Genomic DNA, 56,184 nt, shown 5'->3' with positions numbered 1-56,184 from the left:
CGAGCCGCGCACCGCCCGGCTGACGCTCGACCTGACCAGCGGGGACACGCCCGTCGCCGAGGCGGTGGCCGCGGCCGCCGGCTGACGGGCGGACCCGGCGGGCCCGGACCGTGCGGCGGTACCCGGGCCCGCCGGCGGGTGACAGCACCGCGCGATGTCTTGCCCACGGGGCGTAATCGTCCTATGGTCCGAACGTCCCTCCGCACCGCCGACAAGCGACGCTTCTCCAGCCAGGGAGCCTCCTCATGCGCGCGCCCTCCCTCCGTTCTCCCTGCGGGTTCTCCCGCCTGTCTGTCCCCCGCCTGTCCGGTTCCCGGCTGTCCGGCCAGGTGATCGCCGCCGTCTCCCCGACGCTGCGGCTGCTGACCGTGACCACGACCGCCGTGCTCGGCGTCCTGGCCTCGATGACGCCCGCCGCCGCCGCGCCCGGCTCGCCGGCGGGCCGGCAGCAGGAGTGCACGTCCTCGGTCCCGTTCGCCGCGGGCGAGGACGGCTACGACACGTTCCGCATCCCCGCCGTGGTGACCACCGCCTCCGGCACCGTGCTCGCCTTTGCCGAGGGCCGGGTCAGCGGCGCCGCCGACACCGGTGACATCGACGTCGTCGTCAAGCGCTCGACCGACGGCGGCTGCACCTGGGGGCCGCTGGCCGTGGTCGCCGCCGGCGAGGGCGACACCCGGGGCAACCCGGCGCCCGTGGTCGACCCGGCGACCGGCCGGATCGTGCTCGTCACCTGCTACAACGCCGGTGACGCCACCGAGGGCGAGATCACCCGGGGCGAGGTGCCCCCGGAGGACAGCCGCCGGGTGTTCGTGCAGACCAGCGACGACGACGGCCTCACCTTCACCGCGCCGCGCGAGATCACGGCGGACGTCAAGCCGCCCGAATGGCGCTGGTACGCCACCGGCCCCGGCCACGCCATCGCCCTGACGCACGGCGAGCACGCCGGGCGGCTGGTGGTGCCCGCCAACCACTCGGTGGTGCCGCCCGAGGGCTCCGGCGACCTCGGCGACGAGGACCGCTACTACGGCGCCCACGCCCTGTACAGCGACGACGGCGGCCAGACCTGGCAGCTGGGGTTCACGGACGGCGCCTACGACGGCACGGTCAACCCGAACGAGTCGATCGCCGCCGAACTCCCCGACGGCCGGATCTACTTCAACTCCCGCGACCAGAACGGCACCGCCCCGGGCGCGCGGCTGGACGCCTACTCCCTCGACGGCGGCGAGACGCTCCAGCACCCGTACGCCCCGCAGCCCACCCTGGACGACGTGCCCGTCGTGCAGGCCAGCGTGCTCCAGACCGCGGACGGGCCGCTGCTGTTCTCGGGCCCCTCGGTGCCGGACGCCCGCAAGGCGATGGCGCTGTGGCGCAGCGACGACGGCGGGCAGACGTTCCGCAAGGCGCTGGTGCTGTCGGAGCTGCCCGCCGCCTACTCGGACCTGGTGCAGCTGGACGCCGCGACCGTGGGCGTGCTGTACGAGACCGGCCAGCTGGGCCCGTACGAGTCGATCGAGCTGCGCCGCGTGCCGCTGGCGGACCTGTAGGGACGCGCCGCCGGGCTAGGACAGCAGCCCGGCGGTGGCCAGCCGGGCGGCCACCGCCTCGGTCTCGGCCGCGGTGAGCGGGAGCTGCGGCTCCGCGGTGGTGGCGTGCGCGATGACGCCGCGCAGCCGCAGCGCCGTCTTGAACGCGCCGATGGCCGCCGAGCCGCCGCCCATCCGCTCCGGGCTGGCGGCGCGGACGATGGCGAAGAGCTCCAGCAGCCGCTCCTGCTCGGCGCGGGCCGCCCGCCAGTCGCCGGCGGCGCAGTGGGCGTACAGCCGCACGTAGCCGTGGGGGTCGACGTTGGCCAGCCCGGGCACGGCGCCGTGGGCGCCCATGAGCAGGGCGGTGTCCACGAGGTTCTCCGAGCCGGTCAGGACGCTGAAACCGGCTTGCCCGGCGGGGCCGGAGCGCACGCCCGTCACCAGGGAGCGTAGCCCGGTCTGGTCCTGGCTGGAGTCCTTCACGCCGGCGAGCACGCCGTCCTCGGCCAGCCGCAGCACCAGCTCGGTGGGGAGCTTGGTGTGCACGGAGGCTGGCAGGTCGTAGGCGAGGACGGGCGCGCCGGTGCGCTGGGCGAGCAGCCGGTAGTGGCGTTCGATCTCGGCGGGGTGGGTGCGGGTGTAGAACGGCGCGGTCGCCACGAGCGCGTCGGCGCCCGCGTCGAGCGCCGCACGGGCGTGGTCCAGCACCCGGGGCGTCGACATGTCGATGACCCCGGCGAGCAGCGGCAGCCGCCCGGCGAGGTGCCCGGCGACGGCCTCAACGACGGCGCGGCGGCGGGCGTCGGTCAGGAAGGCCGCCTCGGAGGTGGAGCCGAGGAGGAACAGGCCGTCGACGCCCGCGTCCGCCAGGAAGTCCACCAGGCGCAGCAGGGAGTCGGTGTCGACGTCGCCGTCGGGGGTGAGCGGGGTGCACACCGGCGGGATGACGCCGGTCAGGGGCGCGGGAAGGCGCATGGTTCCTCCTGGTGGTGCGAGGGGTCCTGCGAGGGCCGTCGCGCCGCAGTCTCCTCCCCGGCGGGCGTGGTGCCGGGCATCGACGCGGCGGGGTCCTCGCGCGGCGTCCCGCGAACGGGGGCGGGCCGCCGGTCGCCCGGTGGCCCGCCCCTCGCGGTTTCCGGCCCGCGCCCGCGGCGAGGCGTGCGCGCATCTCAGTCGAACAGGTCGTCGTCCTCGTCGCAGTCGTCGTCGCTGTTGTAGTGGTGGTAACCGCCGCCCCGGCGGCCACCGCGTCCGCCCCGGCCACCCACGCTGCGGCCGGGGTCGGCGGCCTTGTGGACCTCGTACTCCTGGCCGGTGCCGCTGTCGCCGGAACGCCGGGGCGATGAGTCGCAGTCACGGTCGTCAGAGCAGCCGGACAGCAGCAGGACGGCACTGAGGCACGCGGCGGACGCTGCCGCGAACTGGTGACGGGTGGCCACGGAAAGTCCCTCCCCTGGAGGACGGTCGTGCGGGCGCGGTTCCGAAGCTCCGGCCGGCACCGTCTCCTCCCTGGAGCCGCGGCGGGGACCGCCGCGCGGCCGGACCGGGTACAAGAGCGCGAGCAGCACCCTACTCGGCCACCACCCTGCGAACAGCCGTTTCCAGAAAGCGAGTTATGGGACTCCCGAAACGAGCCGCCCCGGGGCACGGGCCGGCCTGGCGGTGGCCCGTGCCCCGGGGCGCTGGGGGCAGTTACGGTGTCACGTCACTGCCGCACGTCGTTGTTGCCGGGGCCGGGGGAGATCGAGTCGTTGCCGGGGCCGCCGGAGATCGTGTCGTTGCCTCCGCCACCGAGGATGGTGTCGTCGCCGCTGTTGCCGTAGATGATGTCGTCGCCCGGGCCGCCGGAGATGTAGTCGTTCCCCCGGCCACCGGTGATGTAGTCGTCACCGGAGTTGCCGTAGATGACGTCGTCGCCGTCCATGCCCTCGATGACGTCGTTGCCGCGGCCGCCGCGCATGACCTGGTCGCCCGGGTCGCCGATCAGGTGGTCGTCGCCGTCACCGCCCATCAGGCCGAGGGCTCCCATCACCAGGTCGTCGCCCTCGTCGCCCATCACCATCGCGGCGGAGTGGGCGTGGAGTTCGTCGTTGCCGGGGCCGCCGTGCACCAGCGAGACGCCGGGGTCACTGGTGAACACGTGGTCGTCGCCGTCGCCAAGGTAGATGAGGATGTCGTCGGGAAGCTCGCTGTCGGTCGGCAGGGCGCAGATGACCATGGTGTCGTCACCGGGGTCGGCGTACTCGCAGCCGTCGCCGGCCTGGATGGGCACCACGTCGTTGAAACCGACGTAGCGCACGCCGTCACCGGTGCCCATCGACGTCACGTACAGGTCGTTTTCCTGCCCGTCGGCGGCCAGGTAGGCGATGGACTGGGCGTCGGTGTCGACCCTGACCGTGGCGGGTTCCTGGGCAGCGGCGGGGGCAGCCGTCAGGGTGGCGGTGGCCAGCACGGTCAGGCCGGAGACGGAAAGAACGGATGCGATCCGTGATGGAGACATGGGCGCGTCCTCACCTCGTATGTCTGGGTCGGTGCAACTCTCCCATCTACCTGGGGGTTTCACCATGTCCAGGCCCTCTTCCTCACCGGTTCTGACGCAGGAATGTGACAGAACGTCAGCACAACGGCGACGGGAGCGGACCGCGGACCCCAGCGGGTGCGGGCGGCGGGGGCGAGCCGGCCGCCCGGTTGGGCCGGGCGGCCGGGCGGGTGCAAACGCGCACCTGGTCAGGCGGCCGTGGCCACGCCCGGCATGGCGGGCGGCCGCTCGGTGGTGCGGGAGACCGGCAGGGTGCCGCCGTCGCGGGCGGCGTCGAGGAGAGTGAGCATGGTGTCCAGGACGTGCGCGGCGAGTTCGGCCGAGGCCAGGTGCGGGCGGCCGTCGCGGATCGCCTCGGCCATGTCGGCCAGGCCGGTGCCGCGTCCGCCGGGCTGGTGGCCGGCCGAGTAGGGCAGCGCCTCCCACGCGTCGCCCCGGCTGAGCGCGGGGGTGCCGTCGAACCGGTTGGGGTCAGGCACGGACAGGCTGCCCGCCGTGCCGTACACCTCGATCCGCGGCAGCTGCGAGGCCGGGACGTCGAAGCTCATCACGAGCGTGGACAGCGCGCCGCTGGCGTGCTGGAGGATCCCGGTGACGTGCGTGTCGACCGCCACTGGGAAGCGGGTGCCCGCCTTGGGGCCGCTGCCGATGGTGCGTATCTGGCGGGGGCGGGAGGCCGCGCCGGTGACGCGGACGACCGGGCCCAGCAGGTGGACGAGGGCGGACAGGTAGTACGGGCCCATGTCCAGCAGCGGCCCGCCGCCCGGCTGGTAGTAGAACTCCGGGTCCGGATGCCAGGATTCGGGCCCGGAGCTGGTCATGAACGCCGTGGCGGCGACGGGCGTGCCGATGAGGCCGTCGTCCACCGCCTTGCGGGCCGTCTGCGTGCCCGCGCCGAGCACGGTGTCCGGGGCGCAGCCCAGCCGCAGCCCGGTGGCGGACGCGGCCGCCAGCAGGGCGTCGGCGTCCTCGCGGGTGGCTGCCAGCGGCTTTTCGCTGTAGACGTGCTTTCCGGCGTTGAGGGCGGCCAGGCTGATCTCGGCGTGGACGGCGGGCAGGGTGAGGTTGAGCACGGCCTCCACGTCGTCGCGCGCGAGGAGTTCGTCGCTGGAAGCGGCGACGGCGACGCCGCCGCCCGCCCGTTCGGCGAGGCGCTCGGCGCGGGCGCGGTCGAGGTCGGTGACGGCCGTCAGACGCAGCGCGCCGAGGCGCTCCAGGGTGGTGAGGTAGGCGCCGCTGATCGCACCGGCACCGATGATCCCCACGTTCAGCGGCTGGCCCACAGCATTCCCCTCTCGGTGATGGTGCGTACTTCCGGCGTGTCGAAGTCGTCGGGCTTGTGGCCGATGGTGGAGACGAAGACCCGGCCCCGGCCCCACTGGCGGGTCCAGACGGCGGGGTGTTCGGCGGCGCGGGGCCGCGTCTCGTCGGGCTCGAAGGTGATGGTGGCGAGGACGTCGATCAGCGGGTCGGTAGCCAGCCAGTACTTCTCGGTGTCGACCTCGAAGTCCGACAGGCCGCTGATGACGGGGTGGTCCGCCCGCTTGGGGTCGAGGCTGACGCGGTGGCGCTGGAAGCCCGGCGGGTGGAACAGGAACTGACCACCCGTCAGCAGCTGGTAGTCCACGCTGCCGCGGAAGGAGTCCACGATCCCGCCGTGCCAGCCGGCGAAGCCGGTGCCGGCCCGGACGGCGGCGGTGAGTGAGTCGCACTGCTCCGGCGTGATCTCGCCCATGGTCCAGCACTGGACGATCAGGTCGGTGGCGGCGAGCAGGGCGGCGTCCTCGTAGACGTCGAGCGTGTCGGCCGTCCGGACCCGGAAGCCAGCGCCGGTGAGGAAGGGGATGAACAGGTCGGTGGTCTCGACGGGGCGGTGGCCCTCCCAGCCGCCGCGCACCACGAGTGCTTGTCGTTCCTCGGATGCCACGTTCTGCCTTCTCCTGTCGTGGTGAGGGGCTCGGGCAGAAACTTTCAGGCCAAAGTCCGAACTTTACGGCCTCGGCAACTGTAGAAATGGCCCCAGACAGCGTCAAGACATCGCACACGACGAGCGCGAACGGGGTCTTCGAAAGGTTCGGCACCGGTAACTCTCGTTACACTTCCCGTCATGACCGCTGCGGACAGAACCGCCTCACCGGACGGCACGGGTTCCGGGCCGCTGACCATCGCGCAGATCGCCGAACGCGCGGGCGTCTCGGTCGCGACCGTCTCGAAGGTGGTCAACGGCCGGGCGGACGTATCACGCGCGACGCGCTCGACCGTCGAGAACGTGATCCGCCAGCACGGCTACCGGCGCCGGAAGAAGGCGGCCAGCCCGGCCGCCCTGCTGGAGCTGGTGTTCCAGACCCTCAGCGGCGTCTACGCCAACGCGGTGCTCCAGGGCGTCCAGACGGTGGCGCGGCAGCACCGCCTCGCCACGGTGGTGTCCGAACTGCGCGGCCAGGCCCCGGGATACAGCTGGGTCGAGGAGGTGCTGGCGCGCCGCCCGACCGGCGTGATCTCCGTCTTCACCGGCCCCACCGACGAGGAGGGCCACCAGCTGCGCTCGCGCGGTATCCCGTTCGTGATCATCGACCCGACCGGGGAGCCGGGCCACGAGTCGCCCTCGGTGGGGGCCGGGAACTGGAGCGGCGGCCTGTCCGCCACGCGCCACCTGCTCCAGCTCGGCCACCGCCGCATCGCCGTCATCACCGGACCGCCGCACGCGCTGGCCAGCCGCGCCCGGCTCGACGGATACCGGGCGGCGCTGGACACGGCGGGCGTGCCGGTGGACGAGGCGCTGGTGCGCACCGGCGACTTCGTGGTGGAGACGGGCCTGCGCCACACCCGGGACCTGCTGGCGCTGGACGACCCGCCGACGGCGGTGTTCGCCAGCAACGACGCGCAGGCACTGGGTGTGTACCGGGCGGCGGCGGAGGCGGGGCTGCGGATCCCCCACGACCTGAGCGTCGTCGGCTTCGATGACCTCTACCCCGCCGAGTGGACCACGCCGCCGCTGACGACGGTCCGGCAGCCGCTGATGGAGATGGCGGCCGAGGCCGCGCGGATGGTGGTCACGCTGGCCCGGGGCGAGCCCTTGCCGCACAAGCGCCTGGAGCTCACCACTGAGCTGGTCGTGCGGGACAGCACCGCCCCGCCCCCGGAGCGCCGCCGCTGACCGGCGGGCCCCAACGTTCGCCCCGGCCTTCGAAACGTTCGACGGCTCTGCCGCGCCAAACCAGGCGGGACGTCACGCCGGGGAACCGGATGCGGACGGCGTGACCGCGCGTGCGGGTGCGAGGCGCCGGCTGAGCCGCGTGCCCACGCCGGGCGACAGCAAGGAGGACGCGGTCACGAGTAGTCAACGCCCGGGCCTAAACCGCGACTTGCCAACCAGACCTAGCTGGCCTCCTTCTAGCCCGGCGTACCAGCCTTGCGCGAAGAGTACGACCTGGATCGGCAGCCCGGGCGGGGAAATTCACCTCGCGCAGCCGCTTCAGCTGGCCCGCAAGCGTCGCCGGGCTGCCGATCTGGCGGTGCAGTACCGCTTCGCCAAGGACGCAGACCAGCTGGGGCGCCTCGTCTCGGCGCAGAATCTCCTGGCGGGTCATCCGCATCGACAAGGCAGCCGAGAGCGTGCCGGTGCGTGATTCCAAGGCCCCTGGCGGCCCCGTTCTCACCATCTCCGCCGCTGCGTGGCAGACCTTCGTCCGGGCCGTCGGCCGGCAAGGTCTCCTGCCGGGCTGAGCGCGTCGCGTCACCCTTCCCACCGGGCGGTCCGGCTGAGCCGCCCACCGTGGCGGCCCCGGCTCAGGCGTGCAGACGGGGCCGGTAGATGAGTTCCTGCGTGCGGCCGTCGAGGGTGCGGGTCTCCAGCAGGTCGAGGTCGAAGTCGGCCGCGCCCCGGAACACGGGCTCCGTTCCGGTCCGGCCGGTGAGCACGGGAAAGATCGTCACCTGCACCCGGTCGACCAGACCGGCGGCCATCAGCGCCCGGTTCATCGACAGGCTGCCGTGCGAGCGCAGCGGCACGGCGGACTCCTCCTTGAGCCGGGCGACGACCTCGACGGCGTCGCCGCTGACGACGGTGGCGTCCGGCCAGTCGAGAGGCTCCGTCAGCGTCGTGGACACCACGGTCGCCGGGAGGTGCCGCATCCGGGTGACCCACGGGTCGAGCACCTCCGGCTGCTCGTCGCTGGCGGCCACCATCTCGGCGAACAGACGGTAGGTGCGGGCGCCGAAGACCATCCGCTGCTCCTGGCCGTACAGGGCGAGGCGGTGGTCGAGAAGTTCAGGGCCCTGCTTGCCCCAGTAGCCTCCCCAGTCGCCGCCCTCGCCGTAGGAGCCGTAGCCGTCGAGGCTGACGAAGACGTCGAAGGTGTAGGTGGCGGTCATGGCGTGCTCCTCCCGGACGCGGGTCACGTGCACAGGAGAGACCCGCCGCCGCGGGCGGACTCATCGCCGGGCGGTCGGCCGTTCGTGTCAGGTGATGACCCGGCTGCGCCGCTCGAGCAGAACCACTCGCGGAACCCGGCGCGCCGGTGGAGGGCCAGGCTGGCGGCGTTCTCCGGGAAGATCCCGGCCTATCCCGGCCTGGAGGGTCCAGATGCCCGCCGCCTCGGTCGACCTGATCAGCGTCGCGAGCAGCCCGGACGCCGCTCCCCTGCCCCGGGCGTCGGGGCGGACGGAGACGGGGTGCTCCACCGCCCCGGCGTCACCGGTGCGCGCCGAGACCGGGCTGACGGCGGTCCAGCCGAGGACCGAGCCGTCCGCGCCGAGCGCGACGAAGCGGTAGCCGGGGAGTTCCGCCGCGTCGAAGGCGGCCCAGCCGGGCGCGGCCGTCCCGAACGTGGCGTCGCCCTCGTCGATGCCCGCCTGGTGGACCGCCGGGACCCCGGCGGCGTGCACGGAGGTCATCGGCACGATCGCCGCCGCCAGACCCCGGGTGCGGTGGCCGCTCAGGCGGCGCCGCCCGTGCTCTCGCGGATCACCAGGCGGTGGGGAACGACGCGGTCCTGCGGCGACTGCTCCGCCGCCGGGCGCTGCCCGGCCGCGCCGCCGGATGAACTGGCCTCCTCGATGCGGCGCGTGAGCAGTTCGACGGCGGCCCGCGCCACCGCCGTCTTGTCCGGCGCCACCGTGGTGAGGGTAGGGACGCTGAACCGCCCGGCGTCCACGTCGTCGAAGCCGACGACGGCGACGTCGTCCGGGACGGCCAGCCCGTGCTCGTGCAGCGCCCGCAGCGCGCCGAGGGCGAGCTGGTCGTTGAGGCACAGCAGCGCGTCCGGGCGGCGCCCCTCGGCCAGCACCCCGGCGACGGCCGCCGCGCCGTCCGGGGTGCGCCACTTGGGCACGGGGCGGACCGACGCCGGGTCGTAGGGCAGTCCGGCGGCGGCCAGGGCGGCGCGGTAGCCGCGGGTGCGGACCTCGGCGGTTCCGGCGGAGCGCGGGGCGTCGCGGCCGCCGAGGACGAGGATGTCGCGGCGGCCCAGCTGGAGCAGGTGTGCGGTGGCCTCGCGGGCGGCGGCCTCGTTGTCGATCGCGACGTGGTCGGCGCCCTCCTCCAGGAGTTCGCCCAGGAGCACCACGGGCAGGCTGCCGTCGCGTTCCTCCAGGTCGCGCGGGGTCAGGGCGAGCGAGCTGAGGATGACGCCGTCGGCGAAGTCCGAGCCGAAGCCGGCCAGGGCGGCCAGCTCGCGGTCGCGGTCGCCGCCGGTCTGGTGCACGAGCACGGTCAGTGACCGCTGTTCCGCTTCGCGGATCACGTGCGCGGCGAGCTCGGCGAAGTACGGCAGGTCGAACTCCGGCACCACCAGGGCGATGATGCCGGTGCGGCCCCGGCGCAGGTGGCGTCCGGCCAGGTTGACCCGGTACCCCAGCTCCTCGATAGCCTCGCGGACCACCTGCCGGGTCCGCTCGGAGACGTGCACGTAGTTGTTGAGCACGTTGGAGACCGTCTTCTCCGAGACGCCAGCGCGCCTGGCGACGTCCTTGATCCTCGGCCGGGTCACGCCTACCTCCCTGAGCGGTAACCGATCGTACTGTGCGCCCCGTGATCGACTTCTCCTCGGTGTGACAGCACTCTTTACAAGCCATGTACATCGATGTAAAACGTGCCTACCGCGTCGCATCGCCGAGGCGGTGATCAGGGACGACGGCTGTCCGCGGGCTACCTCCATGCCTGGCGCGGCAGCCCGATCCGGCCACCGAAAGGTCCGTGATGAGCTTCGAATCCACCGCCCCGGGCTTCAGCCGCCGCAAGCTGCTGCGCGCCGGGCTGGCGGGCGCGGGGGCGCTGCTGGTCTCCGGGACGGCCGCCGGGTGCGGCAATCCGCTCGCCTCCTCGTCGGATCCCTCCGCCCTCACCGTGTGGGACCTGTTCTCGGGGGGCGACGGGATGCTGATGGACGAGATGATCAGCGCCGTTTCCGGTGGATCCGGCAGGGACGCCGGCTTCTCGGTGAACCGGACGATCCTGGACTGGGGCGCCTCGTACTACACGAAGCTGGCCATGTCGGCCGCGGGCGGGCGGGCCTCGGACGTGGCCGCGCTCCACCTGTCACGGCTGGCCGCGTACGCGCCGGGCGGGCTGCTCGACCCGTGGGACCTGGACCTGCTCGCCGAGTTCGGCGTCACCGAGGAGAACTTCGCGCCCGCGGTGTGGCGGCGCGCCCAGCACGACGGCACGGTCTACGCGATCCCGCTGGACACGCACCCCTTCATCGTCTTCTACGACCGCCAGGTCGCCGACCGGGCCGGGCTGCTGGACTCCTCCGGTGCGCTCGCCCCGATCGACTCGCCCGAGGTCATGATCGAGGCCGGTGAGGCGCTCGCGGCGGAGACCGGCCGGTCCGGGGTGCTCTTCGGCCACGTCACCGACACCTCGCAGAACTGGCGGCTGTTCGCCGGGCTGTACGCGCAGACGGGCAGCACGTTCGGCCTGCCGGACGGCGGGGAGCCGCAGGTCGACCGGGAGGCGGCGGTCCGCGTGGTGTCGTTCCTCCAGCGGCTGTTCGACGGCCGCACCAACCCCAACAACCTCGACTACGCGTCCGCCATGGCCAGCTTCCTCGGCGGCCGCGGCGGGCTGTACCTGTCCGGCGCGTGGGAGCTGCCGACGCTGCGTGAGTCCGGCATCGACCTGGGGGCGGCGCCGCTCCCGACGCTGTTCGGCGAGCCCGCCGTCTACGCCGACTCGCACGCGTTCGTGCTGCCGCACCAGGACAACCCCGACCCCGAGCGCCGCCGCGAGGCACACCGCTACGTGGCCGCGATCCTGCGCCAGAGCCTGACCTGGGCGACCGCCGGCCACATCCCGGCGTACCAGCCGGTGCTGGCCGAGCCGGAGTACGCCGAGCTGGAGCCGCAGTCCTCCTATGCCTCGGCCATGGAGGTCGTCGTGCTCGACCCGCCCGCCTGGTTCACCGGTGCCGGCTCGGACTTCCACAGCCGCATGACGCAGCCGCTCCAGACGGCGCTGCTGGGCGGCCTGTCCGCCGAGCGGGCGGTGGACCGGATGATCCGCGAGGCGGACACGCTGCTGTCGAAGCCCAACCCCGTCGGCTGACCGCGACGCACAGCACACAAAGGAGCGACAACGTGACGACCACCGCCTCGACGGGTGCCGCGGCCGGGAAGGAGACCCGCGCCGCCACCGCCCCCGCGCGTGCCGCACGGCGCGCGGGCGGCGCGCCCGGGGGCCGGCGCGGGGGCGGGCTGCTCTTCGTCCTGCCCTTCCTGCTGGTCTTCGGCCTGTTCATGGTCTGGCCGATCCTCCACGGCATCTGGATGAGCTTCACCGACGAGTCGCTGACGGCCAGGGGCACCAGCTTCGTCGGCTTCGGCAACTACGCGGAGGCGTTCGGCGATCCGGAGGTGTGGAGCAGCCTCGGCAACACCGTGGTGTTCACGCTGATCACCAGCGTGCCGCTGGTGGTGGTGGCGCTGGGGATGGCGCTGCTGGTGCACACCGGGCTGGCGGGGCAGTGGGTGTGGCGGCTGGCGTTCTTCGCGCCGTACCTGCTGCCGGTGACGGTCGTGACGCTGATCTGGTCGTGGCTGTACCAGCCGGAGGTGGGGCTCGCCACGGAGCTGGTGACCGCCCTGGGGATGGAGCCGGTGGGCTGGCTGTCCGACGAGGACGTGGCCATGTGGTCGATCGCCGCGCTGACGGTGTGGTGGACGGTGGGCTTCAACTTCCTGCTGTTCCTGGCCGCGCTCCAGTCGCTGCCCGAGACGCTCCAGGAGGCCGCCGCGCTGGACGGCGCGGGCGCCTGGCGGCGGCTGTGGTCGATCACGCTGCCGCAGCTGCGGCGGACGCTGGCCCTGGTCACGATGCTCCAGGTGCTCGCCTCGCTGAAGGTGTTCGACCAGATCTACATCCTCACCAGGGGCGGCCCCAACGGCTCGACCCGGCCGATCCTCGAGTACATCTACGACGTCGGCTTCACCGGGTACCGGCTGGGCTACGCCTCGGCGATCTCGTACCTGTTCTTCGCGATCGTGATCATCATATCCATCGCGCAGCTCCGATTCTTCCGGCAGGAGGGCTGACCGTGTCCGCATCCGCAACGACCGCACGTCCGGGCCGGGCCCGGCGCGCCGGGCGGCGGCCCGGGGAGACGACCATGCTGCTCGGGCACGGCCGGCTGCCGCGCGTGCTGGCGGGCACCGCGCTCGTGGTGTTCGCGGCGCTGTGGCTGGTGCCCTTCCTCTGGGCGCTGGCCACCTCGTTCCAGAGCGAGGCGGACGCCACCTCGCCGGGCGTGTGGCCCATCAAGGGCGCGTTCACGCTGGAGGGGTACCGGGAGGTCTTCGAGCGGGGCAACCTGCCGCTGTGGGCGTTCAACAGCGTGCTGATCGCGGCGCTGGTCACGCTGCTGACGGTGGCGGTCTCCACGCTGGCGGCGTACGGCTTCTCCCGGGGCGTCTTCCGGGGCCGCAAGGTGCTGCTGGGGCTGACGGTGGCGTCGATCATGGTGCCGCCGCAGCTGCTGATCGTGCCGCTGTTCCAGCAGATGCTGCTGTTCCGCCTGGTGGACACCTACTGGGGCGTCATCCTGCCGCAGGTCGTCGCGCCGATGATGGTCTTCATCCTCAAGCGCTTCTTTGACGCGGTGCCGCGCGAGCTGGAGGAGGCCGCGCGTATCGACGGCGCCTCGGAGCTGCGGGTGTTCTGGTCGATCGTGCTGCCGCTGTCGCGGCCGATCGTCGCGGCCGTGTCGATCTTCGTCTTCATCGGGGCGTGGAACAACTTCCTGTGGCCGTTCATCGTCACCAACGACGCTGACCTGATGACGCTGCCGGTGGGCCTGGCGACGGTGCGGGACAGCTACGGCGTGCAGTACGCGCAGTCGATGGCCTCGGCAACGCTGGCGGCACTGCCGCTCATCGTGGTCTTCCTCTTCTTCCAGCGGCGGATCGTCCGCTCGGTGGCCACCACGGGGCTCGGCGGCACCTGACCGCCAGCCCCAGCCGGATCACCCCGTTCACGGTGTTATGTCCGGCAAAAATACCTTTACATCGCTGTACATCTCTGCTGCGATACGGCGGACGGGCCGCTGAGCGCCCGCACGCCGTATCGCAGCACCGTGTCCCACCAGGAGCATCTGTGCCCTCTCACTCCGCCTCCGCGCTCCCGCGTCCGGAGTACCCGCGCCCGCAGTTCGTCCGCCGCGACTGGCTCAACCTCAACGGCACCTGGCAGTTCGAGCCCGACCGGGGCGACAGCGGCCTGGAACGCGGCCTGCTCGGCCGCGAGCTGACGGGCGAGATACTCGTGCCGTTCTGCCCGGAGTCGGAGCTCTCCGGCATCGGCGACACCGACTTCTTCCACGCCGTGTGGTACCGGCGCGAGGTGACGCTGCCCAGGGAATGGGCGGGTCGGCGCGTCCTGCTGCACTTCCAGGCCGTGGACTACGACACCACGGTCTGGGTCAACGGCACCGAGGTCGTCCGCCACCGCGGCGGCTTCACGCCGTTCACGGCCGACCTGCACGGCGTGGCCGGGCCCGGCGAGCGGGCCGTCATCACCGTGCGCGCCCGCGACCCCAAGTCCGGCCCGCAGGCACGCGGCAAGCAGACCATGCGCTACGACAACTACGCCTGCCACTACACCCGCACCACGGGCATCTGGCAGACCGTGTGGCTGGAGCCGGTGCCCGACATCCACCTGCGGCGCCCCCGCATCACCCCGGACCTCGCCGGGTCCGCGTTCCACCTCGAACTGCCGCTGTCCGGCAACCGTCCCGGCTACCGGGTGCGGGCCGTGCTGACCGACGGCGACGGCGAGGTGTGCCGGGCCGAGGCCCGCGCCGACCTCGACCTCGCGCCGCGGCTGCACCTGCCGGTGCCCGACGGCCGGCGCCGCCCCTGGAGCCCGGAGGACCCGCACCTGTACGGGCTGCGGCTGGAACTCCTCGACGACACCGGCGAGGTGGCCGACTCGGCGGAGAGCTACGCCGGGCTGCGCGCGGTCGCGATCCAGGGCAAGGCGATCACCCTCAACGGGCGCGTCGTCTTCCAGCGGCTGGTCCTCGACCAGGGCTGGTACCCCGACGGGCTGATGACCGCGCCCAGCGACGAGGCGCTGGTGAAGGACATCGAACTGTCCCTGGCGGCCGGCTTCAACGGCGCGCGGCTGCACCAGAAGGTCTTCGAGGAGCGGTTCCTGTACCACGCCGACCGCCTCGGCTACCTGGTCTGGGGCGAGTTCGGCGACTGGGGCTGCGAGGTCGGCGGCTCCTCGGGCGACAACCAGCAGCCGGACGCCTCCTACGCCGGGCAGTGGCTAGAGGCCCTGGAGCGGGACTACTCCCACCCCTCGATCATCGGCTGGTGCCCGCTGAACGAGACCTACCAGAAGCTGCACGACCGCCTCACCCAGCTCGACTCGGTCACCCGGGCGATGTTCCTGGCGACGAAGGCGATGGACACGACGCGGCCGGTGATCGACGCCTCCGGCTACAGCCACCGCGTGGCCGAGACCGACGTCTACGACTCGCACCACTACGAGCAGGACCCGGAGAAGTTCCGCGCGCTGATGGCGGGGCTGGAGCGCGGCGAGCCGTTCACCAACGCCCACGAGTCCGGCGCGCCGTACTCGCTGCCGTACCGCGGCCAGCCCTACTTCGTCAGCGAGTTCGGCGGCATCTGGTGGGACCCGCAGGCGGCGGACGCCGCCGGGACCGACCGCTCCACCTCCTGGGGCTACGGCGACCGGCCGCGCGACGAGGAGGAGTTCCACGCGCGGTTCGCCGGGCTGACCGGTGTCCTGCTCGACGACCCGCGGATGTTCGGCTACTGCTACACGCAGCTCACCGACGTCTTCCAGGAGCAGAACGGCATCTACCGCTTCGACCGCACCACCAAGCTCGACGTGGAGCGGGTCCGCGCCGCCCAGCTGCGGCCCGCCGCGATCGAGCGGCAGGCCGGGGCCTGACGGCGGGCGGCGGCGGGGCATCCGGCCGAGGGCCCCGCCGCCCCCCGGCCGGTCCCCGTCAGCCGCTCGCCGCGGCGCCGCCGTCCCCCGGCCCCCGCCAGGGGCGCAGGCGCGGCCGCCACGCGGGCACGGCCGCCCGGTAGACGTCGTACTGCTCGCCGTAGATCCGGCTCAGCTTGGGCTCCTCCCGGACGTAGACGTAGAAGGCGAAGAACGCCCACACCCCCGCGCCGTAGATCCCCAGCGCGGGGTCGGCGAACAGCAGCGCCTGCCCGAAGATCACGCCGAGCGCGGAGACGAACATCGGGTTGCGGACCCGGCTGTACGGCCCGCCGATGACCAGGCGGTCGCAGGGGGCGGGAGGCATGGGTGTGCCATGGCCCTCCGTGACGAAGCGGGCGAACGCCCGGATGAGGTTGGGCGCGCCCAGCACTATCAGGACGACGCCCACCGCCCGCAGCGGCAGCAGGCCGGGGCTGGACCAGTCGTAGGGCGAGTCCCACCCCGTGAGGAGCCAGGGAACGACGCCGACGATGAACAACGGCACGACGAAGAAGGCAGCGCTCGCGGCTGCCGCCACACCCGTACGCATGCCGAATGGCTTACCGTCCACTCATCATCTAAGACTCCCGGCCGGGGTGGCGCTGGCGCATCAGGGTGCGCGTCGCCGCACGGCGGGCTCCCAGCGCACACGCCCCGGCGGCCCCGCCCGCCTCAGCCCCCGCCCGCGAGGTGCCGCCGGAACCACGCGGTCAGCGCCGAGTCCACCTCGCGGGCCAGCGGCAGCTGCGGTGCCGGCCCGGTGCCGGGCTCCTCGGCGAGCGGACGCGCCAGCCCGGGCACCGTCAGCAGCTCGCCGCGCTCCCCCAGCGCTCCGGCGAGGCGCGCGGCGTCGGCGCGCAGCGGCGGATAGTCGCACTCGCCGCTGACGACCAGCAGCGGCGCGCGGCCCACGGCGTCGGCCCGGGCGAGGAAGTCCAGGGCCGCGGCGGCCGCTTCGGACTCGGCGTCCCACCGATAGCCGCCGGTCAGCAGGTTGACGACGGACCGGGCCCGGATGGCGGCGTTGACCACGGCACCGGCGAAGACGGGCACGTCCGAGTCGGCGAGCACCCGCAGCGCGACCGCCCCGCCCAGCGAGCCGCCGAGCACGCCGACCGGGCCGCCGCTGACGGGCAGCTGTGCCCGGAGGGACGCCAGCGCCGCCGGGAACTCCGCGGCCGCCTGCCGGACGAGCGGGTCCAGGTAGGACCTCAGGGCGTCGTCGCGCACCAGTTGGCGCACGGCGTCCATGCGGCCGCCGGCCATGCGCGCCCCGCACCCCGGCATGCCGAGGTGCACCCGCCACGCGGGCAGGCCGTGCATCGGCAGCGCCGCGGCGAACGCCGCGTCAGAACACGGCGGGGCGTGCATGTGCCAGGTGACGATCAGCGGCGCGGCGCCGCCGCTGTCCGGGGGCAGCGCGGTGAAGGGCACGCCGGCGGCCGTGCCGGTCAGCGGTGGGCGCATCCGGCCACGGTAGACCCGCGGCCCCTCGCAGGCCGCCTGGATCTGCCAGCAGCGAAGGCCGTCACCCCCGGGGGCCAGGCCGGTGCGGCCGGTCAGGCGCCCGGCGGCTCGCGCTCCAGCCAGGCGCGCAGGTCGGGCGGCAGCGCGCTGACGGCCCGCTCGTACAGCACCAGGTCGCCGGCGGTGACGGTGCCGCGCCACTGCCCGCTGGTGCCGCGGCGGAAGAACCACGGGCCGGGCCGGGCGCCGGGCCCGAGGGCGGGCAGCACACGGTCGTACTCGGCGCGCATCGCGTCGAGTCGGCAGGCCGCGACCAGTGAGGGCCAGGCCGCTTCGGGCACCGTGATGCCCAGGTGGGCGGCGACGCGCCGCATCTGCGCCGGCAGGTCCTCCAGCAGGTCCTGGTAGTGGAGCAGCAGCACGCGCGGTTCGTGCCGCAGCGGCCACCAGGATGTCAGGTGTGCCGTGAAGCGTTCCAGCGTGATCGTGCCGCCGCGCCCGAAGGACTGGCCGGAGAAGAACGCCCGCCAGAAGGCGCGCGGATCGCTCGGCAGCGGGCCGTGCACCCCGCTGGCGCGCATGTGGTGGTGGAACGACAGAGCGACGTCCCGCAGGTCGCGGAAGACGACCAGGTAGGAGACGGTGGACGGCAGCGGCGGCAGCCCGTCGGCGGGGAGGTGGGTCTTGAGGAACCGGCGGTGCCGCTGGGCCTGGAGCCGGCCGAGGACGGTCTCAAGGCTGTCGTCGTCGTGCCGGAACTCCAGCCAGGGAGAGAGCTGCCGCAGCGGCCCGGGCAGCGCGGTGCCGCCGAAGACCAGGCACGCGGTGATGCGCTGCGTCCAGGTCGTGCCGGACTTGGGCGGGGTGGCGATGACGATGTCGTCCGGGCGCGGCCGGAAGCGGTCCCACCGGGTGCTGTCGTAGAGGGCCGTGCGGTACACGCGCCTGCTGAGCTGGTCCATACCTGCGCTTTCCCACCGCCCGGGGGCGGCGGCACGGCGCACGCCCGGGGCGCACGGGCGCCAGTCATCCCTCGTTGGTTCACCGGCCCCTCACCCGGGAGGACCTGGCGGATGCCGCCACGCCCCGAGGAAGTGCGGGGCAGGCCGGCTGGCGCGGGGAATCGGGAGGGACGCGGTGCGGCGACAGGGATGGACCGGCCGGGCGGTGGCCGCCGGCGGCGCGGCGCTGGCGCTCGTGCTGGGGCTGCCCGGCACCGCGCTCGCGGAGCCGCGCAGGCGCTGCCGGGCAACGCGAGCGCGCGGGAGCTGGCGTTCCAGCCCGCCTGCGGCTACGACACCGACGGCTGCTGCCCGACCGCCCGCCATCGGCCCGGACGGCACCGCAACGGCGGCCTCGCACCGGGCGGGGCGCTCAACGGCGAGTGCCGCGACGCCCGGGACGACGCCCGGGACGACGCCTGGGACGACGCCTGGGACCCAGACACCACCAACGGCTACTCCCGGCAGGCATGCAACAACGGCCGGTGCGCCGTGATGTACGCGCTGTGCGCTGCCCTGCACCGGGCTCGGCGGGCACCGGCACGGCTGGGAGCACGTCGTGGTGTGGGTGCCGCAGGACGAGCCGGAGCGGGCCGCTTACGTCGCCACCTCGGCACACGGCGGCTTCGACGTCCACCCGCGGGATGAGATCCAGTGGGACGGCACCCACCCGAAGACCGTCTACCACAAGGACGGGATCGGCACCCACTGCTTCCGCCCGGCGGGCACCGGCGACGAGCCGCCGGAGACCCACGCGGGGACGTGGCAGTACCCCACGCTGGCCGGCTGGGAGGGGTATCCCGCGGGCGTGCGCGAGCAGCTGGTGGCGGCCGGCTTCAGCAGCGCCGCGTTCGGCCTGAGCGGCGCCGCCTTCGGCTCCCGCCTGGAGCGGCGATGCCCGAGGACATCCCGTTCGGCCCGTACGGCTTCTAGGGCCGCCGCGGGCCGCCGCCGGCTCACGGCGGGGTCCGGCGGGTCCGGGCGGAGGACCATCCCTAGAATCGCACACGTGTCCGAATTGCCGCCCGATCCTGCCCGGCTGCGCGTGCTCGCCGCCTGGCTCCAGCTCCAGCTGAACGCCGTGCGCGGCGCGCTCGCCGAGGCCGAACGGCGGCAGGCGCAGGAGGCGGCGCGGCCCGGGTGGTGGGTGCAGTGGCGGCGGCGCGTGCCGGGACAGCCCCGGGGCGGCGTGCTGCACCGGCGCGGCTGCTGGTGCCCCGGCGAGCCGGACCTGCGCGCCGAGGAGGTGCGGCGGCTGCTGGCCGAGCACGGCGACCGCATCGAGCGGTGCGCGGCCTGCCGCCCGGACATCGGCGCCGGCTGAAGACCGGCCACCGCCCGGCACGCGGAGAACGGGCGGCGGGCAGGTGTGTCACGAACGGCGACGGCACGGTCGACCTCTTCGCGCTGATCTGTGATCGTGTGTAAGCCAGCACCCGGTTGAGGGGGGGTACCACCACATGAGCACCGGCTTCGGTCTGTCCCACGCCGTGTGGGCGAAGTCCAGCTACAGCAACGGAAACGGCGAGCAGTGCGTCGAGTTCGCCCGGAACATCCCCGGCGTCGTGCCCGTGCGCGACTCCAAGAACCCTCAACGCGCCCTGGCCGTGTCCGCCGGCGCCTGGCAGGCGTTCGTCGACTATCTCAAGGGATGACGCGACCCGGCGGAGCCCCGCCGCCCGGCTCGCGGAGCGGCGGGGCTCCGTGACGTCCCGCCCCGCGCGGCTGCCCCCACCACATGCACCTCTGCGCCAGACGGCGGGTATTCAGGTGGAACGCGCCTGCCGCGGGGCGTGGCTGTCCGGCGCCCGCCGCCGCGCTCCCCGAGGCCACCCGTCGATGACAGCCGGGCGGAGAACCCGGACCGGACGAAGGGAGCGCAACCATGGCCAAGGACGTCATCACCTTGATCACCTCCGCCCACCGGGAGGTCGAGCGGCTGTTCGACGCGCTGCGGTCGGGCGAGGGGGACCGGGCACGGCTGGCCAGCGTCCTGTGCGCGCTGCTGATGGCGCACTCCCGCGCCGAGGAGGAACGGGTCTACCCGGTGATCGCGAAGGCGGCGCCCGGCGAGAAGGACCTGGTGCGGCACAGCGAGGAGGAGCACCAGGAAGCCGAGGAGCTGGCCCAGCGGCTCACCCGCCTCGACCCCGGCGGGAACGACTTCGCCTCGGTCCTGGACGAGCTGGTCAGCGCCGTCGCCCTCCACGTGGAGACCGAGGAGTCCGAGGTGCTGCCCGCGCTGCGCGAGGCCGTCGGCGACGACGGGCTGTCGCGGCTCGGCGAGGAGTTCAGCCAGCGCCGCACCGAGGTGCTCCAGGAGGCGCCCGGCGGCGAGGAGGCGCTGGCGAGCCTGACACGGGAGGAGCTGTACGAGCGCGCCCAGGCGGAGGGCGTGGCCGGCCGGTCGGACATGGACAAGGAAGAGCTGGCCGCCAGCCTGCGCGAGGCACACCGCCAGCAGTGAGGCGCGGTGGCGCGGCGTGCCGGGTCCCTCGCCGGCAGCAGCGGTTTCCGCCGCGGGCGGCGGGGAACTCCGGCACCAGGAGCTGCCTCGTCGTTCGGCCGAGCGACGGCATCACGGATGCGAATGCGAACCGAGGAGACCCGCCGTGCAACATGATCAGTTCGTGGGACAGGTGCAGGCCCGGGCCCGGCTCGGCAGCCGCGGCGCCGCGGAGACGGCGACCCGGGCCAGCCTGGAGACGCTGGCCGAACGCGTGCCGTCGACGCTCGCGGTCAACCTGGCCTCCCAGCTGCCGACCGAGGTGGGCGAGCACCTGCGCCGCGTCGCGTTCGCGGCCGACGAGCCCCGGACCGGGGTGCGGATGAGCCGCCAGGAGTTCTTCGACCGCGTCGCGCAGCGCAGCGGCGCCGACCCGTCGAAGGCGGCGTACGAGGCGCGCTGCGTGCTCCAGGTCGTGGACGAGGCCACCAGCGGCTCGCTGACCGACAAGGTCCGCCAGTGCCTCGACGACGACCTGGACAACGCGCTGTTCCGGCACTGACCAGCCGCTGACCGGCCGCTGCCCCCGGGAAACCGGCCCGCACCAAGCCCGCGACCTCACGCGCCGCAGGCCTTACACTTCCCCTGTTCACGGCGGTGGCAGGAGGCGGCGGGTGACGGACGGGCAGGTACCGCGCCCGCGCGGCGCGCAGAACGGGAACGCCAGGAACGGGAACGACAACGGGAAGAAGCCGCCGACGATCTACGAGGTGGCGCGGCTGGCCGGGGTGTCCCACCAGACCGTCTCCCGCTTCCTGCGCAAGGATCCGGCCATGCGGCCCGAGACGACGGAGCGGGTCGCGCGCGCTGTCGCGGAGCTCGGCTACCGGCCGAACCGGGCGGCGCGGACCATGCGCACCCGCCGGACCAACCGCATCGCGGTCATCTTCCCCGGCTCGACGGAGCGGCTGCCCGCGCGCATCCTCGGCGGCGCGGCGGCAGCGGCGCACGAGGCGGGATACCTGCTGGACGTGGTGAGCCTGGAGGGCGACGCCGCCGCGCGCGCGGAGCGGCTGGAGGCGCTGCTGCAACCGGAGAGCGCCGACGGCATCCTGTCGTTCACGACGCTGGGCGAGGGGGACGAGCTGCCCGCTGCGGTGGCCCAGTCGCGGGTGCCGATCCTTATCGACGGGGTCTACGACGATAACATGCGGTCGGTCGGCGCGTTCGCCGACTCCTCCCTGGCCGCCGACGTGCTGCGGTACCTCGCCGGTCTGGGCCACCGCCGGTTCGCGCACGTCACCGGTGCGCCGGGGTGGGCCTCGGCGCGGCACCGGCGGGCGGTGTACGAGGCGACCATCGCCGAACTGGGCCTGGAGTCGTGCGCGGTGGTGGAGGGCGACTGGAGCGCCGGCTCGGGGTGGCGGGCCGCGCGCGAGGTGATCGCCGGCTCGGGGGCGACGGCGGTGTTCGCGGCCTCGGACCACGTGGCGTACGGCGTGATCACCGGCCTGCAGAGCCTCGGCATCGACGTCCCCGGCCAGGTCAGCGTGTTCGGGTGGGACGACGCGGACCTCAGCAAGTACTTCCGGCCGTCGCTGACCACCATCGCCGTGGACCGGGAGCGGCAGGGCCGCGAGGCCGTGCACCGGCTGCTGGCGATGGTGCGCGGCGAACCGGACGTGCAGCGGACGGACTTCTCCGAGCTCAACCGCATCGTCCTGCGGGAGTCCACCGGCCCGGCCCCCGGCTACCGCCCCGGCGGCGCCCGCTAGCGGACGGCAGCCATGGCCGCAGCGCTCGTGTGCACCGAGACGCGCGGCTTTGCGGATGCGACTACGGCGAACTGAACGGCAAGCCCGCCGAGCTGGTCGCCGCCGAGCGCCCGCACCGCATCGGCGTGCCGTTCCCGGCGGCTTGAGCTGCCGGCTGGCGGTGGCCGCCACCGACGCGTTCCGCCGCGGCCTCTCCCGCTGAGCGGGACGGCCGCCGGGTGCCGCTGACCGCGCAGACCGCCAACCAGTGGGCGCTCGGCTGCCTGCTGGCCGGCCTCGCTGCCGGAGCCGCTCCGCGAGCCGTTCGCCTGGCAGCCTGGCTGGAACTATCCGCTCCCGGACGGCTGGCACCCGCGGCCGCCGTCCGCCGCCTGACCGTTCGCACAGCGAAGCCGCCGGTCCGGCCGGGCGGCCCCGGCGCCGCCCGTGACGCTCTCGGATTCTTCGCGGATTGGTGACGCACAGCCCTTGTGTGATCGATCACCCTCGCCATAGAGTCGCGCCACGTTGCGCGGGCCCCGGCACGGGAGCCCCCTCGCGCGCAACCTCCCCCTTCGCACCGGAGAGGACTCACTGGTATGCGTGTGCACACGCCTCATCGGCGCTGGAGCGTCGCGCCGGCCGGTCGGTGGCGGCGGACGGGGTGGTCCCGTTGAGCGCGCTGGGCGAATTCAGGACACTGAGCCGGTCGCGGTTCCGGCGGGGCGGGCCAGGCGCACGCGAGGAGACGCCCGACAACAAGGCCGCCGCCGTCTTCCTGGCGCCCTGGCTGATCGGCCTGCTGGGCATCACGGTCGGCCCGATGATCGCCTCGCTGTACCTGGCGTTCACCGACTACAACCTGCTCCAGGACCCGGAGTTCACGGGCCTGGAGAACTTCCGCCGGATGCTCTCCGACGACCGCCTCGCGCAGTCGCTCAAGGTCACCTTCACGTACGTGCTCGTGGGCGTGCCGCTCCAGCTGATCGTCGCGCTGGGCCTGGCGCTGCTGCTGGACCGGGGGGTGCGCGGGCTGCCGCTGTACCGGTCGGTGCTGTACCTGCCGTCGCTGCTCGGCGCGAGCGTCGCGATCGCCGTGCTGTGGCGCCTGGTCTTCGGCACCGACGGGCTAGTCAACTCCTTCCTCGGCGTCTTCGGCATCGAGGGGATGGGCTGGGTCTCCGACCCGGACACCGCGCTGGGAACGATCATCATCCTGCACGTGTGGACGTTCGGCGCGCCGATGGTCATCTTCCTGGCCGGGCTGCGGCAGATCCCGCGCGAGCTCTACGAGGCCGCGGCCACCGACGGGGCGTCGCGGACGCGGCAGCTGTTCTCCATCACGCTGCCGCTGCTGAGCCCGATCATCTTCTTCAACCTGGTGCTGGGCCTGATCGGCAGCTTCCAGTCGTTCACGCAGGCATTCATCATCTCGGGCGGCACCGGCGGCCCGAGCGACTCCACGCTCTTCTTCTCGCTGTACCTGTACCAGGAAGGGTTCACGGGCTTCCGCATGGGTTACGCCTCGGCCCTCGCCTGGCTGCTGCTGGTCATCATCGGGGCCTTCACGGCGCTGAACTTCTGGGCCTCCAAGTACTGGGTTTTCTACAATGACTGACGCCCTTCAGCCCTCGATATCCCGCTCCGCGCGGCGGCGCGTCGCCAGCGTCCTCAAGCACACCGGGCTGGTCATCATCGTGTTCCTGATGATCTACCCGCTGCTGTGGATGGTGGCCAGTTCGCTGCGGCCGAACGAGGACATCTTCTCGAACTTCGGCCTCTTCATCGACACCTTCGACTTCAGCCACTACCCGGACGGCTGGAACGCGCTCAGCCGCCCGTTCTCCACGTACCTGCTGAACTCGTTCCTGGTGGTCCTCGGCTCGGTGGTCGGCAACCTGATCTCGTGCTCGATGGCCGCCTACGCCTTCGCGCGCCTGCGCTTCCGGGCCCGGCGGTGGGCATTCATGATCATGCTCGTCACGATCATGCTGCCGATCCACGTGCTGATCATCCCGCAGTACGTCGTCTACGCCCAGCTGGGCTGGATCAACACCTACCTGCCGCTGATCCTGCCGAAGTTCCTGGCCACCGACGCCTTCTTCATCTTCCTGATGGTGCAGTTCATCCGCGGCATCCCGCGCGAACTCGACGAGGCCGCGCGGATCGACGGCGCCGGGCACGCCCGTATCTACGGGCAGATCATGCTGCCGCTGATGATCCCGGCGCTCGCGACGACCACCATCTTCACGTTCATCTGGACCTGGAACGACTTCTTCACCCAGCTGATCTTCGTCACCGAGCCCGATCTGTATACGGTTCCGGTCGCGCTGCGGTCGTTCATCGACGCCCAGTCCCAGTCCGATTTCGGCGCCATGTTCGCCATGAGCGTCGTCTCCCTGATCCCGGTCTTCCTGGTCTTCCTGTTCGGCCAGCGGTTCCTGCTCCGCGGGATCGCCACCACCGGCGGGAAATAACCGGGTTCCCCGGCAGCGGCCGGCGGTGAGGGAAGAGCGAGCCAGAGAGGAAAGAACATGTCCCGTACCGCACGCGCGGGCATCGCCGCGGCGACCGCGGGTCTCACCCTCGCGGCCTGCGGGGTGGGCGCGGACCCCGTGTACCACCCCGAGCTCTCCGATGGCGAGGTCACCATCACCATGAACTGGTGGGGCGCCGACGCCCGCACCCAGATGACCCTGGAGGCCATCGAGCTGTTCGAGCGCGAGCACCCGAACATCAACGTCGAGCCGCAGTACGCCGACTGGGCCGGCTACTGGGACCGCCTGGCAACGACCACGGCCGCCGGCGACATGCCCGACGTCATCCAGTTCGACCAGCTGTACCTGGCCTCGTACGCCGAGCGCGGCGCGCTGCTGGACCTGTCCACGGTGGACAACATCCTCGACGTCTCCGCGCTCCCGGACAAAGCGCTGGACACCGGCCGGGTCAACGGCGACCTCTACGCCGTGCCCACCGGCGCCACCACCAACGCGATCCTGATCAACACCACGCTCTTCGAGCGCTACGGCGTCGAGCTGCCCGACACCACCTCCTGGACCTGGGAGGAGTTCGAGCAGGTGGCGGTCGAGCTGACCGAGGCGTCCGGCGGCGAGGTGTACGGCCTGAGCCCGTTGGGCGGCGACTCCTTCAGCCTCACCGTCTGGGCGCGCCAGCACGGCGGCGAGCTGTTCGACGCCAGCGGCGAACTCGCCCTGGACCCGGAGCTGCTGGCCAGCTACTGGCAGCGCGAACTCGACTTCATCGACAGCGGCGCCTCGCCCTCAGCCGGGCGGCTGAGCGAGGTGCAGGGCCTTCCCCTGGACCAGACCCACGTGGTCACCGGCGTCACCGCCATGTCGTTCATCCCCGCCGGGCAGTTCCTCGCCTACCAGTCGGCCGCGCCCGACTTCGACTACGCGCTGGCGGAGTGGCCCCGGGACGAGGGCACCCCCGAGGGCTTCCAGTACCTCAAGCCCTCCATGTACTGGGCTGGCGCCTCGACCTCCGAACACCCCGCCGAGGCCGCCCTGCTGATCGACTTCCTCACCAACGACACCCGCGTCGCCGAGATCTTCGGCCTCGACCGCGGCGAGCCCGCCAACCCGGCCTTCCAGGAGGCGCTGCTGCCCCACCTCGACGAAGCGGGCCGGGAGTCGCTGGAGTTCACCGAGACCATGGCCGGGAAGGTCGGCGACACGCCGCCGATCACGCCCAACGGCGCCAGCAACGTGGAGCTGCTGCTCGTGCGGTACAACCAGCAGGTACTGTTCGGAGAGACGTCGCCCGAGGAGGCCGCCGAGGCGTTCCTCAGCGAGCTGGGCGACTCCATCAACGCGGCGGGGTAGGCCCCGGCCCGCGCCGGTCCCCGCAGCGGCGGGCGATCCGGCTGGCCAAGGGCTTGTGTGATCGATCACCCAAGCATAGAGTGCAGCGAGACTGCAAGCGCTTACTGACCAGCTGAGGAGCTTCTTCATGCCCTCCCCTCCCACCCGTCTGCGCGCGGCCGTCATCGGCACCGGCGCCATCGTGACCGGGAGCCACCTGCCCGCCCTTGCGGCGCACGCGGAGCGGGTCGAGCTGGTCGCCGCGGTGGACATCGACGCCGCACGGCTGGACGCCTTCCGCGAGGCGGCCGCCGCCGCGGGCCTCCCCGGCGTGCGCGGCTACACCGACCTGGCCGCCATGCTCGCCGAGGCCCGGCCCGACCTGGTCCTGATCGGCACCCCGCCCTCGCTGCACCGCGAGCAGACCATCGCCGCGCTCCAGGCCGGCGCCTGGGTGCTGTGCGAGAAGCCCCTCACCCTCTCCCTGGCGGAGTACGACGAGATCGCCGCCGCCGAACAGGCCACCGGCGTCTACGCCTCGGTGGTCTTCCAGCACCGCTACGGCTCCGGCGCGGTCCACGCCCGCCAGCTGATAGCCAGCGGCGAGCTGGGCGCCCCGCTGGTGGCCCACTGCCAGACCACCTGGCACCGCGACACCGCCTACTACGCCGTCCCCTGGCGCGGCCGCTGGGCCACCGAGGGCGGCGGCCCCACCATGGGCCACGGCATCCACCAGTACGACCTGCTGCTGCACCTGCTCGGCGACTGGACCGAGATCCGCGCCATGGCCGCCCGCCTGGTGCACGACGTCGAGAGCGAGGACGTCTCCACCGCCCTGGTCCGCTTCGCCAGCGGCGCCATGGCCACGGTCGTCAACAGTGTCCTGTCGCCCGACGAGGTCAGCCGCATCCGCATCGACTGCGCCGACGCCACCGTCGAACTCACGCACCTGTACGGGCACCGCAACGAGGACTGGGTCTACACCCCCCGCCCCGGCCTGGACGACGAGGAGCGCGTCGCCCGCTGGCGCACCCCGGCCGAGGACGTGCCCAGCTCGCACACCGTGCAGCTCGGCGCCGTGCTCGACGCCTACGAGCGCGGCGAGCGCCCGCCCGGCAGCGGCCAGGAGGCCCGCCGCACCATCGAGTTCGCCGCGGCGCTGTACAAGTCCGCGTTCACCGGAGCCCCGGTGCGCGCCGGGGAGATCAAGCCCGGCGACCCCTACTACGAAGCGATGCACGGCAACCACCCGGACTGGAGCCCGAGCCGATGACGCTGAACGTCACCCACGTCCACGGCGACCGCGTCACCGTCAGCGCCGGCGACGCTGACCTGCTGGCGTACGTCTACCGCCCCGACCCCGACCCCTACGAGTCCCGCAAGCCCTACATCCACCCGCTGCGCACCCTCGCCGGCAACCTGGTCACCGGCTACCGGCCCAGCGACCACCGCTGGCACAAGGGCGTCCAGATGACCGCCAGCCACCTGTCCGGGCAGAACTTCTGGGGCGGCAACTCCTACCTCGGCCCCGACCAGGGCTACCAGCGCGTGCCCGAGCGGGTGGGCTGGATGCGGCACGACGGCTTCTCGGCGGTCGATGCGGCCGGCGGCCGGCTGGACATCGCCGAGGACCTGACCTGGATCAGCTACGGCGGCGAGGAGTGGGCGCGTGAACAGCGGGGCGTGGCCGTCCACTCGGTCGACGAGGCCGCGGGCGCCTACGTGCTGGACTGGTCGATCCGGCTGACCAACATCCGCAGCGAACCGCTGCGGTTCGGCTCCCCGACGACGGCGGGGCGCGAGATGGCCGGGTACACCGGCCTGCAGTGGCGCGGCCCGCGCGACTTCACCGGCGGCCAGGTGCTCACGCCCGCCGGCCCGTCCACGGACCAGGAGACCATGGGCACCCCGGCCGCGGAGATGCCGTGGATCGCGTTCACGGCCGAACACGACGACGTGGACGCGCACTCGACACTGGTCTTCGCCCATGCCCCGGAGAACCTCGGCGAGGACGCCATCCACCCCTCGCACTGGTTCGTGCGGTCGGTTCCCATCCCGACGGTGGCGTTCTCCTGGGCGTTCTTCGAGGAGTTCGCGCTGGAGCCGCAGCAGTCGTTCGCCTTCCGGTACCGCATCGTCGTCGCCGACGGCGCGTGGGACCAGGACCGGGTCGCCGGACACCTGGCGGGCCTCGCGTGGTGAACCCGCCTCTCCCCTGGGCGGGTTCACCGGCCCCGCGGGTGAGGGCCTGACACGGGCGACCGGACCGGCCCCGCCGAGCGCGCCGCTCGGCGGGGCCGGTTTTTCCGTGCGCGGGCGCGAGGGCCGCGCGAGCGCGCCGGATCCACCAGTTCCGTTCACGAGTGCCCAGCACCCCACAGCGCTGGATCCGGCCGCCGCGGCCCCGTGCTGAGCTGCGGGCCGGGCGCGCGCTGGCCGGAAAGTCACGGCAACCCCCTGGCCTGATCGTGCAGTTGCGTGTAAATATGTTGCTACAGCTGTTCGATCAGCTCGTTACCACACACCACCTGACGTTCTCTTCCGCCTCGCCGGGCGCCCGCCCCCGCTGCGCCGGAGCCCGCGAGCCGCTCCCCTGACCGCCCCCGCCACGTGAGACCGCCACCGCGGCCCCGTGTCTGACCCGCGCCCACCCCTTCAGTGAAACGATTCATTCGACGCGTCACTGTGAGGTGCTCGCCATGACACCCCCCACGCCCTCCTCCCAGACGCCGGCCGCCCCCTCGGGCCCCACCAGAAGGACCGTCCTCGGCGCCGCGGCCGCCCTCGGCACGGCCGGCCCCCTGCACTCCGCGCTCGCCTCCGGCGCCGCCTCCGCCGCCAGCCGCCCCGCCCGGCGGCCCGGCCCCGGCGAGGTGACCGTGCACTGGCTGGAAGACCGCCCCGCTGCACTCACCGGCGCCACCTGGGGAACGCCGTGGCCCCAGGGCGCCGTGCCCGGCGACCAGTCCTTCGCGCTGACCGCCGCCGACGGCACCGCTGTGCCGCTCCAGTCCTGGCCGCTGGCCTACTGGCCCGACGGCTCCCTGAAGTGGAGCGCGCACGCCATCCCCGGCGCGGCGCCCGCCGCCGGCTCCTACACCCTCACCGGCGGCGAACCCGCCGCCCCCGAACCGCCCGTCACCGTCCGGGAACACCGCGGCTTCGTCGAGGTGGACACCGGCGTCATCAACGCCCGCATCCCCACCAGCGGCCCCCATCTCATCAGCCGCGTCCGGCGCGGGACCACGGTCATCGCGCGCGACGGCCACCTGGTCAACCTGGTCCAGCACGAACTGCCCGACGACGGCGTCGGCACCGTGCGCCGCGACCAGCTCCGCAGCAGCGTCGAAGAGGTGACCGTCGAACAGTCCGGCCCCGTCCGCGCCGTCATCAAGATCACCGGACGCCACACCCGCCGCGGCCTGTCCTGGCTGCCGTTCACCGTCCGCCTCTGCTTCCACGCGGGCGCCGAGGGCTTCCGGATGGTGCACAGCTTCGTCTTCGACTCCGACGGCCAGGAACACTTCATCGCCGGGCTAGGCGTGCGGTTCTCCGTGCCGCTGCGCGACGAGCTGTACGACCGCCACGTCCGGCTGGTCGGCGAAGGGCACGGCGCGCTGGCCGAGGCCGTCAAGCCGCTGACGGGCCTGCGCCGCGACCCCGGCGAGGAGGTGCGGCGGGCGCAGGTGGCGGGCCAGCGCACGCCCGGCATCGACACCTGGGACCCCCGCGTTGCGGACCGCGTCCACCTCATCCCCGCCTTCGGCGACTACTCGCTGTCCCAGCTGAACTCCGAGGGCTTCACCGTGCGCAAGCGCACCCGCGCCGGGCACGGCTGGATCGACGTGGACCAGGGCCGCCGCGCCGCCGGCTGCGGCTATCTCGGCGGCCCCAGCGGCGGATTCGCCTTCGGCATGAAGGACTTCTGGCAGCTCCACCCCACCCAGCTGGACATCCGCGGCGCCCACACCAGCACCGGTGAGGTCACGGTGTGGCTGTGGTCACCGGACGCCCCGCCGATGGACACCCGCTTCTACCACGACGGGATGGGCCAGGACACCTACGCGGAGCAGCTGGAGGGCCTGGAGATCACCTACGAGGACTACGAACCGGACTTCGGCACCCCCTACGGCATCGCCCGCACCACCGAACTCACCTTCTGGGCCCTGGCGTCCACGCCCGGCCGGGAGCAGCTCGGCGCGATCGCCGACGCCGTGCGGGCCACGCCGCAGCTGGTCAGCCCCGTGGCCCACATGGTCGAATCCGGCGCGTTCGGCGGCCTGTTCAGCCCCGTGGACCGCTCCACCCCGGCCCGCGCGCGCATCGAGGACCGGCTCGACTTCCTCTTCGACTACTACGTCACCCAGCGCGAGCAGCGGCACTGGTACGGCTTCTGGAACTACGGCGACGTCATGCACAGCCAGGACAGCGACCGCCAGGTCTGGCGCTACGACATCGGCGGCTACGCCTGGGACAACTCCGAGCTGTCGCCGGACCTGTGGCTGTGGTACGCCTACCTGCGCAGCGGCCGCGCCGACATCTTCCGCTTCGCGGAGGCGATGACGCGCCACACCGGCGAGGTGGACGTCTACCACGCCGGGCCGTGGGCCGGGCTGGGCACGCGCCACGGCGTGCAGCACTGGGCGGACAGCGCCAAGCAGCAGCGCATCTCCACCGCCGCCTACCGCCGCTTCTACTACTACCTCACGGCCGACGAGCGCACCGGCGACCTGATGCGCGCGCTCGCCCGCAGCGAGGAGACGTTCGTCGTGCTCGACCCGCTCCGCAAGATCCGCGAGGAGCCCTACGAGCCCGACCCGCGGGCGCTGTCCATCGGCTTCGGCACGGACTGGAGCGGCCTGGCCGCCGCCTGGCTCACCGAGTGGGAACGGCGCGGCCCGCGCTGGGAGGAGTGCCGCGACAAGCTGCTCGGCACGATGGAGACGATCGCCGCCCAGCCCAACGGCTTCTTCCAGGGCGAGGCGCGGTACGACACCGAGACCGGCCGGTTCGCGGTGCAGGAGGAACCGCGCATCGACGTCTCCCACCTGAGCGCGGTGTTCGGCCTGGTGGAGATCAACGCCGAGCTGCTCCAGCAGATCGACATGCCCGAGTTCGAAGCCGCGTGGCTCCAGTACTGCCGGCTGTACAACGGCACCGACGAGGAGGCCGAGGCCGAACTCGGCGGCCCCCTGCCCGGCAACCGCAGCCTGCGGCAGGCCCACACCCGGCTCGGCGCGTACGCCGCCGCCCGCCTGGGCGACGACGCGCTGGCCGACCGGATATGGGACGCCTTCCTGCACCCGCAGGCGGACTGGGAGTACGGCGAGGACACCGAACTGCGCACCGAGCGCGTCACGCATACCCTCAACCCGACCGACTGGTGCGGCAAGGTCGCGACCAACGACACCGCCCAGTACGGCCTGGCCGCCATCCAGAACCTGGCTCTGATCGGCGGCCGGCTGCCCGGCTGAGGGCCGGCGGCCCCGCGCCCCGCCCGCCGCGGGCGCGGGGCCCGCGGCCGGCCGGATACCCCTGCCGGACAGGCGCGTTACCAGTCGATCGGGATGGTGGCGAGGAAACCGTCCAGGAGATCCGCGATGATCTCGTGGTCGGCGCGCGAGGGGTGCCAGTCACAGCCCATGCGGTCCAGCCGCGGATCGTCGTAGTACCAGAAGTGCACGCGGTCGTCGCCCGCCTGGCGGCGCTCGCGCACGATGGCATCGGCGGCGTCGGCGAACCGCCCGCTGCCGTCGACGTGGGTGGCGCTGACGACCAGCGCCGTCCCGCTGCCGTAGCGGGCCCGGAGCAGGTCGAGGAAGCCGTGGTACGCCTCGGTGTAGTCGGCGACCAGCTCTTCAGAAGTCGCCCACCGCTCGCCGGGGTTGAGCGGCGTGGAGAAGTCGTTGATGCCCAGGCCGATCACGACGGCGCCGGGCTGCCAGCTCGCGGGCCGGTCCCACACGTCGCCCTCGACGTGGATCAGGGCACGCTCGTAGTACGTGCGGAAGTCGGTGCCCGGGTCGGTGCCGTTGTAGTTGCGGACCATGCCCCGGCCGGAGAACGCGTTGAGCTGGTAGTCGGCGTCCAGGCGGCGGGCGGTGAGGGCGCCGAAGGACAGGTCGGCGTTGGTGTTGCGGTTGACCCCGCCGTTGGCCGAACAGTCCCGCGTACCGGAGATGTTGCCGTACCCGGCGGTGTAGGAGTCGCCGATGAACTCGATCTGCCGCTGCCGGGGGCGCGGCGGCTCCAGCAGCGTGCCGCCGCTGGCCGCGCGGAAGCCGCCGAACCGGCCGGCGGCCCAGGTGCTCTCCGTCCGCTTCACCAGCCGCACCTCGTGCTCGCCGTCGGGCAGGTCCTCGATCCAGTGGGTGACCCGGCCCGGCGTCACCAGCGTCGCCACGGTCGCGCCGTCGACCTGGATGTCGTAGTCGTTGTCCGCGTCGTCGAGGACGACGCCGACGCCTGTGCCCTGGAACCGGCCCTCGAAGTAGATGCCGGGCCAGGAGTACTCCCAGGTGTCGCCGTTCCGCCGGACCCGGCCGGCGGTGTGCGCCTGCGGCGCGGCGGCGGACGCCGGGAGGGCGGTGGCCAGCGCGAGCGCGGCGCCGGACGCGAGCACGGCCCGCCGGGAGCAACGGCGTGTCAGCACGGGGCACTTCCTTCCCTCGACGTCGTGGGAGCGCTCCCAATCATGACCGGGCGGCCTGCCCCCGACAAGACCTCGTGCGCCGCCCCCCTAGCCCGTGCCCGGCTGGAAGGTGCCGACCTTCACGCTGCCCGACGTCACCGGCACCGGGTCACCGTTCCAGGGAATGGTCAGGGTGATGGTCGTGTCCGGCGGCGTGACGGCGAGGTAGCTGGGCACCTCGGTGGGCGCTCCAGTGACGCCCGGATTGCCGAACCGCAGCACGGCGTAGCCGCTTTCGCCCGGACCGAGCGAGACCGTCGTGGCCTGGCTGGTCTGGTCGCGCCACGGGTCTTGGCCGACCGGCTGGTAGTCGGCGTCCTGGAAGGCCACGCCCGGATAGCCGTACAGCGTGCACGTCTCGCCGGAGACGTTGGTGAGGACGATGGGGTAGTTCCAGTTTCCCGCCGTGATCTCGGGCTCCCCCACCGTGGCCTCCACGTCGCTGGCGGAGCACTGCGTGCCGTCCGCCTCCCCGTCGTCGCCTCCGCCCGGGCCGTCGTCCGCTCCGCCGCCGTCACCGTCGCCCGTGTCCCCGGCCGCGCCGTCACCGCCGCCCGCGGAGCCGCCGTCCCCGCCCTCGTCCGGCTCGACGCCCTCCGGGACGGTCAGGTCGGGCGCCGGCACCGCACCGTCCCGCTCCCGCTCGCCGCCGCCGTCCGGGCTGTTGTCGGCCGGCACGGGCTGCGCCAGGCCGGGCAGCTGCTCCGGGCCGCTCGCCGCGTCCCCCTCGGATCCGCAGGCGCACAGCAGGAGTCCGAGCACGGTGGTGCCGGAGACCAGCGCCGCCCGGCTGGCGCGGGCGCCGCCCGGCCGTGCGGTTCCGGCCCTGGAGTGACGCCGCCGTGCGCGCCCCGCCCTGCGGAGGTCGTTCATGTCCTTGCTCCTTGAGGATCGCTTCTGCCGGCGCCCGTGCACGGCCCCCTCCGCCTCCCATGCTCGGCGGTTCTGGCAGGTTGGCTCAACTTCACGGGTGTAACCGGACCTCAGCGTTCGACGCGCAGGCCGTCCAGGATGCGGTCGGTGGCGTCGCCGCCGCCGTGCTGCCGGATCTGCACGAACAGCTGCGGCTGGTCGCTCCCGTCCGCTGGGGCCAGCGCGGCCTCCGTGAAGGTGCCGGACCCGCCCTCGCACTCCTCCCAGGTGTGCACCGTGCCCTGCCAGTCGGCGCCCTCGTAGTCGCGGCTCCCGGCGAAGCGGCAGGAGTCGTGGGTCAGTTCGCTGACCTGGGCCGCGACGTCGCCCCGCTCGCTGAGGCCGACGAACAGGCCGTTGACCGCGGCGCCGAGGTCCAGCCAGCCGGTGAGGTCGTCCGCCACGGCCAGGCCGGGCGCGCTCTCGGCCCCCAGCCCGAGCGTCTGCGGGCTCCAGCCGGAGTCGCGCAGCTGGCCCGCCCACTCCCGCGGCACCTCCGCCGTGATCTGGCCGGTGGTGTCGGCCACGCGCACCGCACCGCCGCCGTCCCCGTCGTCCCCGGACGACTGCCCCAGCAGCCAGGCGGCCGTGCCTCCGCCGGCCACCACGACCACGGCGGCGGCCACCAGCAGCGCCTTCCGCCGGAAACGCCCCGGCCGGGGCGCCACCGGCTCGGTGGGCGGCTCCGACGCGCCGGACGACGCGGGCTGCGTGGGCGGCCCGGACTCGGCCGGGCGCGCGGGCTCGCCGGCGGGCTCCCCGGCGGGCTCCCCGGTGTCAGCGGCCTCGGCCGCGAGCCGCTCGAGCGCGTCGGCGAAGTCCTTGGCGGTGGGCCAGCGCCGCTCCCGCTCCGGCTCCATGGCGCGCATCAGGGCGCGCTCGATGTCCGGGTGCAGTCCGGGCCGCAGCTCGGAGGGCGGCACGACCTTCCCCGGCGGGCCGGGCACCGAGCCGGTGACCAGGTGGTAGCCGAGGGCGCCCAGGCTGTAGACGTCGGCGCGCGCGTCGATGCCGGCGCCGGGCTCGGCCTGCTCGGGCGGCTGGTAGCCGGCCGACCCGGCGGCCATCGTCAGACCGGACGCCTGGGCGAGGCTCTTGGCCAGGCCCAGGTCCGCCAGCAGCACCCGGTCCCCGTCCTCGTCCTCGCCGTCGGTGGAGCTGCGGAACAGCACGTTCGAGGGCTTGATGTCGCGGTGCACGATGCCGGCCGCGTGCAGGGCGGCGGCGCCGCGGGCGGTCCTGGCCGTCAGGCGCAGCGCCACGGGAAGCGGCAGCGGACCGTCCGCCAGCCGGTCCTCCAGGGTGCCGCCGTCGGCGTACTCCATCACGAAGTACGGGCGCTCATCCGGCGTTTCCCCGATGTCGAAGACCTGCACCACGCGGCTGGAGTCGGCCCGGCGCAGCAGCCGCGCCTCGGACAGGAACCGTTCCCTGATGTCGAGGCGGTGCGACCAGTTGTCGGCCATCACCTTCACCGCGACAGGGGCCTCCAGGACGTCGTCGTGGGCGAGCCAGACGACCCCGAAAGCACCAGCTCCCAGGCGTCGGTCCAGGCGGTAGCGACCGATCCGCTCCGTGGCTTTCATGCGACTATCATGCCGTCTTGGATGGCCCAGCTACCGGGGGGAGACCTCGTGCCGCATACCGCGGACTCCACCGAAGAACTCGCACTACGCGCGGCCAAAGGGGACAGCGAGGCGCTGAACACCCTGCTGGAGACCATCAGACCGGACGTCCTGCGGCGCTGCGGGCGGTTCCTGCCCTGCCGGGAGGATGCCGAGGAAGCCGCGCAGGACACCCTGCTGCGGGTGGCGCGGAAGATCAACACCTTCGAGGGACGCAGCCGCTTCAGCACCTGGCTGTACATGGTCGTGGCCAACTGCTCCCGGCAGAAGTACCGCGAGCTGAAGCGTCGTTCGGCCGAGCAGCCGGACACGATCGAGCCCACGCGGCACGTGGATCCGCGCACGACCAGCGTCATCGCCGGTTCGCGCATCGACCTGCTTGAGGCGCTGGAACGGCTGGAGCAGAAGCACCCCCACCTGGTGGCCCCGCTGGTCTACCGGGACATCTGCCAGCTGGAGTACTCCGAGATCGCCCAGCGCGAGGGCATTCCGCTCGGCACGCTGAAGTCCCGGCTGCACCAGGCCAGGCGCGAGGTCAGGCCCTGGCTGACGGACAACTCCTAGCCGAGCACGCGGCTGCGGCCGCCCCGCGTGGCCACCACCCGTGCCGCGCGGGCCGCTGGCCTGCCCGCCGGAACCGGACACCTCGCCGCCAACCGCCCGTAACGGCACGGCCGCTGGCCGGGGCGCGGTGCCCGGAGGGGACAGGAATCCGGGCACACACCGGCTGCCCGGACGGGCGCGCCACCGGGGCCGCACGGGCAGCAAGTGCGCCCTGAGGGGCCGCGCCGCCGCGGCCCCTCAGGTACCGGGAGGGCCGTCAGCCGGTGTAGACCTCGGCCCGGTCGACGCTGATGTAGGCCGCGCCCGAGCCGGCGTTGTGCTCCCCGGTCACCCGGATCCGCAGCGTGTGCTCGCCGTACGGCAGCCGCGGGCTGAGGTACTGGAGCGCCTCCCCGACGCGGATCGGGCCGTAGAAGTCGACGAGTTCCTCGGGCCCGCCGTCGATGCTGATGGCCGCGATGCCGTTGCCGGTGTCCCGCACGGACAGCAGCGCGATACGCGTGCCGGTGAAGGTGAACGTCGCGGTGTGCCCCGCCTGGTCGCTGAAGTGGTCATCGCCCCAGAAGCACTGGGCGGCGCAGCCCGTGCCGGAGTTCCAGTCGCCTTCGTAGGTGACCGTGCCGTCGCCGCTGGACCGGCCGTCGTCGTTGATCCAGTAGGCGCCGGGGCCCGGGTCGCCGGACGGCAGGTCCTGCGTGGCGCCCAGGGCGAGCGGGGTGCCGAGGTCAGGGCTGCCGTCCTCGTTCCAGCTGATGCGCTGGGCGCGGGTGGTGCGGTCCGTGTAGGTGTACTCCGCCGTGGTCTTGGCGTGGTAGATGATCCAGTCCTCGGTCCCGTCGGGCGACTGGAAGAACGAGTGGTGGCCGGGGCCGTACACGCCCGCGGCGTCGTTGCGCGAGAAGACGGGGCCGTCGTGCTGCACCCAGTTCTCCGGCTGGAGCGGGTCGGCGTCCATCGGCAGCGACATCATCCACACCTGGTAGTCCGGCTTGCCGGTGTCGCAGGCCGAGTACGTCATCCACACCCGGTCGTTGCGGTACAGGAACGCCGGGCCCTCGCGCACCTCGGGGCAGCCGCCGGCGGCGTCCAGCGCGACCGCGTCGCCGGAGACCGTGTAGGGGTTGGACATCGGCGCGATGTTCAGGCCGTTGTGCTGGTAGACGTTGACGCCGCTGTAGGCCAGGTAGAGCCGCCCGTCGAGCTGGAGGATGCCGGGGTCGATGGAGAAGTCGTCGGCGTGGTTGGGCGGAACGAGCTGCCCTTTGAAGTGGTACGGCCCGGTCGGGTCGTCGCCCTCAGACTCCAGCACGTACAGCCGGTGGTGGTCGTCCACGCCGTCGTCAGCGGTGTAGTAGAGGTACCAGCGGTCGCCGAACTGGTACAGCTCGGGCGCCCAGATGTTCTGGTTCCGCGAGGGGTCGGTGTCCGTCCACACGGTGACGGGGTCGGCGGTCAGCAGCGTGGCCAGGGAGGGCGAGCTCCAGATCCGGATGCTGTCGCCCTGGGTGGTGGTGAGGTGGTACTGCCCGTTCGCGTAGACCAGGAACGGGTCGGCCCCGGGGTTGAGCGGGTTGCGGAAGGTACCGGCGGCGGGTGACGCCGCCGGGGCGGCGGTGGCCTGCGGGGCCCAGAGCAGGCCGGCGAGCAGGGACAGCAGTGCCATGACCAACGGGATTCCGGTTCGCGCGCGCATCAGCGGCTCCCTCGTCTCTCTCGCGTCGTGTGGACGCGCTGACGGCGTCGGTTGACGATCTCTCATGGCACCACGGCAATGATCCGCTGTACATAGGTGTCACACGTGTGGCGGCGGCGCGGTGCCGCGCCGCCGCCGCTGGCCGCCGTGCCGTCAGTCCTCCGGCGCGCCCGGGATGCCGTCGTTGACCTCCCAGCGGTCGTTGAAGCCCAGCGGGTAGTCGTACGCGGGCCGGTCCTCGTTGGCGCTGGTGCGGAACGGCTGCCCGCCGTCGTCGATCCGCACCGTGCCGCGCTCACCGCCGCTGGACCACTCCAGCTCCAGGAACCAGCGCACATCGTGCTCCTGCGTGCGCGCGACCACGTAGTACACCTCGGGGTCGTCCTCGCTCACCTGGTAGGGGAAGTCCTCCTCCCCGGCAGCGGGTTCGATCCCGGGCCGCCCGGCGTCAAGGTCCAGGTCGAAGTGGCGCGTCTGCACGCCGCCGCCGCAGCCGTCGGTGGCCATGACGTAATCGTTCCACGGCAGCGGGTCGTCCCTGCCGACCACGCGCACGTGCAGGTCCTCCAGGACGATCGTGTGGTCGCCGCTGCCCTGCACCGTCAGCCGCACCCAGTGCTCCCCGCCGGTGACCCCGCCGAGCGCGCTGACCCAGCCGCGCGCCTCGTCCGCGACCGGCGGCGGGGGCACCTGGCTGGGCTCCTGGTTCACCAGGTAGTGCTGGGAGCAGGGGTCGTCCCAGTAGTACGGCTCGGCGACCACAGTGGGCGGGGTGACGGTGCCGCCGTCCGCCGCGCCGTCGTTCCCGCCGGCGGAGCCCGCGGCGTCCTCCCCGCCACCGCCGTCCGAGCCGGCCCCGGCACCGGACTCGCCGTCGCCGGAGTCCCGTTCCCCGCCGTCCTGCGAGGCGCTGGCGTCGGCGCGCTTACCGCCGCTGCCCTCGTCTCCGTCGCCTGGGCCGCCCGCGCCCGCCGTGGCTTCCGCCGCCGCGTCGCCGCTGCCGTCGCCGCCGTCGTCACCACCCGTCAGCAGGCCCACGGCCAGCGCGCTTGTCAGGACGACGGCGAGCACGCCGCCGCCCGCCAGGGCGATGCGACGGCGACGCCACGGCGGCCGGGGTGCGGGGTCTGCCTCCGGCCTGTCCGGCGCGGCGGCGGCCACCGGCTCCGGCTGCGGTGCGGGTTCCGGTTCGGATGCGGGTTCCGGCTCCGGCTCCGGTTGCTGCTTCGGTGTCTGCTCCGGTTCGGGCTCCGGTGCGCGGTCGCGGTCGGCGGGTTCCGCGTCCTGCTCCGGCTTCCGCTTCTCCTCCGCCGCGGCGGCGGCTGCCGCGCCCTTCTGCTTGCGGCGGGCGGCATCGGCCAGCACCCATCTGCGGTGCAGCTCGACCAGTTCCTCGGGCGTCGCCTTGCACAGCCGCGCGAACCGCTCCACGGGCGCGTAATCCACGGGAACCGCGTCCCCGTTGACGTACCGGTGCAGCGTCGAGGCGGACATGTGGAGCCGCTTGCCGAGCGCCCCGTAGCTCAGGCCGGAGCGTTCCTTCAACTCCTTCAGGAGTCCGGCAAAGCCGTCCCCCACCATCGTTCCTCCTCCTCTCCACATCCCCGAACGCATTCCAGGGAGACCACATCCCCGCAGGTCAGCGCCGTTCCAGCATTCCCGCGTCCCGAGAACTGCGGCGACCGTAGCGGCCGGGACGGAAAACCCCGCAAGGTGTCAGCCATCCAAGCACGCCGCCCCCGGCCACCGGCCCAGCGGCCCGCACCAACCCCATACACACACACCCAACAAGGAGGCACCCATGCCCGCCCGCACCACCCGCCCTCGCCTGCTCGCCGCCGCCACCCTCACCGCCCTCGCCGCCCTCTCCCTCACCGCCTGCGGCACCGACGACAACGACACCAACGCCAGCACCACGGGCACCGCCCAGACCACCAGCAACAGCAGCACCCCGAACCAGGACGAGAACACCTCCAGCACCGGCAACCTCTCCCCCGACCACCAGGGCACCCGCACCGCCGACACCCCCCACACCAACACCGCCAACAGCAGCGAAGAGGACAGCGACACCAGCCTGGCCCCCTGCACCAGCGAAGACCTGACGATCACCGCCACAGAGGTCTCCAGCCCCGTCAACCACCTGCTGCTGACCGCCACCAACACCAGCACCGAGGACTGCACCCTGCCCGGCTACCCGCAGCTGCGCTTCGACCAGGCCCAGTCCGTCCCCCCGGTCATCGAGGACTCCCAGCCCCAGGCCGTCGTCACCCTCGCCCCCGGCGAATCCGCCTACGCCGGCGTGACCCTCTCCGCCGCCGACGGCAGCGGCACCCACGGCTACACCGCCACCACCCTCGAAGTCCACCTCACCGACAACACCGGCACCCTCACCCCCGCCCTCCCCGGCAACGGCGTCTACATCGACGACACCCTCACCGTCACCTACTGGCAGCAGAACCTCAACGACGCCCTCACCTGGTAACCCACCCACCCACCCAGCACAACCCCCACCACCAACAGCCGGGGTGGCAACACGCCACCCCGGCCCGCGCACGAGGTCGTCGACGAGGACGCTCGACAGCGAGCGCGACCTGTGACGCAGGACCGACCGTGAAGGTAGTCCTCGGGGCCAGCCCTCCACACAGTGGGGAAACGCGATTCCGGCCTGCTTCCCATAGCGCCTGAACGCCCAGCGAAGGGGGTACCGAAACTGCAACGGCCCCCGACGGGTGAAGCGGCGACCAAACGCTGCGCTCCGGCGCTATGGCAGAACTACCGTCCTGATGCCGAGTCAGACGGTGAAAAGAGACCAGCATGCCTGACCACAGCGACACCCCAGCGAAGACCATCGGTACCCGCATCGCGGAAATCCGTGCCATCAGAGGCTTGTCCCTCACCGCGCTGGGGCAGCGCGCGCACGTCTCCGCCTCGCAGCTATCCCGCATCGAACGCGGCCAGCGGCACGCAGGTCCTGGCATGGTCGCCGCCATTGCCCGGGCCTTGGGCGTAGGCGTATCCGTTCTCTACGGGCAGCCGTATGTCCACGCACTCCGGGAGAACCAGCTCGACGGCATGCTTCAGCCGATCCGCACGGCCCTGGATAGCTGGGACCTGCCACCGGACGGCGAGCCGGAGCCCAGGCCACTACCCGTGCTGGAGCACGAAGTAGCGCGCCTGGTCGACATGCGGGTGCGCACGGAGTTCACGCAGATCGCCGAACGACTGCCTGGTCTCATCACCGAGGCCGTACTCATGGCCCAAGCGCATGCGGCCCCTGGCCGCGCGCGGGAGAGGGCCTTCAGGGCGGTGGCAGAGGTTGCTCGGTCTGCGGCGATCGTTGCCTACCGGCTGGGATACATGGATCTCGCGCGGCTCGCGCTCGCCCGTATGGCTGCTGCTGCGCCGCACTCGGGTGATCCACGACAGGTGGCGATCGAGCGCTACGAGCGGGCCCAGATGTCGCACGCGGAGAGTTCTCGGCCGGACCGTGCCGAGGCCATGATGCGCCGTGCGCTGCGGGACCTGGACGACGACCGTGACCGCGCGACGCGGGCAGTACGCGGGACACTCCAGCTGCGCGCAGCGATGATGGCCGCCACTCAAGGCAATATGACGGGAGCAGCGGACTGGCTTGGTCAAGCAGCCGAGCTGGCAGACCAGATCGGCGAGGAGACCAACGACTTCGCGATGGCCTTCGGCAGACTGAACGTACAGCTGAACCGGATGGCGGTACTGACCGCCGCTGACGATCACGCTGGAGCCCTGGCATGCGCGGAGGGTTTACGGCTGCCGCCGGACTATCCGCAGATGCGGGCGGCTGGCTTCTGGATCGGCAAGGCCAGGTCGCAGACCTGGACGGCAGATCACGATGGGGCACTGGAGTCGCTGCTGGAGGCCAAGCGGCTGGCGCCGCAGATGACCCGTTACCACCCGGGCGTGCATGAGACGGTGGGGACGCTGTTGCGGGCGCGTCAGAGGACACCGGAGGCGTTGCGAAGGTTCGCGCGGTGGAGCGGCGTCTGACACAGGACTGATGGGAGCCGCAACAAGCATGCCGAGCCTGGCAATGCCAGCGTGGCAAAGCGTGGGCAAGTTCGCACGGGCACTCTGTGACTGCCAGCGCTCAGTGCGTCACTGGAGTCGATCATGACGAACCTTCCTCGCAGAACAGACGCGCAGCGCGTGCGTCGTCAGCGTCTTGCTGATGCCGCTGCCGGATACAGGCCGTTGTGGCATGGTCCCCTCGCGCCGTGGCTGCCACCTGTAGCCACCGCACACGGCAATCCCTCATGGCCCGCATCCGGCACCGATACCAATGCCACCAGGACCATGCCGCAACGACCAGAACTCCCCCGCACCCTGCCAGGCCGCCCCGCCATGACCACGTTGGCAAACCCCACACCAACCACAGGGACCGCCCTCATCCGCTCGTTGCCCACGCCCCTGCACGTGCTATACGTTCCCCATGCCCAGCCAACGTTTTTCAGCGACACTCCCGGGTTCGCTGCACGACCGCCGGTCCGCTGAAAAACCAACCCCGCCACACCCAGCTGACAACCTCATCACCAGGGCCTTTACCCTGGGGGTCCTCATCGCCCCTAAGAGGGGCAGCAACCCCCGGACCAGCAACGCGGCTGCTGGATTTCCCAGGCGTCCTCAGCGCCCCTAAGAGGAATAGCAACACGGGACCAGCCGTGCTCTCGTAGCTCGTACGCAGGTCCTCATCGCCCCTAAGAGGGGGCATGTCGCCTTGACGGCCACACCTGACGGTGAGGCAGCTAGCAGCCACGTCGCAGGGCTCGCCACCTTCATGGCGGCCCGTGGGACCGCCCGAGGGCGGGACTACGCGGCAGTGCGCGGCCACGGCGACGTGAAGGACGAACGCGGCGTTGCGTGGGACCTGTCCCCGCTGCGAGAGGACGCACGGCTCACGTTCGCGCTGCGGGTGGCTGCCCGAGGTACGAGTGCTCACGGCAGTCGACGAGGGCGGTGGCAACGCCTGGCTTCATCATGGCCGGGAGTCCTCGGCGATGCTGGCCGCGCTCGGCGACCGGACGGTGGCGTACCAGGGCGGGCCACGCCTGCTGTGGAACGAGGTGGAAGCCGTGTGGCGCTGGAGGGAAAAGGCGGGCTCCCCCCGAAGCCGAACGGTTCGGCCTCACCGTCACGCCAGACGGTGAGTCGGCGCGGCTCGACGAGCCCACCCGGCCCGTGGCAAGGAACTGTCCGGGTAGGCCGACTACACAAAGGTCGCGCTCGGCTGCCGTCCCCGCACGACGGCAGTGAAACCTCTGCCGCTGACGCCCATCCCGACGGCCCAGTAGTCATTCCCGCCGGCTCGGGGAGCACTCATTCCACTCCACGCGGTACCACCCCCCGCAGACGCGGGGAGACCTCCCGCTGGGACCGTGTCGGCCAGGATGAGTAGGACCATCCCCGCAGGCGCGGGGAGCACCACGCCACCGGCGCCGCCATGGTCACCCTGGTAGGACCATCCCCGCAGGCGCAGGGAGCACGGTCTGGCAGCTGGTGTGCCCGGACTGCGGCACGGACCATCCCCGCAGGCGCGGGGAGCACGTTCGGCAGCAGGACGAGGCCGCGCCGTCCGGCGGACCATCCCCGCAGGCGCGGGGAGCACGACGGAGCCGCGCTGCTCGACGAGGTGGAAGCCGGACCATCCCCGCAGGCGCGGGGAGCACACGGACCGGGCGGCCAGCAGCAGGATGAAGATGGGACCATCCCCGCAGGCGCGGGGAGCACTTCTTGGGTCCCTTGCCGCAGGTGACGCAGGTCGGACCATCCCCGCAGGCGCGGGGAGCACCAGGCTCTCCTGGCGGCGGCCTCCAGCAGCGCCGGACCATCCCCGCAGGCGCGGGGAGCACGGGAACCGGACCCCCGCACCGTACGTGCCGGACGGACCATCCCCGCAGGCGCGGGGAGCACGGTGTGCTGGCCGAGGCGATCAAGGCGTGTGGGGGACCATCCCCGCAGGCGCGGGGAGCACACTTGATGACCTGCGGCGTTGCCTCGGGACACCGTCGTTTTCATTTAGCCAGGTGAGCGGCAACGAGAGTAGTCCGTCGGGGTTCGCTGGCGGCAGGCAGTGTCTCGGGCCGTCGGGGCGGAGCCGGTGCGGGGCGGCGGTCCCGCTGCTGGCGGTGTGAGGAAGACCAGCAGGTCCCTGGAAACGGCGGAGGCCCCTGCCTGCGGAGGTGCAGACCAGGGGCCTTCGTCCGGTGGTGGCGGCGCCAGGATTCGAACCTGGGAAGGCTGAGCCGGCAGATTTACAGTCTGCTCCCTTTGGCCGCTCGGGCACACCGCCTCGGGACGCCGTAAACGATACCTGATCCCCCGGGGTGGTCCGCCACTCGGTTGACCTGGATTGTGCTGGGAGGCCAGACGGCGGGGGTGGTTAGGCTGTCGCCGACCCAGCCCTGCGACAGTGTGTGAGGAGCCACAACCATGGCCGACTCCAGTTTCGACATCGTCTCGAAGGTCGACCGGCAGGAGGTCGACAACGCCCTCAACCAGGCGGCCAAGGAGATCTCCCAGCGCTACGACTTCCGGGGTGTGGGGGCGTCCATCGCCTGGTCGGGTGAGCGGATCGAGATCCGCGCCAACGCCGAGGAGCGCGCCAAGGCCGTGCTCGACATCTTCCAGTCCAAGCTGGTCAAGCGCGGGATCTCGCTGAAGGCGCTCGACGCCGGCGAGCCGCAGCCCTCGGGCAAGGAGTTCAAGCTGTTCTGCACGATCAAGGAGGGCATCTCCCCGGAGAACGCGAAGAAGGTCGCCAAGCTCATCCGCGACGAGGGCCCCAAGGGCGTGAAGGCCCAGGTGCAGGGCGACGAGCTGCGGGTCAGCTCCAAGAGCCGGGACGCGCTCCAGGCCGTGCAGCGCCTGGTGCGGGAGGCCGACTTCGACTTCGCGATGCAGTTCGTGAACTACCGCTGACGAACCGGGCCGGGGAGATTTCTCCGCCAGCGCGAAAGGAAGCCCCGCCCATCCGCCACGGGGGACGACGGAGGAGCGGGGCGCCTCCGCGGCGCGGGCGGCCGCTCCGGATACGGTCCGCTGGCCGTGCCGTCGTCGGCGGCCGTGAGCCGCAGCCCGCGCGGCTACCGCCCCCGCAGGCGTTGCCGGCGCTGGATGGCTGGCGCGTGAGACGTGGCACGCTCCCAGACCGCCTCGAACGCCGAGGCACAGCCCCCTGGACCGCCGCAGGTCAGATGTCGCGCGTGATGGTCCAGGCGCGGGGCCTGACGACGACCGGGAGCAGCTTGAAGTGCTCGCTGGCGAAGAAGAAGGCGATCAGGGTGGCGGCGAAGACCAGCCCGAGCACGACGTGCGCCAGGATGATCCACACGCCGCCTGCCAGCAGCCACAGCAGGTTCCTCGGGTCGTACCACGGCGGCCCGGCCTCGTCCTCGGGCAGCGGCGCCGGCGCGTAGGCCATGGGCCACAGCACATAGGCAGCCAGCCGGAACGAGGCCAGGCCCCAGCGGAACGTGACGACCAGCAGGCAGGCGATCACCCCGGCCAGGGCGTAGAGGACCGCGAGCCACAGGCCGGAGAAGACGAACCACAGCCCGTTGAGCAGCGCGCGGAGGGCCGGCCGGTCCTCCGCCCCGGTCGCGGCCCCGGCCGTGCTCATCTGGGGCCGCCCGCCATGTGCTCCAGGCGCGCGATGCGGTCGGCCATCGGCGGGTGGGTGGCGAACATCCGCGCCAGGCCGTCGCCGCGCCGGAACGGGTTGGCGATCATCATGTGGCTGGCCGTCTCCAGCTGCGGCTCCGGGCGCAGCGGCCGCAGCTGCGTGCCGGTCTCCAGCTTCCGCAGCGCGCTCGCCAGGGCCAGCGGGTCGCCGGTGAGGATCGCGCCGCTGGCGTCGGCCTCGTACTCGCGGGACCGGCTGACGGCGAGCTGGATCAGGGACGCGGCGATCGGGCCGAGGATCATGACCAGCAGCATTCCGAGGATGCCGGGGCCGTCCTCGTCGTCCCGGCCGATGGGGATGAACCACGCGAAGTTGACCAGGAACATGATCACGGCGGCCATGGCGCCGGCCACCGAGGAGATCAGGATGTCGCGGTTGTAGACGTGGCTCAGCTCGTGCCCCAGGACGCCGCGCAGCTCGCGCTCGTTGAGCAGGTTCAGGATGCCCTCGGTGCAGCAGACGGCCGCGTTACGGGGATTGCGGCCGGTGGCGAAGGCGTTGGGTGCCTCGGTCGGGGAGATGTAGAGGCGGGGCATGGGCTGCCGGGCGGCCCCGGCCAGCTCGCGGACCATCCGGTACAGACCGGGTGCCTCGAACTCGCTGACGGGCCGGGCCCGCATGGAACGCAGCGCAAGCTTGTCGCTGTTCCAGTAGGCGTAGCCGTTGGTGGCGAGCGCGGCGAACAGGGCGATGAGGAGTCCGGTGCGGCCGAAGAAACTGCCGATCAGCAAGATCAGCGCGGACATCCCGCCCAGCAGGGCGGCGGTCCGCAGTCCGTTGTGCCGGCGGTGCACGGTGTGCCCTCCAGGTTGAGCGGTGGGGGGACTCCGGATGTTCCGGATGCCGGAGTTTCTCCACTAACAGTGGACACTCCCGGACTGCACAACGCCATACTCCAGTGAACCGTTCCCTCACACTCCCCCTACAGGAGGGTGCCGGAGGCGAACGTGAGGACCAGCTGGGGGGCGCCGGACAGCACCACGGCGATGCCCGCGGCCAGCCCTATCGCCCCGCCGAGCGGCAGCGGCACCCGCTCCGCCGCCGCTTCCCCGGCGCCGCGGAACAGCAGCGCCGTCCAGCGCAGGTAGTACACGAGCGCCACGGCGACGTTCACGGCCATGACGACCGCGAGCACGCCCAGGCCCGCGCCGACGGCCGACTCGAAGACCGCCAGCTTGGCGAAGAGCCCGATGACGCCCGGCGGCAGCCCGGCCAGGCACAGCAGGAAGAACGCCATGGCCAGTGCGGCCAGCGGCTGCCGGGCGTACAGGCCGCGGTAGTCCTCGATCCGGTGCGCCTGCCGCTGCCGCTCGACGTGCGCGGCGACGGCGAACGCGCCGAGGTTGACCGCGCCATACATCAGAGCGTAGGCGACGGTGGTGCCGACGGCCGCCGAGACGTCGCCGGGCCCGTCCGCGTAGCCCGCAGCCGCCAGCGGCACCAGCAGGTAGCCCGCCTGCCCGACGGACGACCAGGCCAGCAGCCGGACGGCGCCGTGCGGGGCGCGCGGGTCGGCGCGCAGCGCGGCGGCGTTCCCGGCGGTCATGGTCAGCCCGGCGAGCACGGCGAGGGCGGGCCCCCACAGGTCGCCGTGGCCGGGGAAGGCCCGCGCGGTCACCAGGGCCAGGCCGGCCAGGCCCGCGGTCTTGCCGACGACCGACAGATAGGCGGCCACGGGCACGGGCGCGCCGGCGTAGGTCTCGGGCACCCAGAAGTGGAACGGCACGGCCGCCGCCTTGAACGCGAAGGCGACCAGCGTCAGCACGACGCCCGCCTGGGCGAGGGTGTCCAGGCGCGGGTCGGGGTCCAGCGGGCCGTCCGCGATCGCCGCGAAGAACAGGCTGCCGCTGGTGGCGTAGACGAAGCCGATGCCGAGCAGGCCGACGGCCGTGGCGGTGACCGAGGACAGGAAGAACTTCACGGCGGCCTCGCCGCCGGCGCCGTCGCGCCGCAGCGCGACCAGGGCGTACGCCGGGAGAGTGGTGACCTCCAGCGCGATGACGAGGGTGGCCAGGTCGCGGGCGGCGGGCAGCAGCGCCGCGCCCGAGGCGGAGGCCAGCAGCAGGAACCAGAACTCGCCGGCGGGCAGCCGGCCGCCGTCGTCACGGGACAGCTCGGGCAGCGACAGCAGCGCCGTCAGCAGCGCGCCGCCCAGCACCAGCAGCTGCACGATCAGCGCGAAGCGGTCGGCGCCGTAGGCGCACAGCTCCTGCTGGCAGAACGTGGCCCGGTCGCCGTCGCGCAGCGGCAGCAGGGACAGCGCGGCCAGCGCCAGCGCGGCGGCGGCCAGCCAGCCGAGCAGCGGCTTGCGGGCGGGCGGCACGAACAGGTCGGCCAGCAGCACCGCCACGGCGGCGGCCGCGGGGATCACCGCCGGGGCGAGCACCGCCCAGTCCACGCTCTGGATCACGGTCATCGGGCGACTCCCGGCAGGAGGTTCTGCACGGCGGGATCGGTCAGCGACAGCAGCAGCGCCGGCCACAGCCCGGCCAGCAGCGTCAGCGCGGCCAGCGGCGTGAACGCGGCGTACTCGTGCCGCCGCAGGTCAACGAGCGCCCCGTTCTCCTCGCGCGCCGCCCCGGGTTCGCCCATGCACACCCGGCGCACCACCAGCAGCAGGTAGGCGGCGGTCAGCAGGGTGCCGAACGCGGCGACGGCGAGGAAGACGAGGTAGGCGGGGCGGCTGAGCCCGTCGGCCGGGCGGAACGCCCCCAGCATGGCCAGCAGCTCGCCCCAGAACCCGGCCAGCCCCGGCAGGCCGAGGGAGGCGACGGCCGCGAACGCCAGCAGCCCGCCGAAGCGGGGCGTGCGCCCGTACAGCGCGGCGCCGGTGGCGCCGGCGAGCCGGTCCAGGTCGGTGGAGCCGGTGCGTTCCTTCAGCGCGCCGACGAGGAAGAACAGCAGGCCGGTGATCAGGCCGTGCGCGATGTTGGCGAACAGCGCCCCGTTGACGCCGGTGTGGGTGAGGGTGGCGATGCCCAGCAGCACGAAGCCCATGTGGCCGACCGACGAGTACGCGATCAGCCGCTTCAGGTCGCCGCCCGCGCCCTCGCGCACCAGCGCCAGGCAGGCCAGCGACCCGTAGACGATGCCGGTGACGGCGAACGCCGCCAGGTAGGGCGCGAAGGTCTCCATGCCCTCGGGCGCCATCGGCAGCGCGATGCGCACCAGGCCGTAGGTGCCCATCTTCAGCAGCACCCCGGCCAGCAGCACCGAGCCGGTGGTGGGGGCGGCGGTGTGGGCGTCCGGCAGCCAGCTGTGCAGCGGCCACATCGGCGTCTTGACGGCGAGGCCGATGCCCAGCGCCAGCACGGCGAGCACCTGCGTGCCGTGGCTGAGGCCGTCGCCCTGCCGCGCCGCCAGCTCGACCATGTCGAACGTGCCCGCCGTGACGCCGATGAGCAGCAGCCCCAGCAGCATCACGGCCGAGCCGAGGACCGTGAACAGCACGAACTTCCAGGCCGCCTGGGCCCGCCCTTCGCCGCCCCAGCGGGCGATGAGGAAGTACATCGGGACCAGCACCGTCTCGAAGGCCAGGAAGAACAGCACCAGGTCGAGCGCGGCGAACGTCGCCATCGTGCCGGCCTGGAGCAGCAGCGTCAGCGCGGTGAACACCGCGGCGGGGCGCTCGGGCGGCCGGGCGTAGCTGTAGAGGGCGCACAGGAACGACAGCAGTGCCGTCAGCACCAGCAGCGGCAGCGAGACGCCGTCCACGCCCAGGTGCAGCCGCACGCCGAGCGCGGGGATCCAGTCCAGGTCGGTCTCGGCCTGCACCACGCCGGGCCGGTCGTGGTCGAAGCCGGCCGCGAGCAGCAGCGTGCCGGCCAGCACCGCGCCGGTGACGGTGACGCCGTGCCGCAGCACGTCCTGCTCCGGCCCGTGCTTGCCGCGCAGCCCGGGCGGCGCGGGCAGCAGCGCGGCGAGCGCCCCCAGCAACGGCAGCACGATGACGGCGGCGAGCAGCAGCCTCATCGCGGTGTCGTTCAGCTCGATCACGGCTCAGCCTCCGGCGGCGACGAGGACGGCGGCGGCCAGCAGCAGGGAGCCGGCGGCCAGCGCGCTGAGGTAGGTCTGGGCGTTGCCGGTCTGGGCGCGGCGGGTGAGGAAGCCGAGCCAGCCGGGCGCGGCCGCGGCGCCCCGCACGTAGGTGTCGAGGACGGCCCGGTCCAGGAACCGCACGAGCCGGGCGGCGCCCCGCACCGGGGCGACGAACGCGGCGGCGTAGGCGGCGTCCAGGTGGAACCCGGCGCGGGCGTGCGGCAGCAGCGGCCCCAGCAGGGCGGGCGCCGGGTCGGTCGCCGCGTCCGCGTCGCCGAAGTCGCTCTCGTAGGCGCGGCGCCAGGCGGCGTAGGTGACGGCGCCGCCGGCCAGGGCCGCGCCGGCCGCCAGCAGGGACGTGGTCAGCTCGGGCCCGAGCGAGCCGCCGTCCCACCAGTCGGGCAGCACCTGGTAGGCGAGGCCGAAGGCCAGCGACGGCACGGCCAGCAGCCACAGCACGGCGGTCATCGCCGGGCTGGCGCCCTCGTGCACCGGCAGCGGCTCGGTGCGGGCGCCGACCGGGTCGTGGAAGGCCAGCAGCCACAGCCTCGCCGCGTAGGCGGCGGTCAGCAGCGCGGTGAGCAGCCCGGCGACCAGCACGGTCCAGCCGGCGGCCGCGGGCACGCCGTGGCCGGGGTCGAGCGCGGCGTGCTCGGCCGCCCCTATCACGGCCTCCTTGGAGAAGAACCCGGCGAACGGCGGCACGGCGGCCAGCGCCAGCAGGCCGATCGTCATCGCCCAGTAGGCGTCGGGGGCGCGGCGCCCCAGGTCCCGCAGCCGGGACATGGCGGTCAGCGAGCCGGTGCCGGCGGTGTGGATGAGCACCCCGGCGGCCAGGAACAGCATCGCCTTGAACGCGCCGTGGCTCAGCAGGTGGAACACGGCGGCCTCGCGGTCGGCGACGGCCAGCGCGCCGGTCATGAAGCCGAGCTGGCCGATCGTCGAGTAGGCCAGGACGCGTTTGATGTCGTCCTGCGCGAGCGCGGCGAGCGCCGACAGCAGCATGGTGGCGGCGGCCACCACGGCGAGCACGACCAGCGCGGCGGCCGAGGCGGTGAACACCGGCAGCAGCCGGGCGATGGCGTAGACGCCGGCCGCGACCATCGTGGCGGCGTGGATGAGCGCCGAGACCGGCGTCGGACCGGCCATGGCGTCGGGCAGCCAGGTGTGGAGCGGCACCTGCGCGGACTTGCCCGCCACGCCGGCGAGCAGCAGCAGCGCGATGACCGTGGGGTGGTCGAGCTCGGTGCCGGACAGCGGGGACGTCAGGCGGGCGACGAGCGTGCTGATGCGGAACGTGCCGGCCTCGGTGGCCAGCGCCAGGATGCCGATGAGGAACGGCACGTCGCCGAGCTTGGTGACGAGGAACGCCTTCAGCGAGGCGGCGCGCGCGGCGGAGGTCTCCCAGTAGTGGCCGACGAGGAAGTACGAGCAGATGCCCATGACCTCCCAGCCGACGAGCAGCACGATCAGGTCGTCGGCGTAGACCACCAGCAGCATCGCGGCAGTGAACAGCGACACCAGCGCCGCGTAGGAGGGGTAGCGGACGTCGCCGCGCATGTAGCCGGTGGAGTACACCTGCACGCACGTGGCGACGACGGCGACCAGCACGGCCACCAGCACGGCGAAGCCGTCGAGGTGGAACGCCAGCGAGATCGCCAGCGCGGGGTCGCCGGCGTCGGCGAGCGTCGTCGCGGCGGTGACCGGATCACCGCCGCCCTGCCGCACGGCGACGTAGCCGGCCAGCACGGCGGCGGCCAGCGTCGGCAGCACGGCCAGCGGCCGGACGAAGCCGGGCGCGGTGCGCCCGGTGAGCAGGATGAGCGCCGCCGCGGCGAAGGGCAGCAGCGGGACGAGGGCGGCGGCGGTGGCGGTGTTCACGTGACGGTCTTCTCCCCCTCGCGGAGGTCGCGGAGGCGGTCGACGGCGGAGACGCCGCGGTTGCGGTACACCATCAGCACGATGGCCAGGCCGATGCCGATCTCGGCGGCGGCCAGGGCGATGAGGAAGAGCGTAAAGACCTGCCCCGAGCGCAGCGCGTCACGCAGCCAGACGTCGAAGGCGACGAGGTTGAGGCTGACGGCGGCGAGCATCAGCTCGACCGACATCAGCACCAGGATGACGTTGCGCCGGGCCAGCACGCCGTACAGGCCGGTGCAGAACAGCAGCGCGGCCAGCACGGCCGGGTAGAGCAGGTGCATCAGCGGTCACCGCCCTTCCGGGACAGCACGATCGCGCCGACGAGCGCGGCCAGCAGCAGCACGGACAGCGCCTCGAACGGCAGCACCCAGTGGCGGAACAGGCTCTCGCCGACCTGCCCGGAGGCGCCGTGCGGGGTGTCCAGGTCGATCCACGCGGTGCGGAAGGCGTCCACGACCAGCGTGACGAGCGTGGCGGCCGCCGCCAGCGCCACGGCGAGCGCGACGGGCCGGTTGCGGGAGTCGGCGTCCGGTGAGGGCCCGATGGGCGCCTTGGTCAGCATCAGGCCGAACAGCAGCAGCACGACGACCGAGCCGAGGTAGATGAGCACCTGCACCCAGGCGACGAACTCGGCGGTCAGCATCAGGTAGTGGACGGCGAGCCCGCCGAGCGCCACGACCAGCCACAGCGCCGCGTGCACCAGCTGCCTGCTGGTCACGCACAGCACGGCGGCGCCGAGCACGACGAGGCCGACGAGGACGAAGACGATCTCCTGCCCGGTGGGCGACAGCAGGTCCCCGCCGTCCTGCGACCGGGCGGCCGCGGCCAGGGCGCCGCTGAGCGGGAGCGTCACGGGCGGTCACCCCGTTCCCGCTCCAGGCGTTCGGCGGCCTTGCGGGCGGCGGCCAGCTCCTTGGGCTCCTCGGCGCCCGGGTCGAGCGGCGGGGGCTCGGGGACGGTCCACATCCACTCCCGGAGCCGGTCGCGTTCGTGCGTCAGCTCCCGGATGTCGGTCTCGGCGTACTCGAACTCCGGCGACCAGAACAGCGCGTCGAACGGGCACACCTCGACGCAGATGCCGCAGTACATGCACAGCGCGAAGTCGATGGCGAAGCGGTCGAGGACGTTGCGGCTGCGTTCGCGCCCGCCGGGGGCGGCCGGGGGCAGCGTCTCCTTGTGGGAGTCGATGTAGATGCACCAGTCGGGGCACTCGCGGGCGCACAGCATGCAGACCGTGCAGTTCTCCTCGAACAGCCCGATCACGCCCCGGCTGCGCGGCGGCAGCTCGGGGCTGGTCTCCGGGTACTGCTGGGTGACGGCCCGCCGCGTCATGGTGCGCAGCGTGATCGCCAGCCCCTTGGCCAGGCCCGTTCCGAAGCTCATGACGTCACCACCCTGAACACGCCGGTCAGCGCGATCTGCGCCAGCGCCAGCGGCACCAGCACCGTCCAGGCGAACCGCTGGATCTGGTCGGCCCGCAGCCGCGGCCAGGCCACCCGCGCCCAGATGACGGCAAAGCTCAGCGCGCCGGTCTTCAGCAGCATCCACAGCCAGCCGAGCTGGTCCGGGAACGGGCCGTGCCAGCCGCCGAAGAACAGCACTGCCGTCAGCGCCGAGATGACCACGATGCCCGCGTACTCGGCGAGCAGGAAGAGCGCGAACCGCAGCCCCGAGTACTCGGTGAAGGCGCCGAAGATGATCTCCTCGGGCGCGATCGGCGCGTCGAACGGCGGGCGCTGGAGCTCGGCGAGCCCGGCGGTGAAGAACACGAAGGCGCCGATGAGCTGCCAGGGCACCCACCACCACTCGAACTCGCTGAGGATGCCGGTCAGGCTCAGCGTTCCGGCGGCCATGGCCACGGACGCGGCCGACAGCAGCAGCGGCAGCTCGTAGGCCATCAGCTGGGCGGCGGTGCGCAGGCCGCCGAGCAGCGCGTACTTGTTGGCGGAGGCCCAGCCGCCCATGAGGGAGCCGAGCACGCCGATGCCGAGGACGGCCAGCACGAAGAAGATGCCCGCGTCCAGGGTCTCCCCCACCAGGCCACCGGGGCCGAGCGGGATGGCGACGAGGACGATCAGGTACGGGATGAGGGCGAGGGCGGGGGCCAGCTGGAAGACCCGCCGGTCGGCGCCCTCGGGGACGGTGTCCTCCTTCTGCGCGAACTTCACGCCGTCGGCGACGAGCTGCGCCCAGCCGTGGAAGCCGCCGGCGTGCATCGGGCCGACGCGGCCCTGCATGTGGGCCATGACCTTGTGCTCGGTCTGGCCGACGAGGAGCGGCAGCAGCAGGAACGCCACCAGCACGGCGGCCACGCGCACCGCCACGTCGAGCACGTCCATCACCCGCCCCCTTCTCCGCCGGCCCCGTCGCCGGGTCCGGCGTCCTGCGCACCGGCGTCACCGGCCTCGTCGTCCTGCCGCCCGCTGCCGGGGCCCCGGCCGGGGCCGCCGTCGCGGTCCGCCTGGTCCTCGCGGTGCTCCGGGCCGCTGCCGGCGGGGCCGGCCGCCGGTTCGTCCCGCGGGCCGGCCGGGCCCTCGCCGGCCGGCTGGTTCCGGCGGCGTGCGGGCGCCGGGCCCTCCCCGGTCCCGGGCTGGGGCGCAGGCTGGGCAGGGGCTCCGGCGTCGGTCTCCGCCCCGGCGGCGCGCTGCCAGGGCGTGTCCTGGTTCCGGCCCCGGGAGGGTGCGGCCGGCCTGGACGCGGCCGCGCGCTGGCTGGCCGAGCCCTCGCTGGCCGACCGGTTGCGGCGCGGCCGGGGCGCCGGCGCACCCGGCTCCGCCGGCCCGGTTGCCGCCGCGCGCTGGCTGGCCGAGCCCTCGCTCGCCGACCGGTTCCGCCGGGGCCGGGCGGGCCGGGTCCCGCCGGCCGCGCCGGCGCGGCGGCGCGCGGCGGGCGCCGCGGGCAGCTGGCCCTTGAGCGGGCCCCACTCGTTGGGGTCCGGCACGCCCGGCGGCAGCATCTGCCGGCGCCGGGGCCCGCCGTGCGACGGCTCGCCCGGCTCCTTGGCGCCCGGCCACGCCTTGGCGACGCGGGCGGCGAGCACGAAGTCCTTGCGCAGCGGGTGCCCCTCGAACCCCTCGGGCAGCAGCAGCGGTTCGAGCCCGGGGTGGCCGTCGAAGCCGACGCCGAACATCTCGTGCGTCTCCCGCTCGTGCCAGGCGGCGCCCGCGTACACGCCGGTCGCCGTGGGCAGCGAGCCGCCGTCGCGCGGCACGGTGGTGCGCAGCAGCAGCCGCCGCACGCCCGGCAGGGCCACGACGTGCGCACACACCCGCAGCCCGGTGCCCGGCTCGTCCACGGCGCTGAGCCAGTCGAAGAAGGTGCACCCCAGGTCGTCGCGCGCGGCGCGCAGCGCCCGCGTCCAGCCCTCCCCCGGCTCGACGTCCACGGTCAGCAGCCCGTACGCCTCCTCGGCGCGGGCGCCGTCGCCGAAGATCTCCTCGGCCGGCCGGGGCAGCCAGCCCGCCTCCGTCACGCCCGCTCCCCCTCACCAGGCTCACCAGACTCACCGGACTCACCGGACTCACCGGACTCGCCAGCCGCACCGGGCGTCCGCTCCGGCGGCGCGACCAGGCCGCCGCTGAGCGCGGCCGGGGACGGCGACGACGGCGACGGCGACGCGGTGTACCGCTCGGCCGTCGACTCGGCGGCGATCTTCTCCTGGAGGGTGAGGATCCCGTGCAGCAGCGCCTCGGGCCGGGGCGGGCAGCCCGGCACATACACGTCGACCGGGATGATCTGGTCGACGCCCTTGGTCACGGCGTACGAGTCCCAGTACGGCCCGCCGCAGTTGGAGCAGGCACCGAAGGAGATGACGTACTTCGGCTCCGGCATCTGCTCGTACAGCCGCTTGACGGCCGGCGCCATCTTGTCGGTGACGGTGCCCGAGACGACCATCAGGTCCGCCTGCCGGGGCCCGGGCGCGAACGGGATGACGCCCAGCCGGATGAAGTCGTGCCGCGACATCGACGCGGCGATGAACTCGATGGCGCAGCAGGCCAGCCCGAAGTTGAACACCCAGAGGCTGTAGCGGCGGCCCCAGTTGAGGATGACCTTCATCGGCTCGGGCGCCAGCCGTGCCAGCGGGCCGAGCGACGGTCTTACGTCCATGCCAAGACGCCCTTCCGCCAGGCGTACACGAGCCCTGTCGCCAGGAAACCGAGGAAGACGAACATCTCGGTCAGCGTCACGCCGCCGAAGTGCTCCCCGGCGAAGACCGTCGCCCAGGGAAAGAGGAAGATCGCGTCCACGGCGAAGATCACGTACAGGAAGGCGTACAGGTAGTACCGCACCTGCGTATGCGCCCAGCCCTCTCCCACGGGGTCGACGCCGCACTCGTAGGCCAGCAGCTTCTCGGGCGTGGGCGCCACGGGGCGGAGCAGCCGTCCGGCCGTGAAGGCGACGAGGACGAACAGCACGCCAACGACCGCGACCAGTCCGACGACCGCGTAGCCGTGGAAGTAGTCGGGCACGTGAGGCCTCCCCAGCGAAGTATCAGCACCGGAGTTTAGGGGGTGAGGGTCGCCTTGTGACCAGGGCGGGGGGTGGGGATATCCCCACTCGGCTTGACCAACCAGCCCCATGGCAGGCGCCCGCGCGCGACGTGCAGTCTTGGTGCCATGACGAGGGACTCCGGGGCCACCACCGAGACACTGCCACCGCCGCGGGCCGCGCTCAGCGCGCAGACCTGGCGGGAGTTCGGCTACCTGCTGTCGAGCTTCCCGCTCGACATCATCGGCTTCTGTTACGTGGCGGCGTGGCTGGCGTTCGGCGTGCCGCTGTCGATCACCATCGTCGGCCTGCCGATCCTGGCCGCCGGGCTGGTCGGCTGCCGCTGGCTGGGCAAGTGGGAGCGGATGCGGGCCCGGCGGCTGCTGAAGGTGGCGGTGGACGAGCCGAGCCCGCTGCCGGTGCGGCGGGACGCGGGGGTGCTGTCGTGGCTGTGGTCCTCGCTGAAGGACCCGGTGGGGTGGCGCACCGCGCTCTTCTTCGTGGTGCGGCTGCCGTGG

General features: G+C 73.0%; 53 protein-coding genes, 1 tRNA gene, 1 pseudogene and 1 CRISPR repeat array (2 of these 56 running past the window's edge). Of the genes and pseudogenes, 25 read left to right on the top strand and 30 right to left on the bottom strand.

The window, feature by feature from the left end; translation table 11 throughout:
* Nucleotides 1–85, top strand: the end of a protein-coding gene (locus tag JK356_RS02550) for an NAD(P)H-binding protein (RefSeq protein WP_201865829.1). 575 nt of this gene lie to the left of the window's left edge; 85 of the gene's 660 nt are visible here — the last part of the coding sequence; its start codon lies off the left edge, out of view; it ends in the stop codon at nt 83–85.
* Nucleotides 86–404: 319 nt separating this feature from the next.
* The gene (locus JK356_RS02545) at nt 405–1,547 is read left to right on the top strand and encodes an exo-alpha-sialidase (RefSeq protein ID WP_201866103.1); all 1,143 of its coding nucleotides are present in this window, start codon (nt 405–407) and stop codon (nt 1,545–1,547) included.
* Nucleotides 1,548–1,562: 15 nt separating this feature from the next.
* Here JK356_RS02545 and JK356_RS02540 read toward each other — a convergent pair whose 3' ends face one another.
* The 5 genes from JK356_RS02540 to JK356_RS02520 all read right to left on the bottom strand — a co-directional run bounded on the left by JK356_RS02540 (nt 1,563) and on the right by JK356_RS02520 (nt 5,995).
* Nucleotides 1,563–2,504, bottom strand: coding sequence for a dihydrodipicolinate synthase family protein (locus JK356_RS02540; protein ID WP_201865828.1), 942 nt, complete (start codon nt 2,502–2,504; stop codon nt 1,563–1,565).
* Nucleotides 2,505–2,698: 194 nt separating this feature from the next.
* A complete protein-coding gene (locus JK356_RS02535) occupies nt 2,699–2,968 on the bottom strand; it encodes a hypothetical protein (protein ID WP_201865827.1) in 270 nt (89 codons plus the stop codon).
* Between the two features lie 266 nt (nt 2,969–3,234).
* Nucleotides 3,235–4,029, bottom strand: coding sequence for a calcium-binding protein (locus JK356_RS02530; protein ID WP_201865826.1), 795 nt, complete (start codon nt 4,027–4,029; stop codon nt 3,235–3,237).
* A gap of 227 nt (nt 4,030–4,256) precedes the next feature.
* Entirely contained in the window at nt 4,257–5,351 is a 1,095-nt protein-coding gene (locus JK356_RS02525; RefSeq protein WP_201865825.1) for a Gfo/Idh/MocA family protein, read from the bottom strand.
* Nucleotides 5,336–5,995 carry a ThuA domain-containing protein gene (locus JK356_RS02520; RefSeq protein ID WP_201865824.1) on the bottom strand — a complete coding sequence of 220 codons (660 nt, stop codon included), beginning with the start codon at nt 5,993–5,995 and terminating at the stop codon, nt 5,336–5,338. Before JK356_RS02520 ends, JK356_RS02525 begins: the two co-directional genes overlap by 16 nt.
* Nucleotides 5,996–6,175: 180 nt before the next feature.
* Here JK356_RS02520 and JK356_RS02515 point away from each other — a divergent pair, with 180 nt between their 5' ends.
* On the top strand, nt 6,176–7,225 hold the full coding sequence (locus JK356_RS02515; RefSeq protein ID WP_201865823.1) for a LacI family DNA-binding transcriptional regulator: 1,050 nt from the start codon (nt 6,176–6,178) through the stop codon (nt 7,223–7,225).
* A 196-nt stretch (nt 7,226–7,421) separates the two neighbouring features.
* Here the strand turns inward: JK356_RS02515 and JK356_RS22490 are convergent, their stop codons facing one another.
* Nucleotides 7,422–7,658 (bottom strand): Scr1 family TA system antitoxin-like transcriptional regulator, encoded by a 237-nt coding sequence (locus JK356_RS22490; RefSeq protein ID WP_374100591.1) that lies wholly within the window; start codon nt 7,656–7,658, stop codon nt 7,422–7,424.
* 25 nt (nt 7,659–7,683) lie between these two features.
* On the opposite strand from JK356_RS22490, the gene JK356_RS21595 reads away from it, so the two are divergent.
* The gene (locus tag JK356_RS21595) at nt 7,684–7,794 is read left to right on the top strand and encodes a DUF397 domain-containing protein (protein ID WP_374100590.1); all 111 of its coding nucleotides are present in this window, start codon (nt 7,684–7,686) and stop codon (nt 7,792–7,794) included.
* A 63-nt stretch (nt 7,795–7,857) separates the two neighbouring features.
* Here JK356_RS21595 and JK356_RS02505 read toward each other — a convergent pair whose 3' ends face one another.
* The 3 genes and pseudogenes from JK356_RS02505 to JK356_RS02495 form a co-directional block, all read right to left on the bottom strand.
* A complete protein-coding gene (locus tag JK356_RS02505) occupies nt 7,858–8,442 on the bottom strand; it encodes a dihydrofolate reductase family protein (RefSeq protein WP_201865822.1) in 585 nt (194 codons plus the stop codon).
* A gap of 128 nt (nt 8,443–8,570) precedes the next feature.
* A pseudogene (locus tag JK356_RS02500) lies at nt 8,571–8,964 on the bottom strand (N-acetyltransferase family protein); the annotation flags it as partial.
* A 41-nt stretch (nt 8,965–9,005) separates the two neighbouring features.
* A complete protein-coding gene (locus tag JK356_RS02495; RefSeq protein WP_201865820.1) occupies nt 9,006–10,058 on the bottom strand; it encodes a LacI family DNA-binding transcriptional regulator in 1,053 nt (350 codons plus the stop codon).
* 209 nt (nt 10,059–10,267) lie between these two features.
* On the opposite strand from JK356_RS02495, the gene JK356_RS02490 reads away from it, so the two are divergent.
* The 4 genes from JK356_RS02490 (at nt 10,268) to JK356_RS02475 (ending at nt 15,487) form a co-directional block, all read left to right on the top strand.
* Entirely contained in the window at nt 10,268–11,614 is a 1,347-nt protein-coding gene (locus JK356_RS02490) for an extracellular solute-binding protein (protein WP_201865819.1), read from the top strand.
* 32 nt (nt 11,615–11,646) lie between these two features.
* Nucleotides 11,647–12,600, top strand: a complete 954-nt coding sequence (locus JK356_RS02485) for a carbohydrate ABC transporter permease (RefSeq protein WP_201865818.1) — start codon at nt 11,647–11,649, stop codon at nt 12,598–12,600.
* Nucleotides 12,601–12,602: 2 nt separating this feature from the next.
* Nucleotides 12,603–13,508: a carbohydrate ABC transporter permease gene (locus tag JK356_RS02480; protein WP_201865817.1), complete on the top strand. Its 906-nt coding sequence runs from the start codon at nt 12,603–12,605 to the stop codon at nt 13,506–13,508.
* A gap of 149 nt (nt 13,509–13,657) precedes the next feature.
* A complete protein-coding gene (locus JK356_RS02475) occupies nt 13,658–15,487 on the top strand; it encodes a glycoside hydrolase family 2 protein (RefSeq protein WP_201865816.1) in 1,830 nt (609 codons plus the stop codon).
* A 58-nt stretch (nt 15,488–15,545) separates the two neighbouring features.
* Here JK356_RS02475 and JK356_RS02470 read toward each other — a convergent pair whose 3' ends face one another.
* The 3 genes from JK356_RS02470 to JK356_RS02460 form a co-directional block, all read right to left on the bottom strand.
* The gene (locus tag JK356_RS02470; RefSeq protein ID WP_201865815.1) at nt 15,546–16,079 is read right to left on the bottom strand and encodes an isoprenylcysteine carboxylmethyltransferase family protein; all 534 of its coding nucleotides are present in this window, start codon (nt 16,077–16,079) and stop codon (nt 15,546–15,548) included.
* 122 nt (nt 16,080–16,201) lie between these two features.
* The gene (locus JK356_RS02465; protein WP_201865814.1) at nt 16,202–16,996 is read right to left on the bottom strand and encodes an alpha/beta hydrolase; all 795 of its coding nucleotides are present in this window, start codon (nt 16,994–16,996) and stop codon (nt 16,202–16,204) included.
* A 92-nt stretch (nt 16,997–17,088) separates the two neighbouring features.
* Nucleotides 17,089–17,958: a sulfotransferase domain-containing protein gene (locus tag JK356_RS02460; RefSeq protein ID WP_201865813.1), complete on the bottom strand. Its 870-nt coding sequence runs from the start codon at nt 17,956–17,958 to the stop codon at nt 17,089–17,091.
* 111 nt (nt 17,959–18,069) lie between these two features.
* Here JK356_RS02460 and JK356_RS22485 point away from each other — a divergent pair, with 111 nt between their 5' ends.
* The 12 genes from JK356_RS22485 to JK356_RS02400 all read left to right on the top strand — a co-directional run bounded on the left by JK356_RS22485 (nt 18,070) and on the right by JK356_RS02400 (nt 31,495).
* Entirely contained in the window at nt 18,070–18,645 is a 576-nt protein-coding gene (locus JK356_RS22485; RefSeq protein ID WP_374100589.1) for an NPP1 family protein, read from the top strand.
* Nucleotides 18,557–19,321 (top strand): NPP1 family protein, encoded by a 765-nt coding sequence (locus JK356_RS22480; RefSeq protein ID WP_374100588.1) that lies wholly within the window; start codon nt 18,557–18,559, stop codon nt 19,319–19,321. Before JK356_RS22485 ends, JK356_RS22480 begins: the two co-directional genes overlap by 89 nt.
* Nucleotides 19,322–19,457: 136 nt before the next feature.
* Nucleotides 19,458–19,652, top strand: coding sequence for a DUF397 domain-containing protein (locus tag JK356_RS02445; protein ID WP_201865811.1), 195 nt, complete (start codon nt 19,458–19,460; stop codon nt 19,650–19,652).
* Nucleotides 19,653–19,882: 230 nt separating this feature from the next.
* Nucleotides 19,883–20,464, top strand: a complete 582-nt coding sequence (locus JK356_RS02440) for a hemerythrin domain-containing protein (RefSeq protein WP_201865810.1) — start codon at nt 19,883–19,885, stop codon at nt 20,462–20,464.
* Between the two features lie 145 nt (nt 20,465–20,609).
* The gene (locus JK356_RS02435; protein WP_201865809.1) at nt 20,610–21,005 is read left to right on the top strand and encodes a DUF2267 domain-containing protein; all 396 of its coding nucleotides are present in this window, start codon (nt 20,610–20,612) and stop codon (nt 21,003–21,005) included.
* Nucleotides 21,006–21,117: 112 nt separating this feature from the next.
* Entirely contained in the window at nt 21,118–22,218 is a 1,101-nt protein-coding gene (locus JK356_RS02430) for a LacI family DNA-binding transcriptional regulator (RefSeq protein ID WP_201865808.1), read from the top strand.
* Between the two features lie 652 nt (nt 22,219–22,870).
* Complete coding sequence (locus tag JK356_RS02425; protein ID WP_236670637.1) at nt 22,871–23,815, top strand: carbohydrate ABC transporter permease; 945 nt, start codon at nt 22,871–22,873, stop codon at nt 23,813–23,815.
* A complete protein-coding gene (locus JK356_RS02420) occupies nt 23,808–24,674 on the top strand; it encodes a carbohydrate ABC transporter permease (RefSeq protein ID WP_201865807.1) in 867 nt (288 codons plus the stop codon). Before JK356_RS02425 ends, JK356_RS02420 begins: the two co-directional genes overlap by 8 nt.
* Before the next feature lie 57 nt (nt 24,675–24,731).
* Entirely contained in the window at nt 24,732–26,042 is a 1,311-nt protein-coding gene (locus JK356_RS02415) for an ABC transporter substrate-binding protein (protein ID WP_201865806.1), read from the top strand.
* A 127-nt stretch (nt 26,043–26,169) separates the two neighbouring features.
* Nucleotides 26,170–27,294, top strand: a complete 1,125-nt coding sequence (locus JK356_RS02410; RefSeq protein WP_201865805.1) for a Gfo/Idh/MocA family protein — start codon at nt 26,170–26,172, stop codon at nt 27,292–27,294.
* Nucleotides 27,291–28,223 (top strand): PmoA family protein, encoded by a 933-nt coding sequence (locus tag JK356_RS02405; RefSeq protein WP_201865804.1) that lies wholly within the window; start codon nt 27,291–27,293, stop codon nt 28,221–28,223. The genes JK356_RS02410 and JK356_RS02405 overlap by 4 nt, the downstream gene beginning before the upstream one ends.
* A gap of 497 nt (nt 28,224–28,720) precedes the next feature.
* Entirely contained in the window at nt 28,721–31,495 is a 2,775-nt protein-coding gene (locus JK356_RS02400; protein WP_201865803.1) for a Tat pathway signal sequence domain protein, read from the top strand.
* Between the two features lie 77 nt (nt 31,496–31,572).
* Here JK356_RS02400 and JK356_RS02395 read toward each other — a convergent pair whose 3' ends face one another.
* From JK356_RS02395 to JK356_RS02385, 3 genes are all read right to left on the bottom strand, one after another.
* Nucleotides 31,573–32,673: an SGNH/GDSL hydrolase family protein gene (locus tag JK356_RS02395; protein ID WP_374100587.1), complete on the bottom strand. Its 1,101-nt coding sequence runs from the start codon at nt 32,671–32,673 to the stop codon at nt 31,573–31,575.
* Between the two features lie 87 nt (nt 32,674–32,760).
* Nucleotides 32,761–33,585 (bottom strand): DUF4232 domain-containing protein, encoded by an 825-nt coding sequence (locus JK356_RS02390; protein ID WP_201865802.1) that lies wholly within the window; start codon nt 33,583–33,585, stop codon nt 32,761–32,763.
* 110 nt (nt 33,586–33,695) lie between these two features.
* Entirely contained in the window at nt 33,696–35,210 is a 1,515-nt protein-coding gene (locus tag JK356_RS02385) for a serine/threonine-protein kinase (RefSeq protein WP_201865801.1), read from the bottom strand.
* A gap of 21 nt (nt 35,211–35,231) precedes the next feature.
* On the opposite strand from JK356_RS02385, the gene JK356_RS02380 reads away from it, so the two are divergent.
* Entirely contained in the window at nt 35,232–35,813 is a 582-nt protein-coding gene (locus JK356_RS02380) for an RNA polymerase sigma factor (protein ID WP_201865800.1), read from the top strand.
* A gap of 256 nt (nt 35,814–36,069) precedes the next feature.
* Here JK356_RS02380 and JK356_RS02375 read toward each other — a convergent pair whose 3' ends face one another.
* Together JK356_RS02375 and JK356_RS02370 are read right to left on the bottom strand one after the other, a co-directional pair.
* Nucleotides 36,070–37,506 (bottom strand): glycoside hydrolase family 43 protein, encoded by a 1,437-nt coding sequence (locus tag JK356_RS02375; RefSeq protein ID WP_201865799.1) that lies wholly within the window; start codon nt 37,504–37,506, stop codon nt 36,070–36,072.
* Between the two features lie 153 nt (nt 37,507–37,659).
* The gene (locus tag JK356_RS02370) at nt 37,660–39,087 is read right to left on the bottom strand and encodes a helix-turn-helix transcriptional regulator (RefSeq protein WP_201865798.1); all 1,428 of its coding nucleotides are present in this window, start codon (nt 39,085–39,087) and stop codon (nt 37,660–37,662) included.
* Nucleotides 39,088–39,307: 220 nt separating this feature from the next.
* On the opposite strand from JK356_RS02370, the gene JK356_RS02365 reads away from it, so the two are divergent.
* Complete coding sequence (locus JK356_RS02365; protein ID WP_201865797.1) at nt 39,308–39,988, top strand: DUF4232 domain-containing protein; 681 nt, start codon at nt 39,308–39,310, stop codon at nt 39,986–39,988.
* Between the two features lie 332 nt (nt 39,989–40,320).
* Entirely contained in the window at nt 40,321–41,529 is a 1,209-nt protein-coding gene (locus JK356_RS02360) for a helix-turn-helix domain-containing protein (RefSeq protein WP_201865796.1), read from the top strand.
* A 1,344-nt stretch (nt 41,530–42,873) separates the two neighbouring features.
* Nucleotides 42,874–43,510: a CRISPR direct-repeat array (repeat unit 28 nt; unit sequence GGACCATCCCCGCAGGCGCGGGGAGCAC).
* A gap of 233 nt (nt 43,511–43,743) precedes the next feature.
* Here JK356_RS02360 and JK356_RS02355 read toward each other — a convergent pair.
* Nucleotides 43,744–43,828, bottom strand: a tRNA-Tyr gene (locus tag JK356_RS02355).
* Nucleotides 43,829–43,968: 140 nt separating this feature from the next.
* On the opposite strand from JK356_RS02355, the gene JK356_RS02350 reads away from it, so the two are divergent.
* Entirely contained in the window at nt 43,969–44,457 is a 489-nt protein-coding gene (locus JK356_RS02350; protein ID WP_201865795.1) for a YajQ family cyclic di-GMP-binding protein, read from the top strand.
* A gap of 271 nt (nt 44,458–44,728) precedes the next feature.
* Here the strand turns inward: JK356_RS02350 and JK356_RS02345 are convergent, their stop codons facing one another.
* The 12 genes from JK356_RS02345 to JK356_RS02290 form a co-directional block, all read right to left on the bottom strand.
* Entirely contained in the window at nt 44,729–45,157 is a 429-nt protein-coding gene (locus tag JK356_RS02345) for a YccF domain-containing protein (protein ID WP_201865794.1), read from the bottom strand.
* Nucleotides 45,154–46,014, bottom strand: coding sequence for a zinc metalloprotease HtpX (gene htpX / locus JK356_RS02340; protein ID WP_201865793.1), 861 nt, complete (start codon nt 46,012–46,014; stop codon nt 45,154–45,156). Before htpX ends, JK356_RS02345 begins: the two co-directional genes overlap by 4 nt.
* Nucleotides 46,015–46,142: 128 nt before the next feature.
* On the bottom strand, nt 46,143–47,636 hold the full coding sequence (locus JK356_RS02335) for an NADH-quinone oxidoreductase subunit N (RefSeq protein ID WP_201865792.1): 1,494 nt from the start codon (nt 47,634–47,636) through the stop codon (nt 46,143–46,145).
* The gene (locus JK356_RS02330) at nt 47,633–49,192 is read right to left on the bottom strand and encodes an NADH-quinone oxidoreductase subunit M (RefSeq protein WP_236670673.1); all 1,560 of its coding nucleotides are present in this window, start codon (nt 49,190–49,192) and stop codon (nt 47,633–47,635) included. The genes JK356_RS02335 and JK356_RS02330 overlap by 4 nt, the downstream gene beginning before the upstream one ends.
* A gap of 27 nt (nt 49,193–49,219) precedes the next feature.
* Nucleotides 49,220–51,139 (bottom strand): NADH-quinone oxidoreductase subunit L, encoded by a 1,920-nt coding sequence (locus JK356_RS02325; RefSeq protein WP_201865790.1) that lies wholly within the window; start codon nt 51,137–51,139, stop codon nt 49,220–49,222.
* Complete coding sequence (gene nuoK / locus JK356_RS02320) at nt 51,136–51,459, bottom strand: NADH-quinone oxidoreductase subunit NuoK (protein ID WP_201865789.1); 324 nt, start codon at nt 51,457–51,459, stop codon at nt 51,136–51,138. Before nuoK ends, JK356_RS02325 begins: the two co-directional genes overlap by 4 nt.
* Nucleotides 51,459–52,007: an NADH-quinone oxidoreductase subunit J gene (locus JK356_RS02315; RefSeq protein ID WP_201866099.1), complete on the bottom strand. Its 549-nt coding sequence runs from the start codon at nt 52,005–52,007 to the stop codon at nt 51,459–51,461. The genes nuoK and JK356_RS02315 overlap by 1 nt, the downstream gene beginning before the upstream one ends.
* A gap of 20 nt (nt 52,008–52,027) precedes the next feature.
* Nucleotides 52,028–52,561 carry an NADH-quinone oxidoreductase subunit I gene (locus JK356_RS02310; RefSeq protein WP_201865788.1) on the bottom strand — a complete coding sequence of 178 codons (534 nt, stop codon included), beginning with the start codon at nt 52,559–52,561 and terminating at the stop codon, nt 52,028–52,030.
* Complete coding sequence (locus JK356_RS02305) at nt 52,558–53,517, bottom strand: complex I subunit 1 family protein (protein ID WP_201865787.1); 960 nt, start codon at nt 53,515–53,517, stop codon at nt 52,558–52,560. Before JK356_RS02305 ends, JK356_RS02310 begins: the two co-directional genes overlap by 4 nt.
* Entirely contained in the window at nt 53,517–54,650 is a 1,134-nt protein-coding gene (locus JK356_RS02300; protein ID WP_201865786.1) for an NADH-quinone oxidoreductase subunit C, read from the bottom strand. The genes JK356_RS02305 and JK356_RS02300 overlap by 1 nt, the downstream gene beginning before the upstream one ends.
* On the bottom strand, nt 54,647–55,285 hold the full coding sequence (locus JK356_RS02295; protein WP_201865785.1) for an NADH-quinone oxidoreductase subunit B: 639 nt from the start codon (nt 55,283–55,285) through the stop codon (nt 54,647–54,649). The genes JK356_RS02300 and JK356_RS02295 overlap by 4 nt, the downstream gene beginning before the upstream one ends.
* Nucleotides 55,276–55,647, bottom strand: a complete 372-nt coding sequence (locus JK356_RS02290) for an NADH-quinone oxidoreductase subunit A (RefSeq protein ID WP_307815365.1) — start codon at nt 55,645–55,647, stop codon at nt 55,276–55,278. The genes JK356_RS02295 and JK356_RS02290 overlap by 10 nt, the downstream gene beginning before the upstream one ends.
* A gap of 147 nt (nt 55,648–55,794) precedes the next feature.
* Here JK356_RS02290 and JK356_RS02285 point away from each other — a divergent pair, with 147 nt between their 5' ends.
* Nucleotides 55,795–56,184 carry the 5' end (the start) of a sensor histidine kinase gene (locus JK356_RS02285; protein WP_201865783.1) on the top strand. The gene runs 804 nt beyond the window's last position, so only the first 390 of its 1,194 coding nucleotides appear in the window; the start codon lies at nt 55,795–55,797; its stop codon lies beyond the right edge, outside the window.

Source organism: Streptomyces sp. 7-21 (assembly GCF_016741785.1).
In the GTDB taxonomy this organism is placed as follows: domain Bacteria; phylum Actinomycetota; class Actinomycetes; order Streptomycetales; family Streptomycetaceae; genus Streptomyces.
The sequence above is the reverse complement of the archived record's forward strand: the minus strand, read 5'-3'. Positions and strand labels throughout refer to the sequence as shown.

Bases quoted from the DNA above. Each gene is read 5' to 3' on its own strand.
- JK356_RS02545 (WP_201866103.1), top strand. From the start codon at position 405: ATGACGCCCGCCGCCGCCGCGCCCGGCTCGCCGGCGGGCCGGCAGCAG.
- JK356_RS02540 (WP_201865828.1), bottom strand. From the start codon at position 2,504: ATGCGCCTTCCCGCGCCCCTGACCGGCGTCATCCCGCCGGTGTGCACC.
- JK356_RS02530 (WP_201865826.1), bottom strand. From the start codon at position 4,029: ATGTCTCCATCACGGATCGCATCCGTTCTTTCCGTCTCCGGCCTGACC.
- JK356_RS02515 (WP_201865823.1), top strand. From the start codon at position 6,176: ATGACCGCTGCGGACAGAACCGCCTCACCGGACGGCACGGGTTCCGGG.
- JK356_RS22490 (WP_374100591.1), bottom strand. From the start codon at position 7,658: ATGACCCGCCAGGAGATTCTGCGCCGAGACGAGGCGCCCCAGCTGGTC.
- JK356_RS02505 (WP_201865822.1), bottom strand. From the start codon at position 8,442: ATGACCGCCACCTACACCTTCGACGTCTTCGTCAGCCTCGACGGCTAC.
- JK356_RS02490 (WP_201865819.1), top strand. From the start codon at position 10,268: ATGAGCTTCGAATCCACCGCCCCGGGCTTCAGCCGCCGCAAGCTGCTG.
- JK356_RS02470 (WP_201865815.1), bottom strand. From the start codon at position 16,079: ATGCGTACGGGTGTGGCGGCAGCCGCGAGCGCTGCCTTCTTCGTCGTG.
- JK356_RS02465 (WP_201865814.1), bottom strand. From the start codon at position 16,996: ATGCGCCCACCGCTGACCGGCACGGCCGCCGGCGTGCCCTTCACCGCG.
- JK356_RS02460 (WP_201865813.1), bottom strand. From the start codon at position 17,958: ATGGACCAGCTCAGCAGGCGCGTGTACCGCACGGCCCTCTACGACAGC.
- JK356_RS22485 (WP_374100589.1), top strand. From the start codon at position 18,070: ATGCCGCCACGCCCCGAGGAAGTGCGGGGCAGGCCGGCTGGCGCGGGG.
- JK356_RS02445 (WP_201865811.1), top strand. From the start codon at position 19,458: ATGAGCACCGGCTTCGGTCTGTCCCACGCCGTGTGGGCGAAGTCCAGC.
- JK356_RS02440 (WP_201865810.1), top strand. From the start codon at position 19,883: ATGGCCAAGGACGTCATCACCTTGATCACCTCCGCCCACCGGGAGGTC.
- JK356_RS02420 (WP_201865807.1), top strand. From the start codon at position 23,808: ATGACTGACGCCCTTCAGCCCTCGATATCCCGCTCCGCGCGGCGGCGC.
- JK356_RS02415 (WP_201865806.1), top strand. From the start codon at position 24,732: ATGTCCCGTACCGCACGCGCGGGCATCGCCGCGGCGACCGCGGGTCTC.
- JK356_RS02410 (WP_201865805.1), top strand. From the start codon at position 26,170: ATGCCCTCCCCTCCCACCCGTCTGCGCGCGGCCGTCATCGGCACCGGC.
- JK356_RS02405 (WP_201865804.1), top strand. From the start codon at position 27,291: ATGACGCTGAACGTCACCCACGTCCACGGCGACCGCGTCACCGTCAGC.
- JK356_RS02400 (WP_201865803.1), top strand. From the start codon at position 28,721: ATGACACCCCCCACGCCCTCCTCCCAGACGCCGGCCGCCCCCTCGGGC.
- JK356_RS02390 (WP_201865802.1), bottom strand. From the start codon at position 33,585: ATGAACGACCTCCGCAGGGCGGGGCGCGCACGGCGGCGTCACTCCAGG.
- JK356_RS02385 (WP_201865801.1), bottom strand. From the start codon at position 35,210: ATGAAAGCCACGGAGCGGATCGGTCGCTACCGCCTGGACCGACGCCTG.
- JK356_RS02380 (WP_201865800.1), top strand. From the start codon at position 35,232: ATGGCCCAGCTACCGGGGGGAGACCTCGTGCCGCATACCGCGGACTCC.
- JK356_RS02375 (WP_201865799.1), bottom strand. From the start codon at position 37,506: ATGCGCGCGCGAACCGGAATCCCGTTGGTCATGGCACTGCTGTCCCTG.
- JK356_RS02370 (WP_201865798.1), bottom strand. From the start codon at position 39,087: ATGGTGGGGGACGGCTTTGCCGGACTCCTGAAGGAGTTGAAGGAACGC.
- JK356_RS02365 (WP_201865797.1), top strand. From the start codon at position 39,308: ATGCCCGCCCGCACCACCCGCCCTCGCCTGCTCGCCGCCGCCACCCTC.
- JK356_RS02360 (WP_201865796.1), top strand. From the start codon at position 40,321: ATGCCTGACCACAGCGACACCCCAGCGAAGACCATCGGTACCCGCATC.
- JK356_RS02350 (WP_201865795.1), top strand. From the start codon at position 43,969: ATGGCCGACTCCAGTTTCGACATCGTCTCGAAGGTCGACCGGCAGGAG.
- JK356_RS02345 (WP_201865794.1), bottom strand. From the start codon at position 45,157: ATGAGCACGGCCGGGGCCGCGACCGGGGCGGAGGACCGGCCGGCCCTC.
- JK356_RS02335 (WP_201865792.1), bottom strand. From the start codon at position 47,636: ATGACCGTGATCCAGAGCGTGGACTGGGCGGTGCTCGCCCCGGCGGTG.
- JK356_RS02330 (WP_236670673.1), bottom strand. From the start codon at position 49,192: ATGAGGCTGCTGCTCGCCGCCGTCATCGTGCTGCCGTTGCTGGGGGCG.
- nuoK (WP_201865789.1), bottom strand. From the start codon at position 51,459: ATGCACCTGCTCTACCCGGCCGTGCTGGCCGCGCTGCTGTTCTGCACC.
- JK356_RS02310 (WP_201865788.1), bottom strand. From the start codon at position 52,561: ATGAGCTTCGGAACGGGCCTGGCCAAGGGGCTGGCGATCACGCTGCGC.
- JK356_RS02305 (WP_201865787.1), bottom strand. From the start codon at position 53,517: ATGGACGTGCTCGACGTGGCGGTGCGCGTGGCCGCCGTGCTGGTGGCG.
- JK356_RS02295 (WP_201865785.1), bottom strand. From the start codon at position 55,285: ATGGACGTAAGACCGTCGCTCGGCCCGCTGGCACGGCTGGCGCCCGAG.